The sequence below is a fragment of the Pseudomonas sp. lyk4-R2A-10 genome, assembly GCF_030209075.1.
GTDB lineage: Bacteria > Pseudomonadota > Gammaproteobacteria > Pseudomonadales > Pseudomonadaceae > Aquipseudomonas > Aquipseudomonas glycinae.
This window is the reverse complement of the sequence record NZ_JARVSR010000015.1, coordinates 56,718-111,829: the sequence shown is the minus strand read 5'-3', so window position 1 is coordinate 111,829 and position 55,112 is coordinate 56,718. Positions and strand designations below refer to the sequence as shown.

The 55,112-nt window shown below is 61.4% G+C and carries 58 protein-coding genes and 1 pseudogene (1 of these 59 only partly in view); 32 read left to right on the top strand and 27 right to left on the bottom strand.

Annotated elements, in window-relative coordinates:
* Positions 1-62: 62 nt before the first annotated feature.
* Positions 63-947: a LysR substrate-binding domain-containing protein gene (locus QRN46_RS25680; protein WP_201817439.1), complete on the bottom strand. Its 885-nt coding sequence runs from the start codon at positions 945-947 to the stop codon at positions 63-65.
* A gap of 123 nt (positions 948-1,070) precedes the next feature.
* Between QRN46_RS25680 and QRN46_RS25675 the strand changes: the two genes are divergently transcribed.
* The gene (locus tag QRN46_RS25675; protein ID WP_011333585.1) at positions 1,071-1,559 is read left to right on the top strand and encodes a GFA family protein; all 489 of its coding nucleotides are present in this window, start codon (positions 1,071-1,073) and stop codon (positions 1,557-1,559) included.
* 57 nt (positions 1,560-1,616) lie between these two features.
* Here the strand turns inward: QRN46_RS25675 and QRN46_RS25670 are convergent, their stop codons facing one another.
* Positions 1,617-2,822, bottom strand: a complete 1,206-nt coding sequence (locus QRN46_RS25670) for a molybdopterin molybdotransferase MoeA (protein ID WP_285358153.1) — start codon at positions 2,820-2,822, stop codon at positions 1,617-1,619.
* Positions 2,819-3,358 carry a molybdenum cofactor biosynthesis protein B gene (gene moaB / locus QRN46_RS25665; RefSeq protein ID WP_127797663.1) on the bottom strand — a complete coding sequence of 180 codons (540 nt, stop codon included), beginning with the start codon at positions 3,356-3,358 and terminating at the stop codon, positions 2,819-2,821. Before moaB ends, QRN46_RS25670 begins: the two co-directional genes overlap by 4 nt.
* Before the next feature lie 298 nt (positions 3,359-3,656).
* On the opposite strand from moaB, the gene QRN46_RS25660 reads away from it, so the two are divergent.
* The 8 genes from QRN46_RS25660 to QRN46_RS25625 all read left to right on the top strand — a co-directional run bounded on the left by QRN46_RS25660 (position 3,657) and on the right by QRN46_RS25625 (position 11,489).
* A complete protein-coding gene (locus tag QRN46_RS25660; protein ID WP_285358072.1) occupies positions 3,657-4,556 on the top strand; it encodes a LysR family transcriptional regulator in 900 nt (299 codons plus the stop codon).
* 160 nt (positions 4,557-4,716) lie between these two features.
* The gene (gene fdhD / locus QRN46_RS25655; RefSeq protein ID WP_007957029.1) at positions 4,717-5,559 is read left to right on the top strand and encodes a formate dehydrogenase accessory sulfurtransferase FdhD; all 843 of its coding nucleotides are present in this window, start codon (positions 4,717-4,719) and stop codon (positions 5,557-5,559) included.
* Positions 5,556-6,041 (top strand): cyclic pyranopterin monophosphate synthase MoaC, encoded by a 486-nt coding sequence (moaC, locus tag QRN46_RS25650; protein WP_039770876.1) that lies wholly within the window; start codon positions 5,556-5,558, stop codon positions 6,039-6,041. The genes fdhD and moaC overlap by 4 nt, the downstream gene beginning before the upstream one ends.
* Complete coding sequence (locus QRN46_RS25645) at positions 6,038-6,289, top strand: MoaD/ThiS family protein (protein ID WP_007957033.1); 252 nt, start codon at positions 6,038-6,040, stop codon at positions 6,287-6,289. Before moaC ends, QRN46_RS25645 begins: the two co-directional genes overlap by 4 nt.
* Before the next feature lie 3 nt (positions 6,290-6,292).
* Complete coding sequence (gene moaE, locus QRN46_RS25640) at positions 6,293-6,754, top strand: molybdopterin synthase catalytic subunit MoaE (RefSeq protein WP_285358067.1); 462 nt, start codon at positions 6,293-6,295, stop codon at positions 6,752-6,754.
* Between the two features lie 283 nt (positions 6,755-7,037).
* Complete coding sequence (gene chrA, locus QRN46_RS25635) at positions 7,038-8,384, top strand: chromate efflux transporter (RefSeq protein ID WP_285358065.1); 1,347 nt, start codon at positions 7,038-7,040, stop codon at positions 8,382-8,384.
* Positions 8,385-8,808: 424 nt separating this feature from the next.
* A complete protein-coding gene (locus QRN46_RS25630) occupies positions 8,809-10,173 on the top strand; it encodes a glutamine synthetase family protein (protein WP_201817449.1) in 1,365 nt (454 codons plus the stop codon).
* Positions 10,174-10,205: 32 nt separating this feature from the next.
* A complete protein-coding gene (locus QRN46_RS25625) occupies positions 10,206-11,489 on the top strand; it encodes an NAD(P)/FAD-dependent oxidoreductase (RefSeq protein WP_011333576.1) in 1,284 nt (427 codons plus the stop codon).
* A 48-nt stretch (positions 11,490-11,537) separates the two neighbouring features.
* On the opposite strand, the gene QRN46_RS25620 is transcribed toward QRN46_RS25625, so the two are convergent.
* Entirely contained in the window at positions 11,538-12,323 is a 786-nt protein-coding gene (locus QRN46_RS25620; protein WP_011333575.1) for a DeoR/GlpR family DNA-binding transcription regulator, read from the bottom strand.
* Positions 12,324-12,591: 268 nt separating this feature from the next.
* Positions 12,592-13,107: a transporter suffix domain-containing protein gene (locus tag QRN46_RS25615; protein WP_011333574.1), complete on the bottom strand. Its 516-nt coding sequence runs from the start codon at positions 13,105-13,107 to the stop codon at positions 12,592-12,594.
* Positions 13,108-13,238: 131 nt separating this feature from the next.
* Between QRN46_RS25615 and QRN46_RS25610 the strand changes: the two genes are divergently transcribed.
* From QRN46_RS25610 to QRN46_RS25600, 3 genes are read left to right on the top strand one after another with little or no spacing between them, the layout of a single operon-like run.
* Positions 13,239-14,792 (top strand): efflux transporter outer membrane subunit, encoded by a 1,554-nt coding sequence (locus QRN46_RS25610; RefSeq protein ID WP_285358063.1) that lies wholly within the window; start codon positions 13,239-13,241, stop codon positions 14,790-14,792.
* Complete coding sequence (locus tag QRN46_RS25605; RefSeq protein ID WP_011333572.1) at positions 14,785-15,882, top strand: HlyD family secretion protein; 1,098 nt, start codon at positions 14,785-14,787, stop codon at positions 15,880-15,882. Before QRN46_RS25610 ends, QRN46_RS25605 begins: the two co-directional genes overlap by 8 nt.
* Positions 15,872-16,897 (top strand): DUF2955 domain-containing protein, encoded by a 1,026-nt coding sequence (locus tag QRN46_RS25600; protein ID WP_011333571.1) that lies wholly within the window; start codon positions 15,872-15,874, stop codon positions 16,895-16,897. The genes QRN46_RS25605 and QRN46_RS25600 overlap by 11 nt, the downstream gene beginning before the upstream one ends.
* On the opposite strand, the gene QRN46_RS25595 is transcribed toward QRN46_RS25600, so the two are convergent.
* On the bottom strand, positions 16,882-17,322 hold the full coding sequence (locus QRN46_RS25595) for a YMGG-like glycine zipper-containing protein (RefSeq protein ID WP_011333570.1): 441 nt from the start codon (positions 17,320-17,322) through the stop codon (positions 16,882-16,884). The genes QRN46_RS25600 and QRN46_RS25595 overlap by 16 nt on opposite strands.
* Positions 17,323-17,491: 169 nt before the next feature.
* Here QRN46_RS25595 and QRN46_RS25590 point away from each other — a divergent pair, with 169 nt between their 5' ends.
* Together QRN46_RS25590 and yidD are read left to right on the top strand one after the other, a co-directional pair.
* The gene (locus QRN46_RS25590; RefSeq protein WP_011333569.1) at positions 17,492-17,734 is read left to right on the top strand and encodes a hypothetical protein; all 243 of its coding nucleotides are present in this window, start codon (positions 17,492-17,494) and stop codon (positions 17,732-17,734) included.
* A complete protein-coding gene (yidD, locus tag QRN46_RS25585; protein ID WP_201817465.1) occupies positions 17,731-17,937 on the top strand; it encodes a membrane protein insertion efficiency factor YidD in 207 nt (68 codons plus the stop codon). The genes QRN46_RS25590 and yidD overlap by 4 nt, the downstream gene beginning before the upstream one ends.
* A gap of 18 nt (positions 17,938-17,955) precedes the next feature.
* Here the strand turns inward: yidD and QRN46_RS25580 are convergent, their stop codons facing one another.
* The 5 genes from QRN46_RS25580 to QRN46_RS25560 form a co-directional block, all read right to left on the bottom strand.
* Positions 17,956-18,975, bottom strand: coding sequence for an AbrB family transcriptional regulator (locus QRN46_RS25580; protein ID WP_201817472.1), 1,020 nt, complete (start codon positions 18,973-18,975; stop codon positions 17,956-17,958).
* 39 nt (positions 18,976-19,014) lie between these two features.
* A complete protein-coding gene (locus QRN46_RS25575; RefSeq protein ID WP_285358058.1) occupies positions 19,015-19,437 on the bottom strand; it encodes an HD domain-containing protein in 423 nt (140 codons plus the stop codon).
* Positions 19,438-19,452: 15 nt separating this feature from the next.
* Complete coding sequence (locus QRN46_RS25570; RefSeq protein WP_285358055.1) at positions 19,453-19,842, bottom strand: hypothetical protein; 390 nt, start codon at positions 19,840-19,842, stop codon at positions 19,453-19,455.
* A 201-nt stretch (positions 19,843-20,043) separates the two neighbouring features.
* Positions 20,044-20,457 carry a hypothetical protein gene (locus tag QRN46_RS25565; protein WP_041475211.1) on the bottom strand — a complete coding sequence of 138 codons (414 nt, stop codon included), beginning with the start codon at positions 20,455-20,457 and terminating at the stop codon, positions 20,044-20,046.
* A gap of 62 nt (positions 20,458-20,519) precedes the next feature.
* A complete protein-coding gene (locus tag QRN46_RS25560; protein ID WP_041475210.1) occupies positions 20,520-20,945 on the bottom strand; it encodes a hypothetical protein in 426 nt (141 codons plus the stop codon).
* A gap of 589 nt (positions 20,946-21,534) precedes the next feature.
* Here QRN46_RS25560 and QRN46_RS25555 point away from each other — a divergent pair.
* Both QRN46_RS25555 and QRN46_RS25550 read left to right on the top strand, forming a co-directional pair.
* Positions 21,535-21,819, top strand: coding sequence for a hypothetical protein (locus QRN46_RS25555; protein WP_011333563.1), 285 nt, complete (start codon positions 21,535-21,537; stop codon positions 21,817-21,819).
* Between the two features lie 67 nt (positions 21,820-21,886).
* Positions 21,887-22,633, top strand: a complete 747-nt coding sequence (locus QRN46_RS25550; protein WP_221615732.1) for a hypothetical protein — start codon at positions 21,887-21,889, stop codon at positions 22,631-22,633.
* A gap of 73 nt (positions 22,634-22,706) precedes the next feature.
* Here QRN46_RS25550 and QRN46_RS25545 read toward each other — a convergent pair whose 3' ends face one another.
* The 4 genes from QRN46_RS25545 to QRN46_RS25530 form a co-directional block, all read right to left on the bottom strand.
* Complete coding sequence (locus QRN46_RS25545) at positions 22,707-23,255, bottom strand: cupin domain-containing protein (protein WP_011333561.1); 549 nt, start codon at positions 23,253-23,255, stop codon at positions 22,707-22,709.
* 206 nt (positions 23,256-23,461) lie between these two features.
* Positions 23,462-24,745: an NAD(P)/FAD-dependent oxidoreductase gene (locus QRN46_RS25540; RefSeq protein WP_201817476.1), complete on the bottom strand. Its 1,284-nt coding sequence runs from the start codon at positions 24,743-24,745 to the stop codon at positions 23,462-23,464.
* A gap of 53 nt (positions 24,746-24,798) precedes the next feature.
* A complete protein-coding gene (locus QRN46_RS25535) occupies positions 24,799-26,289 on the bottom strand; it encodes an aldehyde dehydrogenase (protein ID WP_011333559.1) in 1,491 nt (496 codons plus the stop codon).
* Between the two features lie 253 nt (positions 26,290-26,542).
* Complete coding sequence (locus QRN46_RS25530; RefSeq protein ID WP_011333558.1) at positions 26,543-27,919, bottom strand: glutamine synthetase family protein; 1,377 nt, start codon at positions 27,917-27,919, stop codon at positions 26,543-26,545.
* Positions 27,920-28,201: 282 nt separating this feature from the next.
* Here QRN46_RS25530 and QRN46_RS25525 point away from each other — a divergent pair, with 282 nt between their 5' ends.
* The 5 genes from QRN46_RS25525 to QRN46_RS25505 all read left to right on the top strand — a co-directional run bounded on the left by QRN46_RS25525 (position 28,202) and on the right by QRN46_RS25505 (position 33,284).
* Complete coding sequence (locus QRN46_RS25525) at positions 28,202-28,963, top strand: gamma-glutamyl-gamma-aminobutyrate hydrolase family protein (RefSeq protein WP_011333557.1); 762 nt, start codon at positions 28,202-28,204, stop codon at positions 28,961-28,963.
* Between the two features lie 219 nt (positions 28,964-29,182).
* Positions 29,183-30,325, top strand: coding sequence for a polyamine ABC transporter ATP-binding protein (gene potA / locus QRN46_RS25520; RefSeq protein ID WP_007957110.1), 1,143 nt, complete (start codon positions 29,183-29,185; stop codon positions 30,323-30,325).
* A gap of 29 nt (positions 30,326-30,354) precedes the next feature.
* Positions 30,355-31,236, top strand: a complete 882-nt coding sequence (locus QRN46_RS25515) for an ABC transporter permease subunit (protein ID WP_170929740.1) — start codon at positions 30,355-30,357, stop codon at positions 31,234-31,236.
* Positions 31,233-32,117, top strand: a complete 885-nt coding sequence (locus QRN46_RS25510; RefSeq protein ID WP_011333555.1) for an ABC transporter permease subunit — start codon at positions 31,233-31,235, stop codon at positions 32,115-32,117. Before QRN46_RS25515 ends, QRN46_RS25510 begins: the two co-directional genes overlap by 4 nt.
* A 69-nt stretch (positions 32,118-32,186) precedes the next feature.
* Positions 32,187-33,284 carry a polyamine ABC transporter substrate-binding protein gene (locus tag QRN46_RS25505; protein ID WP_285358038.1) on the top strand — a complete coding sequence of 366 codons (1,098 nt, stop codon included), beginning with the start codon at positions 32,187-32,189 and terminating at the stop codon, positions 33,282-33,284.
* A gap of 270 nt (positions 33,285-33,554) precedes the next feature.
* On the opposite strand, the gene thpR is transcribed toward QRN46_RS25505, so the two are convergent.
* Positions 33,555-34,094 (bottom strand): RNA 2',3'-cyclic phosphodiesterase, encoded by a 540-nt coding sequence (thpR, locus tag QRN46_RS25500; RefSeq protein WP_285358035.1) that lies wholly within the window; start codon positions 34,092-34,094, stop codon positions 33,555-33,557.
* A 107-nt stretch (positions 34,095-34,201) separates the two neighbouring features.
* Here thpR and QRN46_RS25495 point away from each other — a divergent pair, with 107 nt between their 5' ends.
* Positions 34,202-34,396: a hypothetical protein gene (locus QRN46_RS25495; RefSeq protein ID WP_007957125.1), complete on the top strand. Its 195-nt coding sequence runs from the start codon at positions 34,202-34,204 to the stop codon at positions 34,394-34,396.
* 15 nt (positions 34,397-34,411) lie between these two features.
* Here QRN46_RS25495 and QRN46_RS25490 read toward each other — a convergent pair whose 3' ends face one another.
* Together QRN46_RS25490 and QRN46_RS25485 are read right to left on the bottom strand one after the other, a co-directional pair.
* Positions 34,412-34,765 (bottom strand): DUF1428 domain-containing protein, encoded by a 354-nt coding sequence (locus tag QRN46_RS25490; RefSeq protein ID WP_011333552.1) that lies wholly within the window; start codon positions 34,763-34,765, stop codon positions 34,412-34,414.
* Positions 34,766-34,767: 2 nt separating this feature from the next.
* Complete coding sequence (locus QRN46_RS25485; RefSeq protein WP_221615730.1) at positions 34,768-35,847, bottom strand: hypothetical protein; 1,080 nt, start codon at positions 35,845-35,847, stop codon at positions 34,768-34,770.
* Between the two features lie 223 nt (positions 35,848-36,070).
* On the opposite strand from QRN46_RS25485, the gene QRN46_RS25480 reads away from it, so the two are divergent.
* Complete coding sequence (locus tag QRN46_RS25480; protein WP_039770930.1) at positions 36,071-36,343, top strand: hypothetical protein; 273 nt, start codon at positions 36,071-36,073, stop codon at positions 36,341-36,343.
* Positions 36,344-36,406: 63 nt separating this feature from the next.
* On the opposite strand, the gene QRN46_RS25475 is transcribed toward QRN46_RS25480, so the two are convergent.
* Together QRN46_RS25475 and QRN46_RS25470 are read right to left on the bottom strand one after the other, a co-directional pair.
* Complete coding sequence (locus QRN46_RS25475; RefSeq protein WP_236676489.1) at positions 36,407-37,471, bottom strand: hypothetical protein; 1,065 nt, start codon at positions 37,469-37,471, stop codon at positions 36,407-36,409.
* A gap of 94 nt (positions 37,472-37,565) precedes the next feature.
* Entirely contained in the window at positions 37,566-37,772 is a 207-nt protein-coding gene (locus QRN46_RS25470; protein WP_011333548.1) for a hypothetical protein, read from the bottom strand.
* A gap of 322 nt (positions 37,773-38,094) precedes the next feature.
* Between QRN46_RS25470 and paoA the strand changes: the two genes are divergently transcribed.
* From paoA to paoC, 3 genes are read left to right on the top strand one after another with little or no spacing between them, the layout of a single operon-like run.
* Positions 38,095-38,736 carry an aldehyde dehydrogenase iron-sulfur subunit PaoA gene (gene paoA / locus QRN46_RS25465; RefSeq protein ID WP_011333547.1) on the top strand — a complete coding sequence of 214 codons (642 nt, stop codon included), beginning with the start codon at positions 38,095-38,097 and terminating at the stop codon, positions 38,734-38,736.
* Entirely contained in the window at positions 38,733-39,689 is a 957-nt protein-coding gene (locus tag QRN46_RS25460) for an FAD binding domain-containing protein (RefSeq protein ID WP_201817484.1), read from the top strand. The genes paoA and QRN46_RS25460 overlap by 4 nt, the downstream gene beginning before the upstream one ends.
* Positions 39,686-41,884 carry an aldehyde oxidoreductase molybdenum-binding subunit PaoC gene (gene paoC, locus QRN46_RS25455; protein WP_201817488.1) on the top strand — a complete coding sequence of 733 codons (2,199 nt, stop codon included), beginning with the start codon at positions 39,686-39,688 and terminating at the stop codon, positions 41,882-41,884. The genes QRN46_RS25460 and paoC overlap by 4 nt, the downstream gene beginning before the upstream one ends.
* A 54-nt stretch (positions 41,885-41,938) precedes the next feature.
* Here the strand turns inward: paoC and QRN46_RS25450 are convergent, their stop codons facing one another.
* Entirely contained in the window at positions 41,939-42,883 is a 945-nt protein-coding gene (locus QRN46_RS25450) for an aldo/keto reductase (protein ID WP_201817491.1), read from the bottom strand.
* A gap of 111 nt (positions 42,884-42,994) precedes the next feature.
* Between QRN46_RS25450 and QRN46_RS25445 the strand changes: the two genes are divergently transcribed.
* From QRN46_RS25445 to QRN46_RS25435, 3 genes are all read left to right on the top strand, one after another.
* On the top strand, positions 42,995-43,765 hold the full coding sequence (locus QRN46_RS25445) for an alpha/beta hydrolase (protein WP_201817494.1): 771 nt from the start codon (positions 42,995-42,997) through the stop codon (positions 43,763-43,765).
* 130 nt (positions 43,766-43,895) lie between these two features.
* Positions 43,896-44,762, top strand: coding sequence for a CAP domain-containing protein (locus QRN46_RS25440; RefSeq protein ID WP_011333542.1), 867 nt, complete (start codon positions 43,896-43,898; stop codon positions 44,760-44,762).
* Between the two features lie 402 nt (positions 44,763-45,164).
* Positions 45,165-45,593 (top strand): nuclear transport factor 2 family protein, encoded by a 429-nt coding sequence (locus tag QRN46_RS25435; RefSeq protein ID WP_201817498.1) that lies wholly within the window; start codon positions 45,165-45,167, stop codon positions 45,591-45,593.
* A gap of 67 nt (positions 45,594-45,660) precedes the next feature.
* Here the strand turns inward: QRN46_RS25435 and mqo are convergent, their stop codons facing one another.
* On the bottom strand, positions 45,661-47,310 hold the full coding sequence (gene mqo / locus QRN46_RS25430; RefSeq protein ID WP_011333540.1) for a malate dehydrogenase (quinone): 1,650 nt from the start codon (positions 47,308-47,310) through the stop codon (positions 45,661-45,663).
* Positions 47,311-47,743: 433 nt separating this feature from the next.
* Here mqo and QRN46_RS25425 point away from each other — a divergent pair, with 433 nt between their 5' ends.
* Positions 47,744-48,169: a nuclear transport factor 2 family protein gene (locus QRN46_RS25425; protein ID WP_285358020.1), complete on the top strand. Its 426-nt coding sequence runs from the start codon at positions 47,744-47,746 to the stop codon at positions 48,167-48,169.
* 40 nt (positions 48,170-48,209) lie between these two features.
* Here QRN46_RS25425 and QRN46_RS29200 read toward each other — a convergent pair whose 3' ends face one another.
* Both QRN46_RS29200 and QRN46_RS29195 read right to left on the bottom strand, forming a co-directional pair.
* Positions 48,210-48,935 carry a methyl-accepting chemotaxis protein gene (locus QRN46_RS29200; RefSeq protein ID WP_373423150.1) on the bottom strand — a complete coding sequence of 242 codons (726 nt, stop codon included), beginning with the start codon at positions 48,933-48,935 and terminating at the stop codon, positions 48,210-48,212.
* Between the two features lie 129 nt (positions 48,936-49,064).
* Positions 49,065-49,823 (bottom strand): annotated as a pseudogene (locus QRN46_RS29195) (MCP four helix bundle domain-containing protein); the annotation flags it as partial.
* A gap of 248 nt (positions 49,824-50,071) precedes the next feature.
* Here QRN46_RS29195 and QRN46_RS25415 point away from each other — a divergent pair.
* Together QRN46_RS25415 and QRN46_RS25410 are read left to right on the top strand one after the other, a co-directional pair.
* On the top strand, positions 50,072-50,386 hold the full coding sequence (locus QRN46_RS25415; protein WP_011333537.1) for a DUF2388 domain-containing protein: 315 nt from the start codon (positions 50,072-50,074) through the stop codon (positions 50,384-50,386).
* Positions 50,387-50,503: 117 nt separating this feature from the next.
* Positions 50,504-50,908 (top strand): hypothetical protein, encoded by a 405-nt coding sequence (locus QRN46_RS25410; protein WP_181457918.1) that lies wholly within the window; start codon positions 50,504-50,506, stop codon positions 50,906-50,908.
* Here the strand turns inward: QRN46_RS25410 and ligD are convergent, their stop codons facing one another.
* The 3 genes in view from ligD to QRN46_RS25395 are tightly spaced (at most 17 nt apart) and all read right to left on the bottom strand, a layout consistent with a single transcriptional unit that may run on beyond the window.
* Positions 50,909-53,455, bottom strand: coding sequence for a DNA ligase D (ligD, locus tag QRN46_RS25405; RefSeq protein WP_285358014.1), 2,547 nt, complete (start codon positions 53,453-53,455; stop codon positions 50,909-50,911). It lies immediately after the preceding gene.
* A gap of 17 nt (positions 53,456-53,472) precedes the next feature.
* Positions 53,473-54,426, bottom strand: a complete 954-nt coding sequence (locus tag QRN46_RS25400; RefSeq protein ID WP_011333534.1) for a methyltransferase — start codon at positions 54,424-54,426, stop codon at positions 53,473-53,475.
* 11 nt (positions 54,427-54,437) lie between these two features.
* Positions 54,438-55,112, bottom strand: the 3' portion of a protein-coding gene (locus tag QRN46_RS25395; protein ID WP_011333533.1) for an iron-containing redox enzyme family protein. 702 nt of this gene lie beyond the right edge of the window; the window shows 675 of its 1,377 coding nt (coding positions 703-1,377); the start codon falls outside the window, past its right edge; it ends in the stop codon at positions 54,438-54,440.

Below are 55,112 nucleotides of genomic sequence, written 5' to 3'. Positions count from 1 at the left end.
CTACGGTCCCGGGCAGTCGGCCCGCCAACGATGATTATTTCGGAACAGTTGAATTCAACTCATCAATCCGCCAGTTGATCGTTGAACCATTCCAGCATCTGCGCCACCGCCGGGCGCTCCAGCCGCACCCGCTCGCAGACCAGCGCATACTGCCCCAGCGCGGTCATGCTGGAGGTGAACGGTCGCACCAGACGCCCGTTCTGCAAGTCCTCCTGCGCCGTGAGGTTGTCGCCCATTGCCACGCCCTGCCCTTGCGCCGCCGCCTCCAGCGCCAGGCCGGCGTGGGCGAAATACAACTGTCGTTCCGGGCGCAAATCGCCGGCATGACTGGTGAGCCACGCGGTCCAGGTCTTGCCGTCCTGATCGTCATGCAACAGGCAATGCCGGGCCAGGTCCTTGGGGGTTTTCAGGATGCCCTGGTTGAACAGGCCGGGGCTGCACACCGGGAAGAACTGCAACGCCGGCAACGGACGGACGAAATACGCGCTGCTGTCCACCGGGCCGGTGCCGTAGGTGATCGCCAGATCGATGTCTTCGCCGGGCGCCGTGGCGTCGATCGGTTGTTCGTAGAGGTGCAAGGTGATGTGCGGATAACGCGCGTAGAAATCGGTGAGACGGTTCATCAGCCACTTCTGCGCCAGCTCCGCCGTGACCGCCAGCCGCAACACGGCGAGCGAGGACGGATCGCGCAATTCATCGCAGGCATCGCCGATCAATTCGAAGGCCTGTTGCAGGCTCTGCATCAGACGCCCGGCGGCGATGGTCGGGCGAATCTGCCGGCCCTCGCGGATGAACAGCGACACGCCCAGTTGCTCTTCGAGCTGGCGGATCTGATGGCTGACGGCGCTGTCGGTGACGCACAGCTCAGCGGCGGCGCGGCCGAAATGCGCGTGGCGGGCGGCACACTCGAAAGTTCGCAGGGCGGCCAGGGAAGGTAGTCGGCGCATGGGTGTGGATCCCTTTTTTGCGGACATGCTGACCGGGCTTTTCGCAGGCGTCCATAGCGGCGGCACAGGCAAGAGATCTCTTCTAGGCTGAACCGCACCGACGAAAAACACCGGAGGCCACTCATGCACCTCGAAGGCTCCTGCCACTGCGGCGCGGTTTCATTCACCCTCGACAGCGCCCACCCCTACCCTTATCAGCGCTGCTACTGCTCGATCTGCCGCAAGACCCAGGGCGGTGGCGGCTATGCGATCAATCTCGGCGGCGACGCGGCCAGCCTCAAGGTGCGCGGTCGCAAGAACATCACGATCTACCACGCGAAGATGAAAGACGAAGGCGATACCCGCGCCCACCGCAGTACCGCCGAACGCCATTTCTGCTCGTTGTGCGGCAGCGGACTGTGGCTGTTCAGCCCGGAATGGCCGGAGCTGATCCACCCGTTCGCCTCGGCCATCGACACGCCGCTGCCGGTGCCGCCGGAACACACTCATTTGATGCTCGGTTCGAAGGCACCGTGGGTCGAAGTGCAGGCGAGCAAGAAGGATCAACAATTCGAGGTCTATCCCGAAGAGTCCATCGCCCAGTGGCATGAACGGCTGGGATTGACCCGATAGCCGTCTTCACAGTCTTCGACAGTTTCCCGGCAAGCGGTTTGCACCTTTTGATCGCGCTCAGAACAGCTCGCTGAACGGAATGAAACGCAGCGGAGCCCCCCTCTGCAAGGTGCTGTTCTCGGGGATTTCCACCAATCCGTCGGCCCAGGTCGCGCCGAGCAGAACCCCGGAACTCTGGTTCGGATACAGCGCCGCCTGCCCGCCCTCCAGGCGTACCCGCAGGTACTCGCGACGGCTGCCGGGTTTCGGCCAGTCGAAGCCGGCGTTGACGGTGAAGCTCAGCGGCATCACCTCTTCCACGCCTTGGATGCGCAGCAGGTACGGGCGCGCCAGCAGGCCGAAGGTCACCAGCGCCGAGGTCGGATTGCCCGGCAGGCCGATCACCGGCACCGTGCCGAAATGCCCGACCGTCAGCGGTTTACCGGGCTTGATCGCGAGTTTCCACAGCAGCGGTTTGCCGTTGTCGCGCAGCACCTGGCCGAGGCAGTCGGCATCGCCGGCAGACACGCCGCCGGTGGTCAGAATCAGATCGGCCGCCACTTGCAGTTGCTCGAGTTTGAGCCGGGTCTGCGCCGGGCGATCGGGCAGAATCCCGGCGTCGATCACTTCGCAACCCAGTTCGCGCAACCAGTGGTCGAGCAAGGTGCGGTTGCTGTTGTAGATGCTGCCGGGACGCAGCGGCTGGCCAGGTTCCACCAGCTCATCACCGGTCGACAGCAACGCCACGCGCGGACGACGCACCACCGGCAAATGAGTCATGCCCTGCCCGGCGGCGACGGCCAGTTCGAACGGGCCGAGGCGTTTGCCGGCGCGCAGCAAGGTGTCGCCGACGCGGTTCTCCTGGCCCTGGGCGCGGATGTTCTGGCCGGCCTTAAGCGGTTGCAGGAAACGTACGCGGCCGTCTTCGAGCACCTCGACGTTTTCCTGCATCTCCACGCAATTGGCACCGGGCGGCAACGGCGCACCCGTGAAAATCCGTGCGCAGGTGCCGGGCAGCAAGGCGTCCGGCGCCATCCCGGCGTAGACCCGCTGCGACACGCTCAACGGCTGGCGATGCAGGTCGGGGAGGTTCAAGGCATAACCGTCCATGGCGCTGTTCGGCCACGGCGGCAGATCGAGTGTGGCGACCAGATCGCTGGCCAGCACGCGCCCGCGCGCTTCATTGAGCGGCACCGATTCGCTGTCCGGCAGGCGTTGTTCATCGGCCATCGCCAACAGTTGGTCAAGGGCGTCCTCGACCGGCATCAACCCCGGCTTGCTCATCCGCGCGGCCCGCAGGCTTGCACCGGTTTGAGGTGCGGAACGAAGTTGCACGGACGGTGACGGTTATCCAGTTGTTCGGCGAGGATGCCTTCCCATGCGGTGCGGCAAGCGCCGGTGGAGCCCGGCAGGCAGCACACCAGTGTGCCGTTGGACAAGCCCGCCAGCGCGCGGCTTTGTACGGTCGAGGTGCCGATGTCGAGAATCGAGATGGCGCGGAACAGTTCGCCAAAACCGTCGATCTGCTTGTCCAGCAGGCACGCCACGGCTTCCGGAGTGCTGTCACGCCCGGTGAAACCGGTGCCGCCGGTGATCAGCACCACTTGAATGTTGTCGTCGGCGATCCAGTGCGCGACCTGGGCGCGGATCTTGTACAGGTCGTCCTTGAGCAAGTTGCGCTCGCTCAGGGTGTGGCCGGCCTCCAGCAGACGGCTGACCAGCAACTGGCCGGAGGTGTCACTGGCGTAATCGCGGGTATCGCTGACCGTCAGCACGGCAATATTCAGGGGAACGAACAAGGCATCCGATTTAACACTCATGGCACTCTCCGGCCGTCGTCAATTCAATGGATGACGAGCCTAAGTGCCGCTTGTGAGGACTGTCTAATCACTCTGGCCAACCACACTATCGACCTGCTCTATCGGTGAATTTTTTCAGCCCCTCGACCGCTGTCCGAGCCAATAAAACCGGGGGTCATCGAAACCCTCGATAGGCTCGTAAACACTGCCGATTGGACGAAAAAAGCCCTCAGTGGGATCGTCGCTCCCTGCGCTTTCCGTGCGCCGTACGCATCTGCGTCAATACTGAATCAAAATTCTCAATCGAGCAGGTGCCGTCGTGGACATCAAACAACTCAAGTTTCTGATCGCGCTGGACGAAACCCGCCACTTCGGCCAGGCCGCCGCGCGCTGTCACATCACCCAGCCGACCCTGTCGATGCGCCTGCGCAATCTGGAAGACGAGCTGGATCTGGTGCTGGTCAATCGCGGCCAGCGCTTTGAAGGGTTCACCCAGGCCGGCGAGCGCGTCCTGGCCTGGGCCCGCACGTTGCTGGCTGCCCATGACGGGTTGTTTGCCGAAGCTGCGGCATGCCGCGGACAACTGGTGGGTAGCCTGCGCCTGGGGCTGGTGCCGCTGAGCAACTTCAATCCGGTGAATTACATTCAGGGTTTGTCAGGGATATTTCCCGAGCTGAAATACAGCCTGTCGTCGCTGAGTTCGGACGAGATCATCGAAGGTCTGGGTAACAATCAGCTGGACCTGGGCGTGTGTTATCTGGACCACGTCAACCCGAACTATTTCGAGTTTTTCGAGATCGGCGAGACCCGCGTCGGCCTGCTCTACGACACCCGTCACTTCCAGTTCGAAGGCCCGGAAATGAGCTGGGAAGACGCCGCCGAACTGCCGCTGGGGATGATCACCACCGGCATGCACTACCGAAAATCCATCGACCTGAGTTTCCGCAGTCGCGGACTCAATCCGCAGCCGATCATGGAAAGCGACTCGACCTACCAACTGCTGCAGGCGATTCACCAAGGCTTCTGCTGCTCGATCATGCCGCTGGACAGCGGTCTGGAAGAGCCGATCGAACATCTGGCCTTCATCAACCTGCCGGATGCCAGCGTGCTCGCGCCGCTGGGGCTGGTGATGCGCAAGACCGAACCGCGCTCGGCGATCGCCGAGAAGTGTTTTGCCGAGGCGCGCATGATGTTCGGGATCGAGGCGCCCGCCGTTTAACCCTCCCCAAGTTGCCTGAAACGTTGCACTTCGGTGCAACGACTTCAGGTCCGCCTGCGGTCATCGACCAATCCAATCACTGCATCGGAACAAGCGATTGGACGCACTTTTCCCTGCCCCGTAGCCTGAACCCACTTCAGCGCTTCGGGGACTTTTCAAGATGCTGTGCCAAGTTGAACAACTCATCGAACCGGGCGACGCCAACGCCCCCGCGCCACAACCGGCGCAAGTGGCGTACCGCGAATACCTCGACGACGCGCCGGTGTCCCACGCGGCGCTGGCGGCCGAAATCGCGCTAGCCATCAGCTACAACGGACTGAATCAGGCGGTGATGATGGTCTCACCGGGCAACATCGAGGACTTCATTCGCGGCTTCAGCCTGAGCAACGCCATTGTCGACCGCCTCGACGATATCCACGACATCCGCCTGACCCATTTCGACCAGGCCTGCCAGGCCGACGTGCAGATTTCCAGCCGCGCGTTCTGGGCTCTGAAGGATCATCGCCGGCAGATGGCGGGCACCAGCGGCTGCGGCCTCTGCGGCGTGGAAGCCCTTGAGCAGGCGCTGCCGCAACTGGAGATCCTGACCCCGACACCCTTGCCACCCGCCGCGCATTTCAACGGCATCCGCCAGCGCATCGAGCAGGCCCAGCAACTGGCCCGCAGCAGCGGTGCCCTGCACGCGGCGCTGTACTTCGACGCCGACGGCGAAGCACTGCTGTGCCGCGAAGACATCGGCCGCCACAACGCCCTCGACAAGCTGATCGGCGCCTTGCAATTCGAAGGCCTCGATGCGCGTCAGGGCTTCGTCGTGGTCACCAGCCGTTGCAGCCTCGAACTGATCCACAAAGCCGTACGCGCCCGCCTCGGCACCCTCGTCAGCCTGTCCGCCCCGACTGCGCTGACCGTGCGCTGGGCGCTCAAGCACCGCCTGAACCTGATCCACGTCCCGCACCGCAACGCCCCGCGAATCTACAGCCCGATCCAGGAGCCCACCGCATGAGCAACACCCTCACCCACCTCGACGATCAGGGCCGCGCCAACATGGTCGACGTCAGCGACAAAGCCGCGACCCGCCGCGAAGCCACCGCCCAGGCCTGGGTGCAGATGCGCCCGGAAACACTGCAAATGATCCAGTCCAACGGCCACCCCAAGGGCGATGTGTTCGCCGTGGCGCGGATCGCCGGGATTCAAGCGGCCAAGCGCACCCACGAGTTGATTCCACTGTGTCATGCGCTGTTGCTCAGCTCTATCCACGTCGAACTCAAGGCCTGTGAACCGGATCGCGTGCAGATCACCAGCACCTGCCGCCTCACCGGCCAGACCGGGGTCGAACTCGAGGCCCTGACCGCCGCCAGCGTCGCCGCGCTGACCATCTACGACATGTGCAAGGCGGTGGACCGGGCGATGGTTATCGGCGACATCCGCCTGCTGAGCAAACAGGGCGGCCGCTCCGGCCACTTTCAATGGGAGAACCCGCAATGATTCTGATCAACTACTTCGCCAGCTACCGTGACCGGCTCAATCTGGGCGGTGAAAAGATTCCGGCCAGCGACACCCTCGCTTGTGTCGAAGATGTGCGGCAAATGCTGATGCAGCGCGGCGATGTCTGGCGTGAAGTGCTCGGTGCCGGCAACCTGATGTGCGCGGTGAATCAGGAGCTGTGTCAGCCGGATCAGGCCATTGAGGACTTCGACGAGATTGCGTTTTTCCCGCCGGTCACGGGGGGTTGAGACATGGGTGTTCGAGTCCAGCGTAAAGGCTTCGATGCCGGTCAGTTGATTGCCGACCTGCATGCGCGCAATCCACGGGTGGGCGCGGTGGTGAATTTCATTGGTTATGTGCGGGATCTGAACGTCGGGCAGTCGGTGAGCGAGCTTTTTCTGGAGCACTATCCGGGCATGACCGAGAAGGCTCTGGAGCAGATAGCCGAACAGGCTCGCGAGCGCTGGCCGTTGCTGGCGGTGGAGATTGTGCATCGGGTCGGCGCATTGTCGGTGACCGAGCCGATCGTGTTCGTTGGCGTGAGCAGCAAGCATCGGCATGCGGCGTTCGAGGCCTGCGCGTTCATCATGGATCTGCTGAAGACCCGGGCGCCGTTCTGGAAGCGTGAGACCACCCCCGACGGTTCGCATTGGGTCGAGGCGCGGGAGAGTGATCAGGATGCGGCGGTTCGCTGGAGTCTGGCGCATGCCTGAAGACCGAAAGCCCTCACCCTAGCCCTCTCCCAGAGGGAGAGGGAACCGATTGGGGGATGCTTGAGAAATACGCCGACCTGAACGTATAGCGTTGAATCCAACTAACAGCAGTGTGCTGAATCCATAATCGACTCGATTCTTCAGGTCGATGTATCACGCAAGACAATGCGGTCGGCCCCCTCTCCCTCCGGGAGAGGGCTGGGGTGAGGGCAAGGCGGACGCCACAAATTCACAAAAGCCTGATTAGATAGCATCTCCGACAAAACCAACCCTGGAGCCTCGTTTGAGCACAACGCCCCCTGAGGATTTGCCCCGGCCCGAGCCTGTCAGCCTGCGCCAGGCCTGGCCCTTCTGGCTGAAACTCGGCTGCATCGGCTTCGGCGGCCCCGCCGGGCAGATCGCGATCATGCATCAGGAACTGGTGGAGCGCCGGCGCTGGATCTCCGAGCGGCGCTTCCTGCATGCGCTCAACTACTGCATGTTGCTGCCCGGCCCGGAGGCCCAGCAACTGGCGACCTACATCGGCTGGCTGCTGCATCGCACCCCTGGCGGCGTGCTGGCCGGGGCGTTGTTTGTGTTGCCTTCGCTGCTGATCCTGATCGCTCTTTCCTGGATTTATATTGCGCTTGGCGACGTGCCGGCGGTAGCCGGGATGTTTTACGGAATCAAACCGGCGGTGACCGCGATTGTGTTGCACGCGGCCCATCGCATCGGTTCGCGAGCCTTGAAAAACAGCTGGCTGTGGGCGATTGCCGGGGCAGCGTTCGTGGCGATTTTTGCCTTCAACCTGCCGTTCCCGCTGATCGTGCTCGGCGCAGCACTGATCGGCTATTTCGGCGGACGCTGGGCGCCGCAGCGCTTCAGCAACGGCGGCCATCGCGGCAGCGAGAAGTCCTTCGGCCCGGCGCTGATCGATGACGACACACCGCCGCCCGAACATGCGCAGTTCAACTTGCCAAGGCTGCTGCGTCTGGCGCTGATCGGTGCGCTGCTGTGGTGTCTGCCCATGGCACTGCTGACCACGTTGTTCGGTTGGGACGGCACCTTTACGCAGATGGGCTGGTTCTTCACCAAAGCGGCATTGCTCACCTTCGGCGGCGCCTACGCCGTGCTGCCTTACGTGTATCAGGGCGCGGTCGGGCATTACGGCTGGCTGACGCCGACGCAGATGATCGACGGCCTGGCCTTGGGCGAAACCACGCCGGGACCGCTGATCATGGTGGTGGCGTTTGTCGGGTTCGTCGGCGCTTACGTGCAACCGACATTCGGCCCGGAACACGCATTCGCCGCCGGCGCGCTGGCGGCGACACTGGTGACCTGGTTCACTTTCCTGCCCTCGTTCCTGTTCATCCTCGCCGGTGGGCCGTTGGTGGAGTCGACGCACAACGAACTGAAATTCACTGCGCCACTGACCGCGATCACGGCAGCGGTGGTCGGGGTGATCCTCAATCTGGCGTGTTTCTTTGCTTACCACGTGTTCTGGCCCGCCGGTTTTGCCGGTCAGCCCGATGTGTTCTCGATCGTGCTGGCCCTCATGGCCGCCCTCGCCCTGTTCTTTTTCAAGCGCGGGGTAATCGAGGTGTTGATCGTTTGCGCCCTCGTCGGGCTGGGGTTTTACCTGCTGCGCTGAACCGGGGGCCCGCGACAGCTCCCGGAAACAGGCGTTTACTTGTCCGGGGATTCCCCCTTACTATCCAGCCACACCGGCATGGCGGGACACTCCCGCCGCCGACGTTTTCCGCCAACGGAAACACGCGTCATGAGCACGTCACTCCAACAATCAGAATCGTTGAACGTCTCTGTACTGTGCGCCCTCCTTCACAGGGGCCGCGCATGAATCGCATCGTCAATCTCCCCATGGCCCTGAGCCGCTCCAAGCTGCGTCACTCCGCACGCCCGCCGGATATCTGCCTGCCCGTCTGATCGCGCCGGTAAAAAATCGCGACAGCTCCCCCTCTTTTTTCGATATCCCTGCCAGGACGCCCGCGCCTTTTGCCGCGCTGCGTCCGGCCCGAATCTGCGCGCCTGTGCGGCGCCATCGTGAGTGATTGATTATGAAATTCGCAGCCATTGAAGACGCCCGCAGCTTTCTCGAGCACAACCCCGACATCGACATGATCGAGCTGTTCATCCTCGACGCCAACGGCGTGCCCCGGGGCAAGTTGTTGCACCGGGAAGAACTGCTCGCTGTGTACGAAAGCGGTCGCCCGCTGCCAAGCACCATTCTCGGCCTGACCGTGCATGGCGAAGACGTGGAAAACTCCGGTCTGGTGTGGGACGTCGGCGACATCGACTGCCGCGCCTACCCGCTGGAAGGCAGTCTGGTACGCCTGCCGTGGCGGCAGATTCCGACTGCTGCGGTGCAGGTCAGCATGCATCCGGAACAAGGCATGCCGGCGAGCATTGCCGACCCGCGTCACCTGTTGATCAAGATCATCGACCGCTTGAAAGCCGAGGGTTACCACCCGGTAATGGCCTGCGAGCTGGAGTTCTATCTGCTCGACGCCAAACGCGATCACAACGGTCGCCCGCAACCGGCGCTGGATGCCGACGGTGGTCGACCGAGACACACGCAGGTCTACGGTTTGCGTGAGCTGGAACAGATCGAACCGTTCCTCGCCGATCTCTACAGCGCCTGCAAACTGCACGGCATTCCGGCGCGCACGGCGATCTCGGAATACGCGCCGGGCCAGGTGGAAATTACCCTCGAACACGGCGATGCACTGGAGGCGATGGACCAGGCCGTGCGCTACAAACGACTGGTCAAAGCCGTGGCGCACAAGCACGGGATGCAGGCGACGTTCATGGCCAAGCCGTTCGATCACCTGGCTGGCACCGGCATGCACATGCACGTCAGCCTCGCCGATGCCGAGGGACGCAATCTGTTTGCCTCCGAGGACCCGGCCGGCACCCCGCTGTTGCGCACGGCGATTGGCGGGATGCTCGCTTCCCTGCTCGATTCGCTGCTGCTGTTCTGCCCGAACGCCAACTCCTACCGGCGTTTCCAGGCCAACAGTTATGCGCCGCTGGCGCCGACCTGGGGCGTCGACAACCGCACCGTCAGCCTGCGCGTGCCCGGCGGCCCGGCCAACACCCGGCACATCGAACACCGCATCTGCGGCGCCGATGCCAACCCGTATCTGGCAGCGGCGGCGATCCTCGCGGGCATTCATCGCGGGATAAAAGACGACATCGATCCGGGCGAGCCGGTGGAAGGCAACGGCTACGCGCAGGCGAAAGAGCTGCTGCCGACCGATTGGCTGACCTCGCTCACGGCACTGGAAAACTCGGTGTGGGCGCGGGATGCGCTGGGGCAGGAATTCCTCGGGGTGTATCTGGCGGTGAAACGCGCGGAATACCGGCAGTTCATGGCTGAAGTGGGTGAGCAGGACTGGCGCTGGTATCTGACCGAAGCCTGATCCTTTTTCCTCTTCTTGCCCTGGATACCGACATGACTGAACGCAGCAATTCCTACTACACCGCGACCCTCAACCGCGACACTGACTACCCGACCCTGCAAGGTCGGCACAAGGTCGATGTGGTGATCATCGGTGGCGGTTTCACCGGCGTCGCCACCGCCGTCGAGCTGGCCGAGAAAGGCCTGAAAGTCGCCATCGTCGAAAGCCACAAGATCGGCTGGGGCGCCACCGGGCGCAATGGCGGGCAGGTCACCGGCAGCCTGTCCGGCGACGGCGCGATGCGCAAACAAATGCGCAACACCTTGGGCGACGAGGTCGATGACTTTATCTGGCACCTGCGCTGGCGTGGGCACGAAATCATCAAACAGCGCGTCGAGAAATACGCGATCGATTGCGACCTCAAGCACGGCCATTTGCACGCCGCCTACAAGCCGAGCCACATGGCCGGTTTGCGCAGCGATTACGACGAAGCCGTGCGTCGCGGCATGGGTGATGAAGTCAGCCTGCTCGATCGCAGCCAGGTGCGCGACCTGCTGCAAAGCGAGCTCTATCACGGCGCAATCAAAAACACTCGCAACATGCACCTGCACCCGCTCAACCTGTGCATCGGTGAAGCGCGAGCGGCGGAAAGCAACGGCGCGCTGATCTTCGAAAACAGCGAAGTGCTGGAGATCATTCACGGCGACAGCCCCGGCGTGCGCACCACCCACGGCCGGATCGACGCCAATCAGGTGCTGCTGGCCGGCGACGTCTACCACAAGCTCGAGCCGGGCCAGCTCAAGGGCAAGATCTTCCCGGCCATGGGCGGCATCGTCACCACCGAACCATTGGGCGATCTGGCCAGACAGATCAACCCTGAAGACCTCGCCGTTTACGACTGCCGCTTCGTCCTCGATTACTACCGCCTCACCGCCGACGGTCGCCTGCTGTTCGGCGGCGGCGCCAACTACAGCGGCAAGGACTCACGGGACATCGCCGGCGAACTGCGCCCGTGTATCGAACAGACTTTCCCGGCGCTCAAAGGGGTGAAGATCGACTATCAGTGGAGCTGCGCGATGGGCATCGTCATCAACCGCATTCCGCAACTGGGCAAGCTCTCGGACAACGTCTGGTATTGCCAGGGCTACTCCGGCCACGGCATCGCTACGACCCACATCATGGGTGAAATCATGAGCCGGGCGATCACCGGGCAGATGCAGCAGTTCGACACGTTTGCCGCGTGCTCGCACATTCGCGTGCCGATGGGCGATCTGCTGGGGAATCCGATGCTGGCGGCCGGCATGTGGTACTACCAGATGCTGGAAAAACTGCGCTGATCGAACAGGCCCCATCGCCAGTGATGGGGTCTTTTTTGCCGCAAAACCTCAGTCGGGCAACTGCTCCACCTCAATCCCCAACCGCCGATAATCCTCGACACTCCCCGACGCCACATGCCGTTCGGTGATCAGCGTGTGCAAGCGCTCGCACGGCGCCACCACAAACGGCTCCACCGCGCCGAGCTTATCCGCCGTGGTCACGGCAATTACCCGCGTCGCACAGTCGAGCAGCGCCTGTTTGACCGGCACTTCATCGAAATGCAGCGAGGTGATGCCCACCTCCGGATGAATCGCGCAGACCCCGGTGATCGCCAGATCCGCCTTGATCCCCCACAGCAGCCGCAGCGCCTCGTGACCGCCGGCGGACATGGTTTTCGGATTGAGCTGCCCGCCCGCCAGAATCACTTTGATGCCAGGGTATTCGGACAACGCAATCGCCGTCATCGGCGATGCTGTGACCGCCGTGAGGCTGATGTCCCTGGGCAACGAACGCGCCACCTGCAACGAGGTGGAACCGGAGTCGAACATCACCGTCTGCCCGTTGCGCACCTGCTGCGCCGCCAATTGCGCCAGACGGATTTTCACCTCGTCGATCTCGTCCAGCCGGGTGAAGTAATCCTTGCCGGTGTCCTTGGGCCTCGGCAGCGCGCCGCCGTGCACTCGCTGCACCAGTCCGGCGTTGTCCAGCTCGGCGAGATCGCGGCGGATGGTGTCTTCGGACACCGCAAAATGCTGGCTCAACTCGGACGCCATGACCTTGCCGTCACGTTCGAGGATCAGAAGGATTTTCTGCCGGCGCAGGGAGGGAAGCTCGGAAGCGGAATGATCGTGCATGGTTTTGCCTGTTTGTGCTTGTCGTTGCAGGTTTGGCGAGATTAGCCAAGCCGGTCGGTAAACACAACGCAGGTATCAATGGCTTCGATCATTGGAATCACGAAGCCGAATTTTTTCTTTTCACCCCACCCCGGCAGAATGGCCCCACTTTCAAAAGGACCAGGATGAATACCCCATGAACCTCAATTTCGCATTTGCCTGCATGGTCGTCGTATCGTTTGCCATCGCGCTTGGGCATGCCTGATCGAAATCAATGCTCGATCGGCGATCACTCCGCCACCACCCGCGCCTTGCGCACGAACAGCGCATGCACCTTGTCCCAGAAATTGCCGCCCAGCACGAAAAAGCTGCCGACGAACATCAAGTCGCCCAGCGCCTGCATCTGCCAGAGGTTGGGCCGTACGCCCGGGAAGAAGTTATCGAAATACGGTTCCAGGAAGGACGACAGCAGCGGCAGGCAGAACATCACCACGCCGATCTTGTGGCGCATCGGGCTGACTTCGGCCACCGGGGTCGGAATCACGCCGGAAATATAGTGGCCGATCGTGCGCTTGAGTTCGGCGAACCCGGCCTTGCCCATCACCGCGATCACCAGCAGCAACAGCACTTTATTGCTGATGAACAACACCCCGGTCAGCGCCGCGACTTTCGAGCCCGGCACGTCGAGGGCGGCAGCAATCGGCACCATCAGCCACGAACCGAGCATCAGGCAGATGATTGCCACGCCGACCTTGAATCTCCAACTGGCGCTGGTGGGGGCAAGCGGTTCTTGAGCAGTGTCCATGGCTTCCTACCTTTTTATCCGGGGCGGGGTTCGGTGGCGTTCGCCTGAAAAAGCGTAGCAGCTGATTGCTTCCAACAACCCGCAATCTGCGGTCTATGCTCCAGTGACATTTCCCGCTGGGGTCGCCCGGTATGCCTGCAACGCCAGCCCTGCTGATCCGTCCCGGCCACCTGCTGTTGCTCGGTGCGCTGAGCCTTGGCGGCTGCCTGCGGCTGGGCCCGGATTTCCAGCCGCCGGCGGAGGACTGGAGCAAGCAATGGCAAAGTCCGGCACTGGAGCAGGCCAGCGAACGCGGCACAGTGCCGGACCTGCGCCAGTGGTGGCAGGTGTTTGCCGATCCAGTGCTCGACCGCTTGATCAGCGACGCCGAAGCCCGCAACAGCAGCCTGAAGATCGCCGGCCTGCGGGTCCTCGAAGCCCGCGCGCAACTGGGCATCGCCGACAGCGGTCGCTACCCGCAACTGCAACAGGCCAGCGCCGACAGCCTGTACATCGACCGCCACCAGTCCGGCGGCACCAACCCGCAGGACTTGCACTTCTGGCAGCACAGCGCCGCGTTCGATGTCGGCTGGGAACTGGATTTCTGGGGTCGCTTCAGCCGCGCCATCGAATCCGCCGACGCCAGCTACTTCGCCGCCCAGGCCAACTACGAAGACGCCCTCGTTCTATTACGCGCCCAAGTGGCCGACACCTACTTTGCCCTGCGCACCACCGAAGCCCGGCTGCGGGTCGCCCGGGAAAACGCCGCCCAGCAAAAACGCAATTTCGAAATCACCGAAAAACTCTTTCGCAGCGGCCAGACCGCCGAACTCGACCTGCAACAGGCCAGGACCCAATACCTCGGCACCCTGAGCAGCATTCCGGCGTTCGAAGATCAATTGCTGCGTACCCGCAACGCGCTGGCGGTGCTGGTCGGCCAGCCGCCCGGTGGCGCGGCGTTTCTGGCGGAACAACCGGGGCTGATTCCACTGGTGGATCGCGCGGTGTTGCAGGATGTCCCGGCCAACCTGTTGCTGCGCCGTCCCGATGTGCGCGCGGCGGAGCTGAACGTGGCCGCGCAATCGGCGCTGGTCGGCGTGGCGGAAACCGACCTTTATCCCTCGCTGACCTTGCTCGGCAGCATCGTCTGGTCCAGCGACACCCTCGGCGCCACTCCGCGCAGCCTCGACCTGATCGGTGGCCCGAGCCTGCGCTGGAACCTGTTCGACTACGGCCGCATCCACAACAACATCCGCGTGCAGGATGCGCGGTTGCAGCAACTGATCGAAGCCTATCGCGACAAAGTCCGCCAGGCTGCCCGCGAGGCCGACGACGCTGCCAGCGGCCTGACCAAAGCGCTGGAACGCGAACGCATTCTCGGCGAGGCCGAAGGCGCGGCGCGACGTTCGCTGGTGCTGGCCAACACTCAATATCGCGAAGGCTATTCAGACTTTCAGCGGGTGCTCGATGCCCAGCGTGCGTTGCTGGAGCTACAGGACAACTATCTGGTCAGCCGCAGCAACGCCGTGAGCAATCTGATCGCTTTGTACCGCGCCGTCGGTGGTGGCTGGCAAAGCGCCGGACCGCAGATTGATTCAGCGACCCGACAGCAGATGCAGCAACGCACCGACTGGGGCGATCTGCTGAGCGCCCCGCCGCCCCGACCGACCTATCCGATTCCCTCGCAGGTAGACCGCCATGAGTGATGAAGCGCCGCCGGATCCGGCGAAAAAAGGCATCCGCTGGGTGCTGCTGGTGATTGTGCTGAGCCTGGTCTGGTATCTGCTGGCCGACCGTTTTACGCCCTACACGCAGCAGGCGCGGGTCGGCGCGTTCGTGATTCCGGTGGCGGCGGAAGTCGCGGGCCGGGTGATCAAGGTCAACGTGCGCAACAATCAGGACGTGCAGGCCGGCGACATTCTCTTCGAGCTCGATCCGCAGCCGCTGCAGATCGCCGTCGACCGGGCCCGCGCCGATCTGGAAAACACCCGGCGCACGGTCGGCGCCAGCACCGCCGGCATCGCGTCGGCTCAGGCATCGTTGCGTGCCGCGCAAGCCAATGAACTCAAAACGCGCCAGGACAATCGACGGCTGGAAGGTTTGTACAAAGAAGATCCGGGCACGGTTTCGGTTCGGCTGCTGGAAGTGTCCCGGGCCAACCACGAGGCCGCCGTCAGCCAGGTCGCCGCCGCCCGGGCCGAAGTGCTGCGTGCGCAGGAGCAGGAAGGCGGCAACACCGACACCAACGCCAAGCTGCTCAGCGCCGCCGCCACGCTGGCCAAGGCCGAACTGGATCTGGCCAACACCCGCATTGGCGCGCGTTCGGCGGGCTTGATCACCGACCTGCGCACCGACGTCGGCCAGTTCGCCGCTGTCGGCAGTCCGGTAATGACCCTGATCACGATCCAGGACGTGTGGATCAGCGCCGACCTCACCGAGAACAACCTCGGCCGGATCAAGCCCGGCACGCCGGTGTCGATCATCCTCGACGCCCTGCCCGGCGAAGTGCTCGACGGCCGGGTACGCAGCATCGGTTACGGGGTCAGCGTCGGCCAGACGCCGCCGCCCGGAACACTGCCGACGATCCAGAACAGTCGCGACTGGCTACGTCCGGCCCAGCGCTTTCCGGTGATCATCGAGTTCAGCGAAGAGGCGAAAAAGCGCCTGTTCGAGAGTCGTTCGATTCGCGCTGGCGGGCAGGCGGAAGTCATGGCGTTTCCGAGCGAGGGCAATCTGCTCAATCCACTCGGGCGGATGTTTGTCTGGTTGATGAGTTGGCTGTCGTATGCCTATTGAGCGCAGCGTTCCGGCGCAACGGGCCTTGCGCCTGGCTTGCGGCACGGCGTTGTGCACCGCCGCCAGTTACGGCCTCGCCTTGCCGCTGTCGTTTTTGTCTCCAGTGCTCGCGGTGTTGCTGCTGGCCAGCATGCCTCGGCCGTTGCCGGTGAAAATGGCGCTGGTGCTGACGTTGGTCGCCGCATTCACCACCAGCCTCGGCCTGTTGCTGGTGCCGTTGCTGCGTTATTACCCGGTGTGCGGCGTGCTGTTGATCGCTATTGGGCTGTTTCTGGTGTTCACCTACGGCTTGCGCGGCGGCAACGTGCTGATCATGACGTTTCTGGTGATCGGCATGACCATGATCTCCGCCGCCGGTTTCGCCTCATTCGAGCTGGCGATGGCGGTGATCGGCGCGCTGGTCAAAGGCCTGTTGCTGGCCGTCGTCATCGTCGGCCTGAGCCACGTCCTGTTCCCGGAACCGGCCAACAGCCCCGCGCCACCACCCGCTCCCGCCCTGCCCGCCGAAGACCTGCCCCGCGTGGCGATGCGCGCAACATTGATCGTGCTGCCGACCTTCCTGCTGGTGCTGATCGACCCGGCCAGCTACCTGCCGATCATCCTCAAAGCCGTCAGCCTCGGCCAACAGAGCACCACCACCCGCACCCATCACGCCGGGCGCGAATTGCTCGGCTCGACCTTATTGGGCGGGCTGCTGGCGGTGCTGTTCTGGTGCGCGTTGAGCCTGTTCGTGCACCTGTGGATGTTCTTTCTGTGGATGCTGCTGTTCGGGCTGTTTATGGCACGCAAACTCTATCGGCTACACCCCACGCAACTCACGCCGGGGTTCTGGCTCAACACCCTGATCACCATGATCATTCTGCTCGGCCAGTCGGTGGAGGACAGTGCAGCGGGCAAAGACGTCTACACCGCCTTCGCGGTGCGCATGGGGTTGTTCATTCTGGTGACGCTCTACAGCGGCCTGATGATGCACCTGCTCGTCGCACACCGGGAAAACCGTCAGGGCGTGACCTGATAACCCCGCCCTTGCAGGCAACCGGTGTAGGCGCTTGAACTGGCTGAAGCATCGGTCCGCCGCTGCTCGCGCCGATCCTGCCGCTGCCGCGCACCGCCGACCACCGCACCGGCGGCAGCCGTCTCTTTGGCTCGGTTCTGGCGGTAATCCTGCGTGCGATCATCGTCCACGGCTTCGTAAAACTCGTCGTGCTGACGGCCGCGCACTTCGGCGGCGGTGGCGCCGGCAGCGGCACCCACGGCGGCGCCCTTCAACCGACCGCCGGCCTGGGGTGTCGACGTGGTTGAGGTGGATGCGATCGAATGGCAATCGTTGATGTCGATCTGGGTTTGCTGGGAAGTCTGGCCCTTGAGCGGGACGACGGATTCAGCGCTGGCCTGTGTGGCGCACAGGCACGCTGCGATGAACAGTGAATGGCGGAACATGATGACCTCCGACGCGGCGGGGTTGCCTGTGGGGCGGGGTAATCTGGGAGTGTAGTTCACGACCAATCCAGCAACGCTGAGCGAGTGATGGCCAAGAGATATCAAATTGAGTATAAACGTTGGGTTCTGTCATTCATTCGGAATGCAGCGATGGGAAGGATGAGCAAGGATGTACGTATATAAAATGGTTCAGGTCCCACCAAACATTGAAGTTCGTGCCAAAGAGCACCGTGGGAATGAAGCCGCAGCCTACCTTCAGAACGTAGTGAACTCCCACGCAGAAGACGGTTGGGAGTTTTACCGAATCGATACCATTGGAGTTTCTGTCAAACCAGGGTGCTTCGATGCGCTGCTGGGTAAGAAAAACGTACTGACCGAGTATTACGTCATTTCCCTACGCAAGCCTGCATGATGGTCCCCATCGCCATATTGGCAATCCGTTGCTATCAGAAAATGGCGCCTGAAAGGCTGAGATCGGCATGTAGATTCGAACCTAGCTGTTCGAACTATTCGATTTTGGCCTTTCAGAAATATGGCTTCTTCAAAGGGGTCGATCTAACCGCTCGGCGAATTTGTCGATGCCGTTATCCAAACGGTGGCACTGATTATCCGTAAAAACCAGCATAGCCTGGATCACACCCCTTCTCTCACCCGCCGAACCTGCACCAACAACGCCGGCGCAAAGTGCAACACCACCATCCGCGCCAGATGGTGAGTTAGGATAAACACCACATTCAGCCCGCCGGCGAACGCCACAATCGCGATGGTTTCGATGGCCCCCGGCATGTAGGCGAGCCACAGCGACAACGCATCGCTGCCCAGCAACCGTGCCGCCGCCAATGCAAAAACCGCCGCGACCAGAATCATCAAACCCACCGACACCAGCGCCGTGCGGCCATGACGTCCCAGTTCCGCGAGGCCCAATCCCTGGAATCGCGAACCGATCCGCACACCCAGAATCAGCGCCGCCAGATTCAGGCTCCAATCCGGCATGTGAAAGCCCTGCAGCCATCCTGATTTCACGAATACGGCGGTGATGATGATTGCCGTCAACATGAACGGCGCCGGCACGCCAACGGCCAGCAGCAAACGCCCGACCACCACGCTCAAACCGATCACTGCCAGCACGGTCAACGCCATGCCCGTGGACAAGGGATCAATTTCGGTCACGGCAACCGGTGCCGTTCCGGGAATCAGCAAACTCACCAGCACCGTGATCAGCAGCAGCCGCATCAAGTGCACGATGATCACCTTGCTCGACGCCTGATGCGATTCCAGCAAATCGAACACCGCCGCCAGCGCACCCGGATAAACGGCCAACAAGGCATCCGTGCGATTCCACCCTGCCCCGCGCGACAGCCACCAGGCGGCCAGCGCCACTTGCACTGCCAGGCACAGCAGCAATACGCCGAGGCTTGGCAACATCGTCGAGACCGTCGCGCTGTCCCACGCTTCGAACATCAACCCGGTGGCGATACCCAGCGTGACCTGGATGTAACCCAGACCATAAGGCGTCGCCGGTGCGATGCCAAATTTAGTGACGACAAGTGCGGTGACAAGAATCGAGCCCAGCAGTAAACCGTGGGGCACGCCTTCGAACTGCAACAGCGCGCCGAAGCCGGCAGCAATCAACAAACACAGAATGGATTTCATGGTCGCCTTCCTGGCTATTCAAGGTGCTTTTCAGTTAAGTCAGGCGCGCAGCCGTCCAATCGCCCGCCGATATTTTTCGATCCGCTCCAGATCCTCCCAACTCGGCGAGGCAATCCGCGACAGGTCGCTGTTCTCTTCCAGATCCGCCAGTTTCACCACCCGCCCGATCGGGTTCTGCGCCGCGCGCTCGACGAAGTCCTCGTAGGACTCGCCCGGCACTTTGGTCACCGATTCGATGGCGGCCAAAACGGCTTCGCTGAAGCCTTCCTTGCGCAAATCCTCCAGGCTGATGCCGCAGTCCTCGACCACATCGTGCAGCACCGCGACGATGCGCTCTTCCAGGCTGCTCATGCGCAACATGACCTTCAGCGGATGCAAAATGTACGGCGCACCGCCCTTGTCCACCTGCCCCGCGTGGGCTGTGGCGGCAATCGCGATGGCGCGTTCCAGAGTCTGAGTCATGGGCGTTTCCTCGGATCAGACGCCGTACCGGCCGCCAATATAGAAATGACGTTTGAACCAGCGCCCAATCGCCTGCAAACGTCCGGCTGGCTGCGCCGGCTCGGCGTAGCGCTGAAGGATCAGCGAGACCAGATCAGCCTGACTCTCCCCCGAATGAGCGTCCATCAACTCAACCACCCAGGCACATCCGGCCTTCTTCAAATGCTCACGCCACTCACCGGGCCAACCATCCAGCTCATCCAGCGCCAACCACCGCGCACCACCCTGCTCGACATGCCCACCACCGATCGATTGCTCGAAGCAGAACGGCGTCGCCGGGCGGGACAGGTCGATGCTGAAGATGTAGATGTCCTGGGTTTTGTGCTGCGGCGTGGGGGCGTTGTTGCGGCTGCCGATTTGAATCATGCGCGGTTCCGTCCGTGGGAGAGGCGTTACAACTTGTTTCGCAGTCTACGACGTGGTGCTGGTGGGGGGAACCTTTGGTGATGAGCCGGGGCGTGGCAAGTGAAAAGTTTGACTGGGTGGTCCGGGAAATCCGTTTCAGGCACCCATAAAAAAGGAACACCGTTGGGTGTCCCTTTTTGCGTTTGGAATGAGGCCGATGGATCAGCGTTTCATGGCTTCACATTGATTGCGTAGATCCGAATTATTGATCCCTGCGCAGGTGCTGCCCTTTTTAGCCTCGCAGAATGCTCGCTGATCGTGGTCATTGATGGGCGCACAGGTACTGCCTTTTTCAGCCTCACACGCTGCGCGCAAATCCGAATTATTGATACTTCCGCAGGTGCTTCCCTTCATGGCCTCACAATAGTTGCGCAAATCATGATCATAGATGCCACCGCAAGTACTGCCCTTCTGCGCCTCGCAGGAGGCCTTCAGGTCACGATCGTGAATGGCCCCACACGTGCTGCCCTCCTGCAAAGCCTGACAATAGTTGCGCTGATCGGAATCCTGAATACCGGAGCAACTGGCATACGTGTAACTGCTGAACAGCAACAACATCGCAAGAATCAGTTTCATCTCACACTTCCTTGAGCTTGCCGGGAAACAGCCTGGCATTGGGTAAAGCAATCAAAACCAGATCAGCGCTTCATGGCCTCACACCGCGCGCGCAAATCATGATTGTCGATGTTCCCGCAACTGCTGCCGCCCGTTGTGGCATTGCAGTAGGCACGCTGGTCATGGTCATCGATGTTGCCGCAGGAACTGCCACCCTGCTCCGCGTTGCACCGCGCACGCAGGTCATGATCATCGATGTTGCCGCAACTGCTGCCGCTCTGTTTGGCGTTGCAGTAGGCGCGCTGGTCATGGTCGTCAATGTTGCCGCAGGAACTGCCGCCCATCTCCGCGTTACATGCCGCCCGCAAATCGTGATTGTCGATGTTGCCGCAACTGCTGCCGCTCTCCCTTGCATTGCAATAGGCACGCTGATCGTGGTCATCAATGTTGCCGCAACTGGCAAAGCTGTAGCCGCTGAACATCAACAACATTGCGAGTAATAGTCTCATCACACACTTCCATGGTTGACCAGGAACCAGCCTGGCACTGCTTGAGCCGATGAATGAGCGTCGCGACACGCCATCAAATTGACATCGGTTTTGGGGAAAGTTCCGGGACTGGAATGTGTGATGAATTTTTTGATCTGAAAACGCCGTAGGAAATTGCTCCGCGTGGTGAGGGAGCTTGTTCTTGTGGGGCTGCGAAGCGGGCCGAAACCGAGCAAGTCATTTTTCCCTGATACACCGCAGCCTTTGATTTACGCGCGTTACGCCACCGAACGGGAGCAAAACCGCTGGCCACACGTGGTGATTTCACGTCCTACAGTCTGATTGCGACGATGGGAATCGGTACCTAGAGTGGGTCTGTCGCTGAACGAATTTGGCGATAGGGTTTCGCAGCCCTAGCGAGCTAAGTCCACACCCGGCACAATGCGGCCCGGCTACTTGCCTGTGCTTCATTTTAATGGCGGTTGTGCGTGGGAGACCTTCGGGTCTGCCGGGTCTTAGCTCCTCGGTCTGCGAACCCGCGCATAACTGCCACCCAACTCGTTTCGCAGCGAGCGGTGATTATTAATTTCTGAGCTAAGGATTTTTACCCATGACAAGTAAGTCACCGCAGTGCAACTACGCCCCAATGTCCCACCCCGCCACTGACCACCCCGTTCTGTTCATCGATGCCGACGCGCCACTGAGTGACCTCCACGCCTGCGCCAGCGAACGCTTGAGCGCAGTGCTCAAATACCTCGACCTCATGGCCTGCATCCACCTCCCAGACCACGCCGAACAAGACATCAACATAGTTACCACTACAGCCAGAATCCTGGTTCAGGACGTGCGCGATGTATTTAGAGTGATTGAACGACGCAGGGTAGCGATCACGTAATCAACTACGAAACTCATCATTTAGATAGTTTAAAACCCAAACTTTCCCGCATAGATCCAAACCCAATATGCAGCTGACCAAAAACAATTCCGATTCAAACATCATGAATACTATTTCCTTAAACCTGGCAACCTCCATACTGACTGCGATAGTCACAGCATCCCTGGGCGCGTATTACACTGCGTCAGAATCAGCGAAAGCCAACGAACGATCTGATCGGCAACGGTTTGTAGATGGTGCTCAGCAAACTGCACAAGAAACGACACAACTTCTTATAAAAAGCTATGAAGAGCTTCAACGTTTTAATGATGCGGCGAGAAAATCCGAGAAAGGCTGGGATGATTTCCTGGCCTCCGAGGCCTTCACAAAATTCTCGACCTTTGAACGAGACTGGCACAAAAACCTTATAGCCCTTTACTTCAAAGTTAGTCGGTATTATGGAAAAGCAACAGCACAACAACTTTTATTGCTTGCAAATTTCGAACTTAACCCAACTGACAGCCAATCAAAAGAGAGTCGCGGTCAAGAAAGCAGCTTGATGCTAGCCTGGGGCGAAGCCTTTAGAGCAAATGCGTCAACCGTTGTACTACAAGGGGAAGCAACCAAGTTCTTCAATAACAAAAGCAGCGTATTTGATAATCTTGGCTCAGTCATGAAAGAAACTAACGAGGCAAAAACAAACTCACAGAGAGCGACTGAAATCTATGGGCAGCACGTTATCAACTTTCTTGGAATACTCGACTCAAACCTGACGCAGTTAGGAGCTCTTGAAGTCAAAGTAGTCTCCACTCCCTCCACCACAGTCGAAAAATAGCGCTCACAACTGGAAGGCGTTTCACTCGAGAAACGCCTTCCATTAAAAATACTGAATCAACTACGGCTGCACGCTAAAAATTCGCCGGCGTATTCGCACTAATAATCTCCGCCTCATCCGCCCCGATATTCCGGAACTTGTGCGGAAGCGTCGTCGGGAAGTAATACCCATCCCCCGCACTCAACACACTCACCTGCCCGTCCACCGTCAACTCCACGGTGCCGCGCGTCACCAACCCACACTCCTCACCTTCCGCGTGAACAATCGGCTCTTCCCCGGAACTCGCGCCCGGTGCGTATTGCTCGCGCAGCAAGCGCATCTGGCGGCTGGGGACCGAGGCGCCGATCAGCAGCAGGCGCAGGCCGTGGCGGCCGAGGTCGGGTTGTTCGTTGGCGCGGAAGACGTATTGGTGTTCGCGGGGGGGCTGGTCGAAGGTGAAGAAGTCGGCCAGGGACATCGGGATGCCTTCGAGCAGCTTTTTCAGTGAGCTGACGGAAGGACTGACACGATTCTGTTCGATCAGGGAGATGGTGGCATTGGTCACGCCGCTACGCCGGGCCAGCTCGCGCTGGGAGAGTTTGTAGCTTTCGCGTACTAGTTTGAGTCGAGAACCCGTATCCATGACAGCCTTATGTGAGAACGACTTAAGGGCGATGGGGGTGGGTGGCGGGTGCCGCGCAAGGCGCGCGGATCACGTTGCTCCCGTGTCCCGGAACCGTGAAAGGCGGCTATTAAATCACGTTTGTCGGTGTTGCTCAGCAGGTTCGATGGACGGCACAAGAAAAAGCCGGCGGCGCCCTTTTTTGGGGGGGCCACCGGCGAGGTTAATCAAATGCCGAAACGGTCGCGCAGCGAGTAGTACACGGCGCCGAGGGCGGTCAGCGGGGCCGAGAAGGTACGGCCGCCGATCATCGGCATGTGTGGCAGGGAGGCGAAGGCGTCGAAGCGTTCGGCGTCGCCGCGGATCATTTCCGAGATCAGTTTGCCGGCCAGGTGCGAGCACGTGACGCCGTGGCCGCTGTAGCCCTGCATGTAGTAGGCGTTTTTCTCGATGCGGCCGAATTGCGGCATGCGCGACATGGTCAGCAGGAAGTTGCCGGTCCAGCGGTAATCGATTTTCACGTCTTTGAGCTGCGGGAAGGTCTTGAGGATCTTCGGGCGGATCAGGGTTTCGATGTCGTCCGGTTCGCGGGCGCCGTAGACCACGCCGCCGCCGTAGAGCAGACGGTTGTCGGCGGTGAGGCGGTAGTAGTCGAGCAGGTAGTTGCAGTCCTCGACGCAATAGTTGTTGGTGATCAGGCTGCGGGCCTGTTTCTCGGTCAACGGTTCGGTGACGCAGATCTGCGAGCCGCACGGCATGCTCTTGGCGGTCACGCGGTTGTCGAGGCCTTGCGGCAGGTAGGCGTTTCCGGCGATCAGCAGGTACTTGGCGCGGACCTGGCCTTGGGCGGTGCGCACGACGTTGGGCTCGCCATACTTGATTTCCACCGCAGCGGACTGCTCGTAGATCTTGCCGCCCAGACGCACGATGGCCGCGGCTTCACCGAGGGCCAGGTTCAGCGGGTGAATGTGGCCGCCCTGCATGTCCAGCAGGCCACCGACGTAGGCGTCGGAGCCGACTTCGCGGCGGATGTCCGCAGCGTCGAGCATCTTCAGGTTCTTATTGCCGTAACGTTCCCAGCTACGTTTTTGCTCGGCCAGGCCCTTGAGCTGTTTGTTGTTCATCGCTGCGAAAATGCCGCCCGGGCGGTAGTCGCATTTGATGTCGTATTCCTTGATGCGCGAACGGATGATGTCGGCGCCTTCGAAGATCATGCTGCCGAGGATTTCGGCGGTCTTGTCGCCGTAGCGCTCTTCGATCACGTCGACGTCGCGGCTGTAGGAGTTGACCAGTTGGCCGCCGTTGCGACCGCTGGCGCCGTAGCCGACTTTCGCCGCTTCCAGCACCGTCACCTTGTAGCCGGCTTCGCTCAGGAACAGTGCCGAGGACAGGCCGGTGTAGCCGGCGCCGATGATGCAGACATCGCACTCCACCGACTCTTCAAGCGTCGGGAAGTCGATGACTTCGTTGCGGGTGGCGGCGTAATAACTGTTGACGTGTTGTTGTTTCATTATTGTTCTCCGAGGGACGCCGGAAAAACCGGCGTCCACCGTTGTAAATAGAATTAGAGCTTGATCCAGGTCGCTTTCAGCTCGGTGTACTTGTCGAACGCGTGCAGCGATTTGTCGCGACCGTTGCCCGACTGTTTGAAGCCACCGAACGGCGCGGTCATGTCGCCGCCGTCGTACTGGTTGACCCACACGCTGCCGGCGCGCAGGCCACGGGCGAAGGTGTGGGCCTTGCTCAGATTGCTGGTCCAGACCCCGGCGGCCAGGCCGAAGATGCTGTCGTTGGCGATGTGCAGCGCTTCCTCGACGGTGTCGAAGGTGATCAGCGACAGCACCGGGCCGAAGATTTCTTCCTTGGCGATGGTCATGGCGTTGGTCACGCCGTCAAAAATCGTCGGCTCGATGTAGGTGCCGCCGGTGTCTTCGAGGGTGCGTCGGCCGCCGGCGATCAGCTCGGCACCCTGCTCCCGACCGATGCTGATATAGCGCAGCACGTTGTCCAGTTGACGCTGATCGACCACGGCGCCGACCGTGGTCGCCGGATCCAGGGCGTGCCCCGGTTTCCACGCTTGCAGCGCTTCCACCAGCAGCGGGATAAATTGCTCGCGGATCGAACGCTCCACCAGCAGGCGCGAGCCGGCGGTGCAGACTTCGCCCTGGTTGAACGCAATGGCGCCGGCCGCCGCTTGTGCTGCCGCGCGCAAGTCCGGAGCGTCGGCAAACACCACGTTCGGGCTCTTGCCCCCTGCTTCGAGCCAGACGCGTTTCATATTGCTTTGGCCGGCATAAATCATCAGTTGCTTGGCAATCGCGGTGGAGCCGGTGAAGGCCAGCACGTCGACGTCCATGTGCAGCGCCAGCGCCTTGCCGACGGTGTGGCCGAAGCCTGGCAGGACGTTGAACACGCCTTTCGGAATGCCCGCGTCCAGCGCCAGTTGCGCGATGCGGATCGCGGTCAGCGGGGATTTTTCCGAAGGCTTGAGGATGAACGAGTTACCCGCCGCCAGCGCCGGGGCGAATTTCCAGCTGGCCATGATCAGCGGGAAGTTCCACGGCACGATCGCAGCAACCACGCCCGATGGTTCGCGAGTGACCAGACCGAGTTGGTCGTGCGGGGTGGCGGCGACTTCGTCGTAGATCTTGTCGATCGCTTCGGCGCTCCAGCGGATCGCGTTGGCGGTCGCCGGGATGTCGATGCTCATCGAGTCGCTGATCGGTTTGCCCATGTCGAGGGTTTCGAGCAGCGCCAGTTCTTCCTGGTGTTGCAGGATCAGATCGGCGAAGCGAATCAGGATGCGCTTGCGCTCGGCCGGGGCCTTGTTGGCCCACACGCCGGCGTTGAAGGATTGGCGCGCAGCTTCAACGGCGAGGTTGGCGTCGGCTTCATCGGTGCTGGCCACGGAGGCCAGGAAACGGCCGTCGACGGGGCTCAGGCATTCGAAGGTCTCGCCGCTGATGGCCGGGCGGTATTCGCCATTGATGAAGGCGCGGGATTCGAGGGTCAGGGACTGGAAGCGTTGTTCCCAGTCGTTGCGGGTCGTTGTCATGGTGGTGGCTCGACGCGGGGGAATTTGGGGGTGTCTGGTGTGTGTGTGTTCGGCTTGAGATGGCTGCCCTCACCCTAGCCCTCTCCCGGGGGGAGAGGGGACCGACCGGGGAATGCTGGAGAGCTCCGCCGACCTGAAACATCTCTTCCGAATCCATAATCGATTGGATCGGTCAGGTCGCCGGAAATCCCGAGACAACTCGGTCAGTCCCCTCTCCCTCGGGGAGAGGGTTAGGGTGAGCGGCTTTTCAGAATCACACCGTATGCAGATACCAGTTGTACTCAAGGTCAGAGATCGAGTTTTCGAACTCGGCCAGCTCGCTTTCCTTGCACGCGACAAATACGTCGATGTACATCGGGTCGATGTAGCGGGCCATGACTTCGCTGTCGTCCAGCTCACGCAGGGCGTCGCGCAGGTTGTTCGGCAGGCTCTGTTCGTTCTGCTCGTAGCTGTTGCCTTCGACCGGGGCGCCCGGTTCGATTTCGTTGGTCAGGCCGTGGTGGATACCGGCCAGCACGGAAGCCATCAGCAGGTATGGGTTGGCGTCGGCACCGGCGACACGGTGTTCGATGCGCACGGCATCCGGCGAACCGGTCGGAACGCGGACGGCCACGGTGCGGTTGTCGATGCCCCAGCTCGGCGAGTTCGGCACATAAAACTGCGCGCCGAAGCGGCGGTACGAGTTGACGTTCGGGCACAGGAAGGCCATTTGCGCAGGTAGGGTCTCCAGCACACCGCCGATCGCGTGGCGTAGCGCGGCGTTCTGCTCGGGATCCTCGCTGGCGAAGATGTTGTTGCCTTCTTTGTCCAGAATCGAAATGTGCACGTGCAGACCGTTGCCCGCCTGGCCCGGATACGGCTTGGCCATGAAGGTGGTGTCCATCTCGTGGTCGTAGGCGATGTTCTTCACCAGACGCTTGAGCAGGACGGCGTAGTCGCACGCCTTGATCGGGTCAGACACGTGATGCAGGTTGACTTCAAATTGCGCCGGGGCGCTTTCCTTGACGATGGCGTCGGCAGGAATGCCCTGCTCTTTCGCGCCTTCGAGGATGTCTTGCAGGCAGTCGACATACTCGTCGAGGTCGTCGATCAGATAGACCTGGGTCGACACCGGACGCTTGCCCGAAACCGGCGAACGCGGCGATTGCGGACGGCCGTTCACGTTGTCCTGGTCAATCAGGTAGAACTCGAGTTCGAACGCGGCGCAAATGGTCAGGCCCAATGCGTCGAACTTGCGCACCACGTTGGCCAGCACTTCACGCGGGTCGGCAAAGAATGGCTCGCCTTCCAGTTCGTGCATGGTCATCAGCAGTTGTGCGGTCGGGCGCTTCTGCCAGGGCTCGATGCTCAGGGTGCCAGGGATCGGGTAGCAGATACGGTCGGCGTCGCCGATGTCCAGGCCCAGGCCGGTGCTTTCCACCGTGGAGCCGTTGATGTCGAGGGCAAAGAGCGAGGCCGGCAGGTTGATGCCTTTCTCGTAAACCTTGTGAAGACTGGTGCGCTCGATGCGCTTGCCGCGCACCACACCGTTCATGTCTGCAATCAGAAGGTCGACGTACAAAACCTCAGGATGTTTCTTAAGGAATGCGTTTGCTTCGTTGAGTTGAACGGCACGCAGAGGGACCGACATGATGCACCTATTTAGCTGTTAATTATTATGTTCACTTCTGTTTCGCCGAGCCAGTCAACCCGAACGGCAAAGTGAAGTCAATAGCGAACACAGGGCCGCTCAGCGTTTATTTTTCGGGCTTTTTTTAACACTCTCGTGCCAATGCAGGCGCCAGAGGCCCGCGGATCATGAAGATTTGATGAACGGCGTTTAGAATTTTTTACATGGGAGTTGTTAATTAAAATCAACGAGGCTAAGCTCCGGAAAAGCTCGTTCAAGTGTCAAACTTCGAGGTGAATAAAAATGGCATTCAAGCCATTGATCGGCGTTACTGCGTGCGTCAAACAGATTGGCCTGCACCCCTATCACATCAGCGGCGACAAATACGTTCGCGCTGTCAGCGTTGCGGCGCTGGGGTTGCCCGTCGTCATTCCTTCCCTTGGCCAACTGACTGAAATCGAAGATCTGCTGGGTCAGCTCGACGGTCTGTTGCTGACCGGCTCGCCGTCCAACGTGGAACCCTTCCACTATCAGGGCCCGGACAGCGCTCCCGGCACGGACCACGATCCGGCGCGGGATGCCACTACCCTTCCTTTATTGCGTGCAGCCATCGCGGCGGGCGTTCCGGTACTCGGCATCTGCCGGGGTTTCCAGGAAATGAACGTGGCGTTCGGCGGCAGCCTGCACCAGAAGGTGCATGAGCTGCCGGGCATGCTCGATCACCGCGAAGCCGACAGCCCGGATGTCGCCGTGCAATACGCCCCGGCCCATGCCGTGACGGTGCTGCCCGGTGGCGTGTTCGAAGCGCTGGAGCTGCCGAGTGAATTCCAGGTCAACTCGATTCACAGTCAGGGCATCGACCGCCTCGCTCCCGGTCTGCGCGCCGAAGCCGTGGCGCCGGATGGCCTGATCGAGGCGGTCTCGGTGGAGCACAGCCCGACCTTCGCCCTCGGCGTGCAATGGCACCCGGAATGGCAAGTGCTGGACAACCCGAACTACCTGCGGATTTTCCAGGCATTCGGCGAGGCTTGCCGCCAGCGTGCGGCGCGACGCAACCAGCGCTGACGCCACCCAACGATTGCAAAACCATTTACTGCCCCCGCGGGGTCGGCGGCTGCGCGCTTGCGCATCCGTCATCCGCGATCAGCAACACACCGCGAAAACAAAAAGCACCACCCGGCAGCCAGGACGGCGGCGCCGAACAACCCGCACGGTGCGGGTCTGCAATCCACTCTTAAGCCAGGCCGCGTTGGCCCGGCGACTGAAACCTGTTGGGAGTTTCACATGGCAAACGCCTCCAGCACTTACAGGAAGGCTCTTGAAGGTCATCAGCAACCGAAAAAGGTTCTGGTGAAGGTCGATCGAGTTACCAAGAAGTTCGACGAAACCACGGCGGTGGACGATGTGTCCCTGGAGATCCATCAGGGCGAAATCTTCGCCCTGCTCGGCGGCTCCGGCTCGGGCAAATCGACCCTGCTGCGCATGCTCGCCGGTTTCGAACGGCCGACTGAAGGACGCATTCTGCTCGACGGTGTCGACATCACCGACATGCCGCCGTACGAGCGGCCGATCAACATGATGTTCCAGTCCTACGCCCTGTTCCCGCACATGACCGTGGCGCAGAACATCGCCTTCGGCCTCAAGCAGGACCGTTTGCCGGCCAGCGAAATCGACGCTCGCGTCGAAGAAATGCTGCGCCTCGTCCATATGACCCAATACGCCAAGCGTCGCCCGCATCAACTGTCCGGCGGTCAGCGTCAGCGCGTGGCCCTCGCCCGCTCCCTGGCCAAGCGGCCGAAACTGTTGCTGCTCGACGAACCGATGGGCGCGCTGGATAAAAAGCTGCGTTCGCAAATGCAGCTGGAACTGGTGGAAATCATCGAGCGCGTCGGCGTGACCTGCGTGATGGTGACCCACGACCAGGAAGAGGCCATGACCATGGCCGAACGCATCGCGATCATGCACCTGGGCTGGATCGCCCAGATCGGCAGCCCGGTCGACATCTATGAAGCGCCGGTCAGTCGCATGGTCTGCGAATTCATCGGCAACGTGAACGCCTTCGACGGCACCGTGGTCGAGGACCTTGAAGGTCACGCGATCATTCACAGTCCGGACTTGCAGCAAAAGATCTACGTCGGTCATGGCGTCAGCACGTCGGTGCAGGACAAGTCGATCACCTACGCGATCCGCCCGGAAAAAATGCTGGTCAGCACGATCAAGCCGGAGACCCGCTACAACTGGTCCGAAGGCAAGGTGCATGACATCGCCTACCTCGGCGGTCACTCGGTGTTCTACGTCGAGTTGCCGAGCGGCAAGATCGTCCAGTCGTTCATGGCCAACGCCGAACGTCGTGGCGCGCGGCCGACCTGGGACGACAAGGTCTACGTCTGGTGGGAAGACGACAGCGGCGTGGTACTGCGCTCATGAGAACCTTCAATCAGCAATTCCTGCGCCTGGTGCCCAGCGGGCGAAAGTTCGTCATCGGCATTCCGTTCATCTGGCTGTTCCTGTTCTTCATGCTGCCGTTCTTCCTGGTGATGAAGATCAGCTTCTCGGAAGCCGCGCTGTCGATCCCGCCGTACTCGGAGATCTACACCTACGCCGAACAGAAATTCCAGCTGCTGCTGAACATCGGCAACTACACCATGCTTGGCGAGGACGAGCTGTACCTGTCGGCCTACCTCGGTTCGCTGAAGGTCGCGGCACTGAGCACGATGATGTGCCTGGTGATCGGCTTCCCGATGGCTTACGCGATCACCAAGGCCAGCAAGGAAGCGCAAAACGTCCTGTTGCTGTTGATCATGATGCCGACCTGGACCGCGATCCTGATCCGCGTTTACGCGTGGATGGGCATCCTCAGCAACAACGGTCTGCTTAACGCATTTTTGATGTGGACCGGGCTCACCGATCACCCGATCGAGATCCTCAACACCAACACCGCCGTCTACATTGGGGTCGTGTATGCCTATCTGCCGTTCATGGTGCTGCCGCTCTACGCCAACCTGGTGAAGCACGACGGCAGCCTGTTGGAAGCCGCGCAGGATCTGGGTTCGAGCAACTTCAACAACTTCTGGAAAATCACCGTGCCGCTGGCCAAGAACGGCATCATCGCCGGCTGCATGCTGGTGTTCATTCCGGTGGTGGGCGAGTTCGTGATTCCGGAACTGCTGGGCGGCCCGGAGACCCTGATGATCGGTCGCGTGCTGTGGCAAGAGTTCTTCAATAACCGCGACTGGCCGGTGGCGTCTGCTCTGGCGGTGGTGATGCTGTTGATCCTGATTGTGCCGATCCTGCTGTTCAACCGCAGCCAGGCCAAAGAGATGGAGGGACGGGGATGAAACGCTTCGGATTTTCAAAGTTCATGCTGATCTTCGGCCTGATGTTCATCTATCTGCCGATGCTGATTCTGGTGATCTACTCGTTCAACGCCTCCAAACTGGTGACGGTCTGGGGCGGCTGGTCGGTGAAGTGGTACGTCGGCCTGCTCGACAACACCCAACTGATGGGCTCGGTGGTGCGCTCGCTGGAAATCGCCTGCTACACCGCGATTGCCGCCGTAGCGTTGGGCACCCTCGCTGCGTTCGTGCTGACCCGCGTGACCCGCTTCAAGGGTCGTACGCTGTTCGGTGGTCTGGTCACCGCGCCGCTGGTGATGCCTGAGGTGATCACCGGTCTCTCGCTATTGCTGCTGTTCGTGGCGATGGCGCAACTGATCGGCTGGCCGCAGGAGCGTGGCATCGTCACGATCTGGATCGCCCACACCACGTTTTGTGCCGCTTATGTGGCGGTGGTAGTCTCCGCCCGCTTGCGCGAGCTGGACCTGTCGATCGAAGAAGCGGCGATGGATCTGGGCGCGAAACCGTTCAAAGTGTTTTTCCTGATCACCATCCCGATGATCGCGCCGTCGCTGGCGGCGGGCGGCATGATGTCGTTCGCCCTGTCGCTGGACGACCTGGTGCTGGCGAGCTTCGTGTCGGGCCCTGGCTCCACCACCCTGCCGATGGAAGTCTTTTCGGCGGTGCGTCTGGGCGTGAAGCCCGAGATTAACGCTGTGGCCAGCCTGATTCTGCTGGCGGTGTCGCTGGTGACCTTCCTGGTCTGGTACTTCGGCCGCAAGGCGGAAGCCAACCGCAAGCGGGCGATTCAGGAAGCGATGGATCAGACTGCCAACGAATCGTGGCAGCAACCGCAACCTCAACGAGTAGCAGCGACGGCCTGAGGCCGTCGCGTTTTACGGCTTTGCGCTTTTGCTTAAAAGCTTCTGAATAAAAAGAATGGAGTTTCACCGATGAAAATGTTTGGCAGGACTCTGCTGACACTGTCCTTATTGGGCGCAATCGCCACAGGCGCCCAGGCCAACGACAAGGTGCTGCGCGTTTACAACTGGTCGGATTACATCGCCCCGGACACCGTCAAGAAGTTCGAGGACGAGACCGGCATCCGCGTGACCTACGACGTGTTCGACAGCAATGAAACCCTCGAGGCGCGTCTGCTCGCGGGTAAATCCGGCTACGACATCGTGGTGCCGTCCAACAGTTTCCTGGCCAAGCAGATCAAGGCCGGGGTCTATCAGACCCTGGACAAATCGAAACTGCCAAACTGGAAAAACCTCAACCCGGTGCTGCTGAAAAACGCCTCCGCCAGTGATCCGGACAACGCCCACGCGTTCCCGTACATGTGGGGTTCGATCGGCATCGGCTTCAACCCGGACAAGGTCAAGGAAGTGCTCGGCAAGAATGCGCCGACCAATTCCTGGGACCTGCTGTTCAAACCGGAGAACGCCGAGAAGCTCAAGGCCTGCGGTATCAGCTTCCTCGACTCGCCCACCGAAATGATCCCGGCCGCCCTGCACTACCTGGGCTATCCGGTGAACGACAAGGACGTGAAGCACATCGCCGAAGCCGAAGCGCTGTTCATGAAGATCCGGCCGTCGGTGGCGTATTTCCATTCGTCCAAGTACATCTCCGATCTGGCCAACGGCAACATTTGCGTGGCCGTCGGCTACTCGGGTGACGTGTTGCAGGCCAAGGCCCGTGCGGTGGAATCCGGCAACAAGGTCGAGATCGACTACAGCATTCCCAAGGAAGGCGCCGGCAGTTTCTATGACATGGTCGCCATCCCGCGCGATGCCGCCAACGTCGAGAACGCTTACCTGTTCATGAACTTCCTGATGCGCCCGGACATCATCGCCGAGGTCACCAACAGCATCGGCTACAGCAACGCCAACGAAGCCGCGACGCCGCTGGTGGACGAAGCGATCCGCAACGACCCGGGCTCGTACCCGTCGCAGGAAGTGATGGCGACACTGTATGCAGTGCCGGATCAGCCGATTGCCACGCAACGGATCATGACCCGGGGCTGGACCCGCGTGAAACTCGGCAAGTGATGGCACCACCGATGATCGTTCCCACGCTCTGCGTGGGAATGCAGCCCGGGACGCTCCGCGTCCCAAAGCGGACGCAGAGCGTCCATTGAGGCATTCCCACGCGGACGGTTCGACGCCTCGACGTGGGAACGATCAGACAGTCAGCGATCAGTCTCGAAAGTTTCCGTTCATGCAGCGCCTTACCACCGCTGCCCCCTGCTCTGAACGGCCTCACCTGGCTTTCCTCGGTTCAGGTGAATTCAGGCGCCCTCGGGCGCCTTTTTTTGTGGCTCAGATCAGTGGCCAGTCGGCCAGCGAGCGGTAGCGGCCCTTGTGGGATTCGAACAGCGCGAAGCGTTCGGCCCGCAGGAAGAATTCCGGCGGCGTGGCGGATTCCGGCTCCGGCGCCCGATAGTCGCGGGCCAGCGTCAGGTGCGGACGATACTCGCGCGTCGCCTCTTCAAATCCGAATGGCAACATTGCCTGCTCCAACGCATACACCAGTCGCAGCAATGCCTGCGGGGCCTGCTCCGGCGCCAGCGACAACACCCCGGCACGCCGCCAGACCTGCAACCGATCCAGCGAAATCCTCAGCGCCTCGCCCGGTATGCGCACCTTCGCTGCCGCCTCGCAGACTTCGCCGATCTGCGCCAACGGCACCGCGCCGAGAAACAGCAGCGTCAGGTGAAAGTTGTCGGCCGGCACCGGTTTACCGGTACGCAAACCCAGTTCGCTGCGCCACTGGGCAATCGCCTTGCGCTGCGCCGGCGGGCAGTCCAGGGCGAAAAACAGCCGCTTGACCGGTTGATCCCCGCGCGTTTCGTCCGTCATGGCCACGCTCCTTCGTTCGTCGAGATCCCTGGATTCTACACGCCCGTTTCTGGCGACTCTCGGCATGGGGTTTATAGTTCAACGATTGCCATCAACCGGAGGACGTCATGCGCGAGATCCTCAGCAAAGAACCCTGGTGGGCCCGACCGCCGAATCCCGGACAGGATGAGAGCGAACTGGAATGGGGCTGGCTGGTGCATTACAGCGAAGGAGAGCCGCGTTTCGAATTCGTCCGCGAGCGGCCGACGGACGAGCAGATTCGCAACCGCAAAGGCTGCCGGATCACCCCGTCGGCGGAGTGACCCGGCAACGCGGCATCAAGGCTCGAGAATGTCCTTGAAGCCACCGAAGATCATCCGCTGCCCATCAAACGGCATCGGATTGGCGTCCGGTTGCATGCGCGGGTCTTCCATCATTTTCGCCATGCCGGTGTCGCGGGTGGCCTTGTCCGGCCAGACCAGCCAGCCGGCGGATACGGTTTCGCCTTCCTTGAGTTTCACTGCCATCGGGAAAGAGGTGACCTTGCCGTCCGGCACGTCATCGCCCCAGCCCTGAATCACCTCCAGCGCGCCGTATTCCTTGAACAGCTTCGCGGCGATTTCGCAGTGTTTTTTGTACTGTTCGCGGTTGGCATTCGGCACGGGCGCCACGAAAACATCGATGTAAGCCATGATCATTCTCCTTGCAGGGTGGGTTCGATCTGCTGGGTAGTCGACTCGGGCGGCCGCCATTCGACACGGTTGACGCCCAACCCGACCGACGGTTCATCTCGCCCGCCCAGATTGCCCTCGACCTGCGCCGCCATGTGCAGCGTGCCGGCCATCACGCCGGTGGTCGGGTTTTGCACCAGTTTCACCCAGGCCTTGTCGAACGTGTTGCCCAGACTGCTGCGGATCAAAGCTTCGCTGTCAGGACGGTCGTTGGCCTGAATGATCGCGCGGATGCCCGCCACACCGACCGAAATCAGCGCACCGGCCAATTTGCCTGCCGCTGCCGCCACCGCGCTGGCAGCGCCGCGCGGGGCCATTTCCGCCTCCATGCGCTGGCTGGCGCGCTTGGCCACCGGCGCCATGGCCGATTCAGTCGAGGCCACGCCTTTCGAGCCGCCATCAGTGTGGATCTTGTCGATCAACGCGGCGTAGGCCGGCAGCGTGTTCAACGGCTCAGTGCTGACAACCTGGTACAGCGAGGCGTCCCGCGCCGGCGGCGGACCAAGGGCGATGGCGGGGATTTTCTGCAATCGCCCGTTGAGCTGGGCAATGGGCACGCCGTGGCGCTGGGCGATGACCGGCATCTGCTGCGCCATCAGTTGCGCGTAAAACGCGGTGGATTGGCCGAGGATCGCGTCCGGGTCGATCTCCACCGCCACCGGCGCCAGCACGCGTTCCTGATATTGCTCCAGCAGGTAATCCGCCAGTCGCTTGGCCGAAGTGTCCTGCTCGCCGCTGGCACTGATCGTGTACCAGCTGACCTTCATCGACAGCCATTCCTGGGTCCAGTAGCTGCTGAACCACGGGATGAAATTTTCTTCAGTTTGCTCATAGACCCGAATGCGCCAATGTTCCATCGAACCACGGGCGAACACCTTGACCTGCTCGGTGGCCTGCCGGGAGGCGTTGACGATTTCCCGGTCGATCTGCTGCCAGGTGGCCGGCGAGACCACCACCGCCGGCGCGCTCACCGGGGCCCGCGCCGTGGTGGCGCAGCCGGCCAGCAACACCAGTGCTGCGACGAGCAGCGCACGCAGGTTCACGGTGGCGGTCCTTATCTGTTCTTCGGGCAGGAGACCTGAAGAATCCGGGGGAGATGACATGAGTATAGGTGCGTGCGGTGCGCCGTTTATCCGCTGGTCAGGGCTGCATCAGTCCAACCATCAATGGCGTCGATATTCACCATTGCGACGATTGCCTTCCGCCGACCGCTCGCCAAAGGCACGATTAACCCATCCGAAACACACAGCACGAGGAGTTCACATCATGATCAATACCGTCACCCTCGCCGTGAGTTTCCCGGTCTTCGGCAGCAACTACTACGATCAGCACGCCGTGTCGCGCAAGACACAAGCGCTGGTGTTCGACGAAGCTTTTGAAGATCTGTTGATGCCCGCCGCCAGCAATCATTTCAGCAATGAAGTGGTGGGCCTCAACGATCAGTTCCGTTTTCTGAGCGACATTCTCGCCACCCATTTGCTGGACATCGAGGCCTCAGTGCCTGCGCGATCCAGCGTCCGGGCGAGCGCTCATTTTTAATTCGCATCACTGAACACGCCGACTGGAACAGGCCAGTCCATTGCACTGGATGTGCCTGACCCATCAGCGTTTCCAGCACTCGGCATAGCGCGTGCAAACGTTGTATTGCGCATCCATTTTTGCCATGCGGTCCATGTGATGGTTCACCGCTTCCAATGTCACGGCTCTGGACGTCTGGAAGTAATACACAATCATCGACTTTTCCTGATCGGCCGGCGCTGCGTTGCCAGGTTTGCCAGAGGAATCGTCAGCACGGGACCACTCTCTGAGTTGCTTGTCTTCAGCGCTGCGCAGACGTTGCCGATACTCATTGGTGGAGCGCTCCAGAGTTTGAGCTTGAGCGGCCGCCGTCTCATTACCGAATTCGATCAGGTTCTGGCGATACAACGTCCAGTAATCCTCTGGCATGTCAAAACCCAGTTTGACCTTGCGCTCGCTGATCAGCGCATCAAGTTTTTCGGGAGTAAAGGCTGCTACAGGCTTTTGATCCGACCCGGACTTCATGAGTACGAAAGCACTCCCGTCGATGATCCGGTCGATCATTGCCGTGCGCTCCGGCGTATCGGGCAGCAGCGCGGGTGGTTTCGGAAAGATCGGGTTGCGACCCTCGCAAGCGGCAAATCCATCGCGCCTGATAGTGACGGGTGTACGCACATCCTTGCCATCAACCCGTTGCAGGCGCTGCATCAATGTCGAGCATTGGCTGCCCTTGAGTTCGAAGGTGAGTTCATACTCCGTTGCGCGCTCAGGCCTGAAACTGAACACCGCGCCACACACGCCATAGCCCACTTGGGTATTGACCTGCAGGAACACTTCCTTTTCGGGCGGTAACTTCACTTCCAGATAACCACGGGCCTTCTCTGGAGGCGCCACGGTCATGCCTACCCGCCGCGGACTGTCTCTGACAAATAAATTGTTCAGGATGCCGGTGGTCATGCCATCGCAATGCTCGGCGTCGAAGTAATTGACGGTGGCATTGTCAGTGTTGGCCACAAAACGCATCTTGGCGGCGTCGGGCCCGGTGGCGTCCTGATAGGTTCCTGTCAGCGCGCAACCGACAAGCCCCGAGAGGGACACCATCAAGCCGAAAAATGCCGAAGACCGGCGAAGAAGCGAAGTGACTGGCATGTTCATCCTTGAGGGAAAGGCCGGGAAAAGCCGCGATGCTACTGAATCGCCACTATTGCGTCCATTCCCTCAAAACCTGCCTGTTCAGCTTTGATCAATCATCATCCCGGTCACGGTAGTAGCGACGCCCGTCACGGCGGTCGTAGTCGCGGTCGTCCCAGCGTCGGTCATGATCGTAGTAACGGCCATGATCGCGGTCGTAATGCCGGCCATGGCGATGGTCATCATCGAAATCCGCCACACAGCCGCCCAGCAGTACGGCGGCGGAAACAGTCAGCAGCAGGCTTGTTGCACGCTTCATTCAGATTTTCCTAAAACCAAGGTCTTGACGACGAAAACAGTCAGCGCTGCCCACACCTTAAAGGCGCAGTGCGCGCTGCCGCAGATACGACCGGGGAAAAAGGCTTTGATTCACTGGCCACCAATGACCGTTCATCGCCCTGCCAACCACGTCCAGACCGTCCATCCAGTGGCCGTTTGATGGCGTTGCCTGAAGCAAAATCCGACAAAACCTTTTCCTCCCCCCTGCGGTCACTCCTAGAACAGACCAAGACTGGCTACCACGCCGGCGTGCCTTGGCGGGTCATTTGCAACCTGCCGACCTGATCAGAGGAAGCCCAGCCATGAACGACCATCCGCCGTTGGCGATTTCCCGACGCCGTTTCCTGATTCTCGGGGCCGTGACCGCGACTGCGTTCGCGATGCCCCCTTTCATCAACCTCAAGGCCTACGCGGCCAGCCTGGAGCAACCGGCCATGGCCAAAGTAACCATCGAAGTCAACGGCAAGCCGCAGACGCTGGAGATCGACACCCGCACCACCCTGCTCGACGCCCTGCGCGAACACCTGCAGCTGACTGGCAGCAAAAAGGGCTGCGACCACGGCCAGTGCGGCGCCTGCACGGTGATCGTCGATGGCCGGCGAATCAATTCCTGCCTGACCCTGGCGGTGATGCAGGACGGCGCCAAAGTCACCACCATCGAAGGCCTCGGCATGCCGGACCACCTGCATCCGATGCAGGCGGCGTTCATCAAGCATGACGGTTACCAGTGCGGCTACTGCACGCCGGGACAGATCTGTTCGGCGGTCGCCGTGCTCCAGGAAATCCGCGACGGCATCCCCAGCCACGCCAGCGCCAGCCTCACCGAAGCACCGCAACTGATCGCCAGCGAATTGCAGGAACGCATGAGCGGCAACATCTGCCGGTGCGGCGCCTACTCGAACATCATCGAAGCCATCAGCGAAGTCGCGGAGGTGCCAGCATGAGAGCGTTCAATTACAGCCGCGCCGACTCCCCTGCCGCAGCTGCTGCCCAAGCCGCGCAAATCGAAGGCGCACGTTTCATTGCCGGCGGCACCAATCTGCTGGACTTGATGAAACTCGACATCGAAACGCCCCAGCAGCTGATAGACGTCAATCACCTGGGGCTCGACCGGATCGAAGCCACCGACGACGGCGGCTTGCGCATCGGCGCACTGGTGCGCAATACCGATCTGGCCGCCGACAGCCGCGTCCGGAAAGACTACGCGCTGCTGTCCCGCGCCTTGCTCGCCGGCGCATCGGGCCAGTTGCGCAACATGGCGACCACCGCCGGCAATCTGCTCCAGCGCACGCGCTGCCCGTATTTCTACGACACCAATCAGGCCTGCAATAAACGTAATCCCGGCAGTGGTTGCGCGGCGATTGGCGGTGTCAGTCGACAACTTGGCATCATCGGTGTCAGCGACGCCTGCATCGCGACCCATCCGAGTGACATGGCGATTGCGATGCGTGCGCTGGATGCTCAGATCGAAACGATCAAGGCTGATGGCAGCACTCGACGCATCGCCATCGCGGACTTCCATCAATTGCCCGGCACCACCCCGAATGTCGAAACCAGCCTGACGCCGGGCGAGCTGATTACCGCCGTCACCCTGCCCGCGCCAGTGGGCGGCACCCATGTCTATCACAAGGTGCGCGACCGCTCGTCGTACGCCTTCGCCCTGGTGTCCGTCGGCCTGATCCTGCTGAAGGATGGCAGCGGTCGCGTTGCCGTCGGCGGCATCGCGCCGAAACCCTGGCGGGTCGAAGCGGCGGAAGCGTTGCTGCCGCAAGGCGCAAAAGCCGTCAGCGCGCGACTGCTCGACGGCGCCACGCCCACCGCTGACAACCAGTTCAAAGTGACATTGGTCGAGCGCACGATTGCCTCAGTGCTGGCCCAAACGAGGGACGAAGCATGAAATTCGACACGCCCGCCACGACCAACCCGATTGATCAGCTGAACGTCATCGGCAAACCCACCGACCGCATCGAAGGCCCGCTGAAGACCAGCGGCCAGGCGCCTTACGCCTACGAGCAACACGAAGCCGTGAAAAATCAGGCCTACGGCGTGATGGTCGGCTCGGCCATCGCCAAGGGTCGCATCACCCGCATCGATCTGGAGGCTGCCCGCGCCGCGCCGGGGGTGCTGACCATCGTCACCGCCGCCAACGCCGGCAAGCTCGGCAAAGGCCAATACAACGCCGCGCACCTGCTGGCCGGGCCGCAAGTTCAGCACTATCACCAGGCTGTGGCGCTGGTGGTCGCCGAAACCTTCGAACAGGCGCGGGCCGCCGCGCAGTTGGTCAACGTCGAATACGCGGCCGACAAAGGTCAGTTTGATCTGGCCAGCGTGCGCGATCAGGGTGTGGAACCGAAAGACGATCTGCCGGACGTCAAGCACGGCGACTTCGCCAGCGCCTTCGCCGCCGCGCCGGTGCAGTTCGACCAGACCTACACCACGCCGGATCAATCCCACGCAATGATGGAGCCTCACGCGACACTCGCCGCCTGGAAAGGCGATCAGGTGACGCTCTGGACTTCCAACCAGATGATCGCCTGGAGCGTCGGCGACATCGCCGCCACCCTCGGCCTGCCCAAGGAAAACGTGCGGTTGATCTCGCCGTACATTGGTGGCGGTTTCGGCGGCAAGCTGTTCATTCGTGCCGACGCGATCCTCGCCGCCCTTGGCGCACGGCTGGCGAACCGGCCAGTGAAGGTCGCCCTCGCCCGTCCGCAGATCGCCAACAACACCACCCACCGCCCCGCCACCATTCAACGCATTCGCATGGGCGCCACGGCGGACGGCAAACTCACCGCCATCGCCCATGAAGGCTGGTCGGGCAACCTCGCCGACGGCAAGGTCGAGGTTGCAGCGCAGCCGAGTCAGTTGCTCTACGCCGCCGAAAATCGTTTGGTGACCATGCGCCTGGCGCCGTTGGATCTGCCGGAAGGCAACGCCATGCGCGCGCCCGGTGAAACGCCGGGGCTGATGGCGCTGGAGATCGCCATGGACGAGATGGCCGAACAGCTCAAACTCGATCCGATCCAGTTCCGCATCCTCAACGACACCCAGGTTGATCCGGTGAAAACCGAGCGGCCGTTCTCCCAGCGGCGCCTGATCGAATGCCTGCAAACCGGTGCCGAACGCTTCGGCTGGGATAAGCGCAATGCGACGCCCGGCAGCCGTCGCGAAGGTCGCTGGCTGATCGGCATGGGCGTCGCGGCGGCGATTCGCAACAACCTGCTGGTGAAGTCCGGCGCACGGGTACGACTGGAGCGCGACGGCAAGATCACCGTTGAAACCGACATGACCGACATCGGCACCGGCAGCTACACCATCATTGCCCAGACTGCAGCGGAAATGATGGGGGTCAGCCTGGACGATGTGGTGGTGCGACTCGGCGATTCGAATTTCCCGGTGTCAGCTGGCTCCGGCGGCCAGTTCGGCGCCAATTGCTCGACCGCCGGGGTCTACGCAGCGTGCATGAAACTGCGCGAAGCGGTCGCAACCAAACTGGGCATGAACGCGGGTGAAGCGCAGTTTGTCGACGGCCTCGTGCGGCTGGGCAACCAGAACGTGCCGTTGCGTGACGCCGCGAAACACGCCGCGATCGAAGTCGAGGACAGCATCGAATTCGCCGACCTCGCCAAGCAGTACCAGCAATCGACCTTCGGCGCGCACTTCGTCGAAGTCGCGGTGGATGCCGCCACCGGCGAAGTCCGCGTGCGCCGGATGCTCGCAGTCTGCGCCGCCGGGCGGATTCTCAATCCGAAATCAGCCCGCAGCCAGGTGATCGGTGCCATGACCATGGGCGTCGGCGCGGCCTTGATGGAAGAGCTCGCGGTAGACAAACGCCAAGGCTTTTTCGTCAACCATGACCTGGCCGGCTACGAAGTGCCGGTGCATGCCGACATCCCGCATCAGGAAGTGATTTTCCTCGATGAAACCGACCCGATCTCATCGCCGATGAAAGCCAAGGGGGTGGGTGAACTCGGGATTTGCGGCGTGAGTGCGGCGGTGGCGAATGCGATCTATAACGCCACGGGCGCGCGGGCGCGGGAGTATCCGATTACCCTGGACAAGATTCTTGATGCGTTGCCCCCGATGATCTGAAACCGGTAGCGCATTAGCATGGGGTGCTAGTGCGCTAATCACACCGGGAGATAGCTAACTCACCAGCCCAATCAACTGCTGACGCTGCGCATCGGTCAGCATCAGCCCGAACCCGGCGCCGGCATTGTCGGCCATGTACAACGGATTGCGGGTGCCGGGAATCACACAAGTCACCGCCGGATGCGCCAGCAGAAACTTCAGTGCCAGTTGCGGCCAGCTCTTGGCCCCGACTTGCGCCGCCCAGCCCGGCAGCGGTTTACCTTTGAGCCGTGCGAGCAGGTCGCCGCCGCCGAACGGCCGGTTGCAGATCACCGCCACCCCCCGTTCGCGGCACAGCGGCAGGATACGCTTCTCGACCCCGCGATCATCCAGTGCGTAGTTGATTTGCAGGAAGTCCAGCGGCTCGGCCTTGAGCACCGCTTCGACTTCGTCATAGGCCGACGGCGTGTAGTGAGTGATGCCGATGTAGCGGATGCGGCCCTGGTCTTTCCATTCGCGCAGGGTCGGCAGATGGGTTTGCCAGTCGAGCAGGTTGTGGATCTGCATCAGGTCGATGCGCTCGGTGCGCAGCAGGCTGAACGACTGCTCCATCTGCGCGATGCCCTCTTCGCGGCCACGGGTCCAGACCTTGGTCGCCAGAAACGCCGGCGAGCGCGGTTCGTGGATCGACAGCAATTCACCGGTGGTTTCCTCGGCGCGGCCATACATGGGCGAGCTGTCGATCACCGTTCCACCCTTTTTGAACAACTCGCCGAGCACCGCCGGCAATTGCTTGTAGACCGGATCCCCGGGGGCGACGTCAAAACCGCGATAAGTGCCCAACCCCACCAGCGGCAGTGGCTCGGAGCTCGAAGGGATGGCGCGGGTCTGCATGGTCTGGGCTCCTGTGGCGTTCGGCGACGTAATGGCGGCCAGCGCCCGGTCAAAGGTGAAAACCGCTGACACCCCGGCTGCCAGTGTCAGCAACCGGCGGCGGGAATACCCCTCAGTGTGGTTCATGCTGGCGCCCTTGCCCTGTGGATCTGTTGCACCTTGTGTTTTGACGCAGCCCGCAACACCGTTGGACTACACTGCGACAGCCAACCTGCACGCCCGATTAAAGTTAGTCGAATGTCCAGAACCCTGTTGTCACTCGTCGCGTTGATCCTCGCCGTGTACCTGATCCTGTGCGCGGCGCTGTTCGTTTTTCAGCGGGCGCTGATCTATTTTCCCCAGCCCGCCAGCCTCGATTCGCCAGAGTCGCGGTTGACGCTGGCCATGCCCGACGCCGAGATTCGCGTGACGGTGCGCGAGCGCGCCGGGCCCAAAGCACTGATCTATTTCGGCGGCAATGCCGAAGATGTTTCGCGCAATCTGCAGGAGTTTTCCGAGGCGTTTGCCGACTATTCGTTGTATTTGCTGCATTACCGGAGTTTTGGCGGCAGCGGTGGTTCGCCCTCCGAAGCGGCAATTGCCGAGGATGCGCTGGCGCTGTTCGATCAGGTGTATGCCAGTCATCCGCAGATTGCGCTGCTGGGGCGCAGCCTCGGTTCCGGGGTCGCGGTGCGGCTGGCCAGCCAGCGGCCGGTGCAGCGGCTGATTCTGGTCACGCCCTACAACAGCCTCGAGGAAATCGCCGCCCGCCAGTTCCCGTGGGTGCCGGTGCAGTGGTTGCTCAAGGATCGTTTCCGGTCCGGCCAGTACGCGGCGCACATCCGCGTGCCGACGCTGCTGCTGGCGGCGAGCGATGACGAGGTGATTCCACGGTCCAGCACCGAACGCTTGCTGCACAGCTTTCCCGGCGGTGTGGCCACGCTCAAAGTGGTGGCGAACGCGACGCACAATTCGATTTCCGAACGGCCGCAATATCTGCAATGGATGCAGGATGTGTTGAATCGCTGAGCACTTCGTCGGCAGCCGTAGAAACCCGGCGCCGCCTCGTGAACCAAGTGCAAAAAGGTCAGTCCTACCCGCGCCGCGTTCTGCGGTTCACTTTCCTTCAGTGCTGTCTTTGTTCAGAGCTTTGCGTCCCATGCGCCACGCCGTACGTTCGTCTCGCTTCGTTTCGCTGTGCCTGTTGATCCTTTCTCCCCTGTTTTCTCTCTCTGCCCACGCCGGCGCCGAGCGGCAACTGGTGGCCGCCATCAACGACTACCGCGCCCATCCGCAACGTTGTGACCGGCGCCCGGCCCAACGGCTGGCGCCGCTGACGCTGAAGTCGAATCTGGCGTTGCCGGTCGGCTATGGCTACGGCGGTGGATTGCGCGAACGATTGAAAGACTCCGGCTATGCCGCCGTGGCGGTGCGCAGCATCCGAATCGTCGGCGCACAGGACGCCGAAGAGGCGTTCGAAATGCTGCAAGACGATTACTGCGGCGCGTTGCTCGACGGTCAATACGCCGACATCGGCATCAGCCGTGCCCGCAGCGAATGGCAAGTGGTGCTGGCCCGGCCGGTGCTCGACAGCCGCGTCGGCGACAACCGCAGCGTCGGCAAGGCCTTGCTGGCCGAGGTCAATGCCGCCCGCGCCCGCCCGCGCATGTGTGGTCGCCAGCGCTTCGCCGCCGCCCGGCCCTTGAGCTGGAACCCGGCGCTCGGCGCCGCCGCTCAGGGCCACAGCAAGGCCATGGCCTACGGCAACTATTTCGCTCACCGCGACCCGGACGGCGACGGCCCGGCAGATCGCGCACGTGCAGCCGGCTACCGTGGCCGGCAGATCGGCGAAAACATCGCCGCCGGACAAAGCTCACCGGGCAAGGCCATGGCCGGCTGGCTGGCCAGCCCCGGACACTGCGCCAACCTGATGAACCCGATGTTCACCCAGGTCGGCGCGGGGTTTGCCAGTGAGGCGCGCAGTGATGAAGGGGTTTACTGGACGATGCTGTTCGGGGCGCCCTGATCCGGTTCCATCCGAAATCGTCGAGCAGCGCTGCAAGTCGCAACTCGACGGCTGATCGTCAGACCGGAGAAATCGTGGCAAGGACGCCGATCATGATGGTCAACACAAGAAAGCCGCCGAGGAAAATCGCCATCTTAGCCATGAAGGCCTCCTGAATACTGAATGTCCGGCGCACCGGGCGCTCCGGAATGAAGCGCGTCGCGTATGGCCGAACGGCAGGGCCATTTTGGGCGTATGGCTGAGATGGTTACAGATGCAGATTCGACAGGAAAAAGCGGATCAGATGGATCGGACTGGCGTATGGGTCGATATTCAGATCGGTACAGAGGGTTTCCATTGCGCCGCTTTGATCTAGAGTCATGGGCGCCGCGCCAAGAACAACAAAAATACAGGAGTGAAACCATGTCCGACCTGAACCTGCACCCCAACGCCGCCGAATCCCTGAACCGCTGGCACGAGATGATCCGCACCGGCAACCTCAAGGCCCTGCCCGAATTGCTCGATCCTAAAGCGGTGTTCCGCTCGCCCATGGCCCACACGCCTTATCCAGGCGCGCCGGTGGTCTCGATGATCCTCAATACCGTGTTCAATGTGTTCGAAGACTTCAAATACCACCGTGAACTGGCGACGTCCGATGGGATGAATGTGGTGCTCGAGTTCAGCGCCAAAGTCGGAGCTAAAGAGCTCAAGGGCATCGACATGATCCGCTTCGATGAACAAGGCAAGATCGTCGAGTTCGAGGTAATGGTGCGGCCGCTCAGCGGGTTGCAGGCGCTGGGCGAAGAGATGGGACGGCGGTTGGGAGCTTATCTGGCGGCCGCCAAGGCCTGAAACCCGCACACAAAAAAGCCCACTGACCGTCACCGGTTCAGTGGGCTTCGTGTGTCAGGCCTCTGGATTACAGAGCCATGTCACGTGCAGCGCTTTCTTTCGGAGCCGGGGCTTTTTCAGCCGAGGCGTCCGCCGCTGGAGCTGCAGCCTGGCCAATCACCGGAGGAGTTGGCAGTTGCAGGATCTTGGCGGTGTAAGCCCACTCTTCAGCCACTTTGGCTGGATCGTTGTTCAGCTGGGTGCCGTAGCTTGGAACGATCTGGTGCAGCTTGGCTTGCCACTCAGGGCTGGCGACTTTGTCCTTGAAGACTTTCTGCAGCACGCTCAGCATGATCGGTGCAGCAGTCGACGCGCCTGGGGATGCGCCCAGCAGACCGGCGATGGAGCCGTCTTTGGAAGCAACGATTTCGGTGCCCAGTTTCAGCACGCCGCCAGCGGCTTCATCACGCTTGATGATTTGCACGCGCTGGCCGGCTTGCCACAGGCGCCAGTCTTCGGCTTTGGCGTTCGGGAAGTATTCCTTCAGCGCGTTCAGACGGTCTTCATCCGACAGCATCAGTTGACCGGCCAGGTACTCGACCAGCGGGTATTCCTTGATGCCGACCTTGGTCATAGGCCAGATGTTGTGGGTGGTGGTGCTGGTCAGCAGGTCCAGGTACGAACCTTCTTTCAGGAACTTGGTGCTGAAAGTCGCGAACGGGCCAAACAGGATGACGCGCTTGCCGTCCAGGACACGGGTGTCCAGGTGCGGAACGGACATCGGAGGCGCGCCAACCGAAGCTTTACCGTAAGCCTTGGCCAGGTGCTGTTCGGCGATGGCCGGGTTATCGGTCACCAGGAACGAGCCGCCTACCGGGAAGCCAGCGTATTCCTTGGCTTCTTCGATACCGGACTTCTGCAGCAGGTGCAGGGCACCGCCGCCGGCGCCGATGAACACGAACTTGGCGTCGGTTTCAGTCTTGGTGCCGTCTTTCAGGTTCTTGTAGCTGACGCGCCAGGTGCCATCGGCATTCTTGGTGATGTCCTGCACTTCGCTGGACAGCTTCAAGTTGAAGTTGGGCTTGGTCTGCAGGTAACCGGCGAACTGGCGGGTGATTTCGCCGAAGTTCATGTCGGTACCCAGCGGGCTCCAGGTGGCCGCGATTTTCTGGTTCGGGTCACGCCCTTCCATCATCAGCGGGACCCACTTCTTGATCACAGCCGGGTCTTCGGAGTACTGCATGCCGGCGAACAGCGGGCTCGCTTGCAGGGCTTCGTAGCGCTTTTTCAGAAACTTGATGTTGTCATCGCCCCACACGAAACTCATGTGCGGCGTGGTGTTGATGAACGAACGAGGGTCCTTCAGGACGCCTTGACGAACCTGCCAGGCCCAGAATTGACGGGAGACCTGGAACGCTTCGTTGATCTCGACGGCTTTCGGGATGGTGACATTGCCCTTGTCGTCTTCCGGGGTGTAGTTCAGCTCGGCCAAGGCGGAGTGACCAGTACCGGCGTTGTTCCAGCCGTTGGAGCTTTCCAGGGCGACGCCGTCGAGGCGCTCGACCATTTCCATCGACCAGGTCGGTTCCAGCTCATTGATCCACACACCGAGGGTGGTGCTCATGATGCCGCCGCCGATCAGCAGAACGTCGACTTTCTTTGCTTCTTCGGCATTGGCGGAAGACATCCCCATCGCCAAAGCCAGCCCCAGCAAGGCTGTGTTCACTTTCTTAAACATCTGTTGCACCTATGATAAAACGCCTTCCGCCCGCCGCTGTTGTACGTATGAGGTCCCCTCTTTCGCGACACTCAGGCCAGCGTCGCGGGTTCCGGCACACTTCAATTTTGACGGGTGGGCACACAAGACCGACAGGCAGTGTCGACCTCAGTTATATGTCCCTTCTGAACTGACTTCTTATCATTATTGGCTTCAGCTACTTGAGCGACAGGGGTTCTGTCTGGCCCGCCGAATAGCGCGCCAGACTGAATGGGGTCAAAACAAGTGGCGCGAAGAATATCACGTCATGGCAAACCCGCGCGTCTGTTCGCGACCGGATAGTTTTCAACAAGCTCTTCAAACGCTTTCTAACGCCGGCCCATTCCTGCTAAGTTGTACGACGACTGACAAATTACCCAGTCGTTTTCATCACCTACAACAACAAGGAATACCCATGAACAAATCCGGATTGCTGCTCGGTCTCGTCTGCCTCTTCAGCGGTTACGTCGCCGCCGCCCCGGCGGAACAGGACGTCGCCCAGGCCGTCGATCACCTGACCCAGGCGATGCTGCACAAGGACATCGCCGAACTGAACGCCCTGACCGCCGACAACCTCACCTACGGCCACTCCAGCGGCAAGATCCAGGACAAGAAAGCCTTCATTACCGACATCGAAACCGGGAAGAGCGCATTCAAGACCCTGGAGATGCAAAACCAGACCATCACCCTGTCCGGGGACACTGCGCTGGTACGCCATCACTTTTCGGCGCAGGCCCTCAAAGGCACCGAAGTTGTGCCGACGGAAATCGAGAACTTCCAGATCTGGCAGAAGCAGGCTGGCAAGTGGTTGCTGGTGGGGCGTCAGGCGTACAAGTTCTGATGCATGAGCTCTGCCGTCGAAGAGGCGGCAGAGTCCGCTCCTATAACCTGAACCGATCCACCGACTGCGCCAGCCGCCCCGCCAGACTCGACAGTTCATCCGTGGTATTCGCCGTCTCGCCGATCACCTTGCTATTGCCCTCCGACATGCCCGCGATCATCTCCACCTGATGGGCAATCTCGTTGCTCGCCTGGCTCTGTTCGCCGATGGTGCGGGTAATGTCGTTGACCAGTTGCGTAGTGCTCAGGGTGGCCTCGAGGATTTCGCGGATCGCGCGTTCGACGTCGGCGGTGACCGCCATGCCCTTGTCGACCTGGGCGACACCGGCCTCCATGCTGCTGACGGCCTCGCGGGTGCTGTTCTGGATGCGCGCGACCATCGCGGCGATTTCCTGGGTCGAGGCGCTGGTGCGCGCAGCCAGGTTGCGCACCTCATCGGCCACCACCGCAAAGCCCCTGCCCTGCTCGCCCGCCCGAGCGGCCTCGATGGCTGCGTTGAGCGCCAGCAGATTGGTCTGATCGGCGATGCTTTTGATCACCTGAATGATATTGAAGATGCCTTCGGATTCCTGATCCAGGGTGCGGATCACCTGTGCCGATTGCTGGGCGGAACGGGCGATGTCGTCCATATCGCTGACCACTTGATGGATCACCTGCCCGCCGTTTTTCGCCAGTGACTCGGCCTGGCTGGCCATGTTCAACGCGCGCTCGGCGTGACGGGTGATTTCCTCGATGCTGGCGGTCATCTGGCTTGCGGCAGCCGCCATGGTGCCGGCGGCGGTGCTTTGTTGCTGACTGCTGTCGGCCACCTGATGGCAGCCGTGGCTCAGTTGCTCGCTCATGCCGCTGACGCCGTGGGCGTTGCTTCGCACCACACCGATCATGTCTCGCAGGTCGCGCTGCATGGTTGCCAGCGTGCGGATCAGCGCACTGGCTTCGTCCTTGCCGGACGGTTCGGCGATCGGTTCGCTGAGGTTGCCGTGGGCGATGCTTTCGGCGATACGACTGGCTGACTTCAGCGGCCCCATGATGCTCAGGATCACCCAGCGGCCCTGAAACAACAGCAGCAACAGGCTGGCAAAGAGGACGATACCGAGCGCGACATTGGCATTGTGGATCGCCGCCTCGGTGCCTTCGCTGGTCTGCCGGGTATTGGTTTCGATCAGCTCGCTGAGGGCGGCCATCTGTTCTTCGAGCTGGCTGAACGCCGTACTGAAGGTGCCGAGATGCTGCTGGGCGCTGTCCGGGTTTTCCAGTGCAAGACCGACGATCTGCTCCCCGGCGCTGATGTAGGTGTCGAGGCTGGGCTTGATCTGCTCCAGCGCGGACTTGATCGTCGGATTCACCGGCAACTTGAGATTTTCACCCAATACCTCGCGAAAATGCGCCGCATGCTCTTCGACGGAGCTGCGCACCTCGTCCGCCGAACTGGTGCTTTTGCTCAGCCCCACCAGCATTGCCGAATACACATCGGCACGCAGGGCGTCATGCATCATGTCGGCTTCCATGTGATTGCGCAGCGCGCTCATGCTGACCGCGTTGTCACTGACCGCCGAAGCCATCCGCTGATTGCCGACGTAACTGACCAGACTCACGATCAACGCCGTCAGCAGGCTGGTCGCAATCAGCAACACCAAACGCAGTTTGATCGACACCGTGATTTCCTCCCAGGCTGCGCCACGCGGCGCCTTTCAACGCTTCAGTTAAGCCTATTTACGTGAATCCGCCGCTTTAGAGCGTCGCAGGGTATGTCGTTACATTCGGTAAAAACGCGGACTGTGCGACGGTTCTCGTTCTACGGCCACTACCGCCTGGCATGGCGCATGGAACTCCCGGGCTGTCCGGCACCTCTCACATTATGTGGTAATTCCTTTTCGCTTTACGCTGCTGGAGGAACACCGTCATGCGCCGTTTATTACTCGTTTCGTCTCTTATGCTGTGCCTGCCTTTCGGTTCGGCATTCGCCCGCGTGGATGCGGGAGATGTGGCTACTTCAGCGGGGGTTTCCGCGTCGCTGTACTCGACCTTCAAGGATCACAAAATGGTGATTCCGGCCCGTGACGACTTGTCCGCATTCGTCGCCAGCGGCGGAACGATCCGTGGCGTTTACCTGGAATCGGTGCTGCAACAGGTGCGTCAGGACAATCCCGGCCTGAACGCCAGCGATGAAGAGCTGGCCAACGCCATCCTGGTTCAGTACGAAGGTCTGTCGCAGTAACCACGGCACGTTCGATGATGATGGTGGCTGACGGACTTGCCACCGTTACGCCCTGCCGATGGACGGCTGGCGAACGACCATGGGCAAAACCGTCGAACGGCCTCTATGATGGAGGCCATGACGATTTCCGCCTCCCTTCGCTCCCCTTGCCCGCCGGGTCTTTGCATCTGCGGGCGTGATCCGCTGCTGGATACGCCCGGCGCGGACGTGCGCATCCTGCTGCTGACCCGCGAGGAAGAGAAGCGACTGCTTGAACGTCTGGAAAACCTGAAAGACCTGGCCGACCTCGAGCGTCTGCAAGGCAGGATGTTCGATCAGCTCGGGATTCGCGTGCTGATCGCCCCGAAGTTCGGTGAGGTGCGGACGGTGCGCGGAGGCATCGAAATCGAAGTCCAAGAGCTTCCGGGACTCTGCCGCAAAACTCGCAAAACCATCCCCGCCGCCATCCGCCGTGGCCTGGAAAACAATCCGCAAGTCGCCTTCGACCTGCTCAACGCCCACGACTTGCTGCGCGGCACCTGATCATTTCTTCATGCCCACCCGCTTGCGCATCTCGGCCGTGATGCTTTGCCGGGTTTTCTTGATGTCCGCCCAAGGTTCATCGCCTACTTCCGCGAGCCGTTCGTGAACGTTGTGTACGTTCCATTGATCGGCGCCTTTGATCTCGCCGACTTCTTCCCGAAACAGCGGCACCGACACCGGTAATCCTTCGCGGGTACGCGCTGCGTAGGCGCAGATGGTGGTGGCGCCCAGGCCGTTGCGCAGGTAATCGATAAAGATCCGCCCGACACGATTTTTCGGCCCGGACACCGCAGAAAAACGCTCCGGCAACAATTTCGCCATGTGCGTGACGATGGCGTGGCTGAAATCCTTGACCTCGTCCCAGCCATGCTTGCGGGTCAGCGGCACCACCAGATGAATGCCCTTGCCACCGCTGGTCTTGAGAAACGCCTTGAGGCCCAGTTCATCCAGCGCGGTCAGGGTCAGCGCCGTGGCCTCGACCATACTTTTCCACGGCAGCGCCGGGTCCGGGTCGAGGTCGAGGACAAAGCGGTCGGGCTTGTCCAGATCGGTGGTGGTAGCGTTCCAGGTGTGCAGTTCGACCGTGCTCATCTGCACCGCGCCGATCAAGGCTTCGGCATTGTTGATCAGCATCACCGGCTGGCCGGTCAGCTCCTTGTCGAGTGTGCGGATGCCGGGGATCGCCAGGTGTTCGGCGTTCTTCTGGAAAAACAGATCACCGGCAATGCCGTCCGGCGCGCGCACCAGCGCCACCGGGCGATCCTTGAGCTGCGGCAGAATCCATTCGGCGACGCTGGCGTAATACTCGGCCAGCTGCATTTTGGTGGTGCCACTGCTGGCATCGATCACCCGGTCGGGATGAGTGATCCGCACCTTGCCGTCGGCCAGCCCGGATTGGGACGGGGCGGTAGATTCAGTCTTTGAAGTGTTCATGGGTTTGGCGCGCTCCTCGGTGATGTCCTTGGCCGGTTTGTCCTCGCGCAAGCCATGGAACACGGCATGGCGCACCGAGCCATCCTGGGTCATTTCGGCGAACGCCACTTCCGCCAGCAGACTCGGTTTGAGCCAGTGCACACCCTTGGCCTCGAACCCTGTGGGCGGGTTGGCCACTGCCGGTTTTTTCACTCGCAACGGTTTGAGCTGCGCGAGGATGCTCTTGAGGGTGGTTTCATTGAATCCCGTGCCGACCTTGCCGGCGTACCGCAACTCGCCGCTGTCACGATCATGCAGACCCAGCAACAGTGCGCCGAACGAACTGCGCGCGCCTTTCGGATCGGTGTAGCCGACGATCACGAATTCCTGGCGATGCTTGCACTTGAGCTTGATCCAGTCGCTGCTGCGGCGCGACACGTAAGGCGAGCCGAGGCGTTTGCCGATCAGGCCTTCCATGCGCATCTGACAGGCGCTGTTGAGCAACGCCTGCGGGGTTTCGTCGAACGCTTCGGAGAAACGCAGCAGCGGGTCTTGATGGGTTTTCAGAACGGTGGCCAGCGCTGCGCGCCGTTCCTCCACCGCCACCTCACGCAGGTCGACACCGTTCAGATACGGCAGATCAAACAGGTAATAGACGATGTTTTCGCTGCGTCCCGAATCGAACGCGTTTTGCAGGGCCTGAAAATCAGGCACGCCGTCCGCATCGGCGACGACCATCTCACCATCCAGCCACGCCGACTCCAGGCCCAGCGCCGCCAGGGCTTGCGCCTGCTTTGGCAACTTGTGCGTCCAGTCATGGCCATTGCGGGTGAACAACTGCACCTCGTCCTGATCAATGCGCGCCATGATCCGATAACCGTCGAACTTGATTTCGTATTGCCAATCGCCCTCCGGCGCGCTCTCCACCAAGGTGGCGAGTTGAGGTTTGAGCTGCGCGGGAATTTTGGCCTTGTGCGCCCCGGTGAGCTTGCCCGAGGCCGACTTGCGGGGTGCTTTCGCCGGGCCTTGAAGGGGTTTGACCTGCTTCGCACTAAGCCGGGGTTTGTCGACGATCGTGCGCTCGCTGAGCACACTGTCGGGCTCGGCGACCAGCACGTCGTAATCGCTTTGCGGGCGTGCGGCGCCGTCCTGATGCTTGATCAGAAACCACTGCTCTTTCTTGCCCGGCATGTGGGTGCGCACCAGGTTCCACACCCCGGCGAGCTTCTCGCCTTGCAGTTCGAATTTGAGCTTGCCCTTGGCGTAGGCTTTCTCCGGGTCTTCCAACGGAATCCACACGCCACGATCCCAGACGATCACATCGCCGGCGCCGTAATGCCCCTCGGGAATGCTGCCCTCGAACGTCGCGTAGTCCAGCGGATGATCCTCAACGTGCACCGCCAGCCGCTTGACCTTGGGATCCAGCGACGGCCCCTTGGGCACCGCCCAGCTCTTGAGCGCGCCGTCGAGCTCGAGGCGAAAGTCGTAATGCAGATGCGAGGCATCGTGCTTTTGTATGCAGAACTGCAGGGCGTGGTCGCCGGCGGGTTTCTTGCCCCGGCGGTGGCCAGCCGCCGGTTCAGAGGTCGCTGAAAAGTCGCGCATCCGGTTGTAGTCGTCGAGATTCCTGCTCATCCTGCACCTGCCTTGTTTCAGCCTGTTCGAGTCACCGTCAGTGCGACCACGGCAATCCGGTCGACGCGCTGATAGCCTGGATTCAGCAACTCTTCACCAAACACATCGGGATCGAGTTCGCGGTAGGTCCAGCCGAAGCGTTTTTCATCCAATCGTGGCACTACGGTATCGAGGAAGGGATCGCGGCCATCGACCATCGCCACACCGGTATAAAGCACCAGCGAGCCGCCGAGGGTCAGGCGATTGAGCGCCTGTTCGACGATACGCAGCGACAGGCCCGCCCCCAGCGTCCCGCCACCGTGGCGGTAAGCTCGCCCGGCCGGATCGGCCATGTAGGGCGGGTTGGCGACGATCAGGTCGAATTCGCCGTCGACGCCCTGCAACACATCACTGGCGCGCACTTCGACGTTGGCCACTTCGGCCAGCGCCGCGTTGATCGTGGTCAGGCGCAGCGCAGCGGGGTTGATATCCACCGCCAGCACTTGCGCTTCGCGCCGGGCACGGCCGATCAGGATCGCGCCCACTCCGGCGCCACAACCGATGTCCACCGCCCGATGGATGGGCGCAAAGTTCTGCTGCAAATGGCTGTGGATCAGTTGAGCAAAGCGATAGGTGTCCGGGCCGAAGAACACTGAGTCGGCGGCTTCGGTGGGGAATCCGGAATGCACGAAAAGCAAGTCATCCAGGGTCGACCAGCGCACCCGGCTCTTCAAGCGCCCGTCGAACTCATCGATCACCTGGGCTTCCTGCAATTGCCGCTGTTCATCGGCAGACAGAAGGCCCGGTTCGAAAGGACGCGACCATCCGAACACATCCCGCAGGCCATCGGCGGCCTGCCCTTCGTCACGCTGGTTGACCCGTTGATGGGTCAGCGGCGTCGGGGTGATGAAACGATAGCCGTCGGCCTGCAGGCGCCGCCCCAGTTGCACCAGCACCAGATCGTTGGCGGACAGTTGTTCTTCCTGATTCATTGATGACTTCCTTAACGCAGGCCGGATTTGAGTTGGATGAATCGGCGAGTGGCGAGCAGCCCGGCCGGATGTGCATGGCGCGACGGTGCGAGCCACGGGATCAACGTTGCGATTTGGGTGTGAGCGTCCTGCCCTTGCAGCGCCGCACTGAGGCGCTGCACATCGGTGTCCTGTTCGGGCACCTCGATCGGCGCGGGGACCGAGGGGCGGCGGCGGAACGCGACGGGTTTGTCCTCAGAAATCCAGTCACCGGCAATCCAGTCATGCACCAGTTGTTTTTCATAGGCGCTGAACACGCCGAACATCGCCGCACCATCGCCATGGATCAATTGCCAGAAGCGGCTGCCCTGCGGATCTTCGTTGCGCTTGATCCAGCCCTTGTCCTGCAAGGCTTGCAGGAAGCCGGGCAACTGCTGCGGGTCGGCCAGCCATTGATTGACGGTCTTTCCTTCGAAGCGGCAATAGTCGGAGTGCATGTGTTGAGCGAACGGACACTTGCGTTCAAGCATCGCCAACAATTCGCGCTCCAGATCGAACCCCTCGATGATTGCGCGGGTGCCCTGCCCCAGATCATTGAGCCGATAACCCAGCGAGACCCGGCGCAGGAAATCGCTGCGATTGGCTTCCAGAGGCAGCAGATCGAGAACGGCCTGAACGGCTTTTTGCGCATGGCCGGTGCTGGCGTT

Coding starts and splice junctions, on each gene's coding strand:
- QRN46_RS25680 (WP_201817439.1), bottom strand. CDS start 947: ATGCGCCGACTACCTTCCCTGGCCGCCCTGCGAACTTTCGAGTGTGCC.
- QRN46_RS25675 (WP_011333585.1), top strand. CDS start 1,071: ATGCACCTCGAAGGCTCCTGCCACTGCGGCGCGGTTTCATTCACCCTC.
- QRN46_RS25670 (WP_285358153.1), bottom strand. CDS start 2,822: ATGAGCAAGCCGGGGTTGATGCCGGTCGAGGACGCCCTTGACCAACTG.
- moaB (WP_127797663.1), bottom strand. CDS start 3,358: ATGAGTGTTAAATCGGATGCCTTGTTCGTTCCCCTGAATATTGCCGTG.
- fdhD (WP_007957029.1), top strand. CDS start 4,717: ATGCTGTGCCAAGTTGAACAACTCATCGAACCGGGCGACGCCAACGCC.
- moaC (WP_039770876.1), top strand. CDS start 5,556: ATGAGCAACACCCTCACCCACCTCGACGATCAGGGCCGCGCCAACATG.
- QRN46_RS25645 (WP_007957033.1), top strand. CDS start 6,038: ATGATTCTGATCAACTACTTCGCCAGCTACCGTGACCGGCTCAATCTG.
- moaE (WP_285358067.1), top strand. CDS start 6,293: ATGGGTGTTCGAGTCCAGCGTAAAGGCTTCGATGCCGGTCAGTTGATT.
- QRN46_RS25630 (WP_201817449.1), top strand. CDS start 8,809: ATGAAATTCGCAGCCATTGAAGACGCCCGCAGCTTTCTCGAGCACAAC.
- QRN46_RS25625 (WP_011333576.1), top strand. CDS start 10,206: ATGACTGAACGCAGCAATTCCTACTACACCGCGACCCTCAACCGCGAC.
- QRN46_RS25620 (WP_011333575.1), bottom strand. CDS start 12,323: ATGCACGATCATTCCGCTTCCGAGCTTCCCTCCCTGCGCCGGCAGAAA.
- QRN46_RS25615 (WP_011333574.1), bottom strand. CDS start 13,107: ATGGACACTGCTCAAGAACCGCTTGCCCCCACCAGCGCCAGTTGGAGA.
- QRN46_RS25610 (WP_285358063.1), top strand. CDS start 13,239: ATGCCTGCAACGCCAGCCCTGCTGATCCGTCCCGGCCACCTGCTGTTG.
- QRN46_RS25605 (WP_011333572.1), top strand. CDS start 14,785: ATGAGTGATGAAGCGCCGCCGGATCCGGCGAAAAAAGGCATCCGCTGG.
- QRN46_RS25600 (WP_011333571.1), top strand. CDS start 15,872: ATGCCTATTGAGCGCAGCGTTCCGGCGCAACGGGCCTTGCGCCTGGCT.
- QRN46_RS25595 (WP_011333570.1), bottom strand. CDS start 17,322: ATGTTCCGCCATTCACTGTTCATCGCAGCGTGCCTGTGCGCCACACAG.
- QRN46_RS25590 (WP_011333569.1), top strand. CDS start 17,492: ATGTACGTATATAAAATGGTTCAGGTCCCACCAAACATTGAAGTTCGT.
- yidD (WP_201817465.1), top strand. CDS start 17,731: ATGATGGTCCCCATCGCCATATTGGCAATCCGTTGCTATCAGAAAATG.
- QRN46_RS25580 (WP_201817472.1), bottom strand. CDS start 18,975: ATGAAATCCATTCTGTGTTTGTTGATTGCTGCCGGCTTCGGCGCGCTG.
- QRN46_RS25575 (WP_285358058.1), bottom strand. CDS start 19,437: ATGACTCAGACTCTGGAACGCGCCATCGCGATTGCCGCCACAGCCCAC.
- QRN46_RS25570 (WP_285358055.1), bottom strand. CDS start 19,842: ATGATTCAAATCGGCAGCCGCAACAACGCCCCCACGCCGCAGCACAAA.
- QRN46_RS25565 (WP_041475211.1), bottom strand. CDS start 20,457: ATGAAACTGATTCTTGCGATGTTGTTGCTGTTCAGCAGTTACACGTAT.
- QRN46_RS25560 (WP_041475210.1), bottom strand. CDS start 20,945: ATGAGACTATTACTCGCAATGTTGTTGATGTTCAGCGGCTACAGCTTT.
- QRN46_RS25555 (WP_011333563.1), top strand. CDS start 21,535: ATGACAAGTAAGTCACCGCAGTGCAACTACGCCCCAATGTCCCACCCC.
- QRN46_RS25550 (WP_221615732.1), top strand. CDS start 21,887: ATGCAGCTGACCAAAAACAATTCCGATTCAAACATCATGAATACTATT.
- QRN46_RS25545 (WP_011333561.1), bottom strand. CDS start 23,255: ATGGATACGGGTTCTCGACTCAAACTAGTACGCGAAAGCTACAAACTC.
- QRN46_RS25540 (WP_201817476.1), bottom strand. CDS start 24,745: ATGAAACAACAACACGTCAACAGTTATTACGCCGCCACCCGCAACGAA.
- QRN46_RS25535 (WP_011333559.1), bottom strand. CDS start 26,289: ATGACAACGACCCGCAACGACTGGGAACAACGCTTCCAGTCCCTGACC.
- QRN46_RS25530 (WP_011333558.1), bottom strand. CDS start 27,919: ATGTCGGTCCCTCTGCGTGCCGTTCAACTCAACGAAGCAAACGCATTC.
- QRN46_RS25525 (WP_011333557.1), top strand. CDS start 28,202: ATGGCATTCAAGCCATTGATCGGCGTTACTGCGTGCGTCAAACAGATT.
- potA (WP_007957110.1), top strand. CDS start 29,183: ATGGCAAACGCCTCCAGCACTTACAGGAAGGCTCTTGAAGGTCATCAG.
- QRN46_RS25510 (WP_011333555.1), top strand. CDS start 31,233: ATGAAACGCTTCGGATTTTCAAAGTTCATGCTGATCTTCGGCCTGATG.
- QRN46_RS25505 (WP_285358038.1), top strand. CDS start 32,187: ATGAAAATGTTTGGCAGGACTCTGCTGACACTGTCCTTATTGGGCGCA.
- thpR (WP_285358035.1), bottom strand. CDS start 34,094: ATGACGGACGAAACGCGCGGGGATCAACCGGTCAAGCGGCTGTTTTTC.
- QRN46_RS25495 (WP_007957125.1), top strand. CDS start 34,202: ATGCGCGAGATCCTCAGCAAAGAACCCTGGTGGGCCCGACCGCCGAAT.
- QRN46_RS25490 (WP_011333552.1), bottom strand. CDS start 34,765: ATGGCTTACATCGATGTTTTCGTGGCGCCCGTGCCGAATGCCAACCGC.
- QRN46_RS25480 (WP_039770930.1), top strand. CDS start 36,071: ATGATCAATACCGTCACCCTCGCCGTGAGTTTCCCGGTCTTCGGCAGC.
- QRN46_RS25475 (WP_236676489.1), bottom strand. CDS start 37,471: ATGCCAGTCACTTCGCTTCTTCGCCGGTCTTCGGCATTTTTCGGCTTG.
- QRN46_RS25470 (WP_011333548.1), bottom strand. CDS start 37,772: ATGAAGCGTGCAACAAGCCTGCTGCTGACTGTTTCCGCCGCCGTACTG.
- paoA (WP_011333547.1), top strand. CDS start 38,095: ATGAACGACCATCCGCCGTTGGCGATTTCCCGACGCCGTTTCCTGATT.
- QRN46_RS25460 (WP_201817484.1), top strand. CDS start 38,733: ATGAGAGCGTTCAATTACAGCCGCGCCGACTCCCCTGCCGCAGCTGCT.
- paoC (WP_201817488.1), top strand. CDS start 39,686: ATGAAATTCGACACGCCCGCCACGACCAACCCGATTGATCAGCTGAAC.
- QRN46_RS25450 (WP_201817491.1), bottom strand. CDS start 42,883: ATGAACCACACTGAGGGGTATTCCCGCCGCCGGTTGCTGACACTGGCA.
- QRN46_RS25445 (WP_201817494.1), top strand. CDS start 42,995: ATGTCCAGAACCCTGTTGTCACTCGTCGCGTTGATCCTCGCCGTGTAC.
- QRN46_RS25440 (WP_011333542.1), top strand. CDS start 43,896: ATGCGCCACGCCGTACGTTCGTCTCGCTTCGTTTCGCTGTGCCTGTTG.
- QRN46_RS25435 (WP_201817498.1), top strand. CDS start 45,165: ATGTCCGACCTGAACCTGCACCCCAACGCCGCCGAATCCCTGAACCGC.
- mqo (WP_011333540.1), bottom strand. CDS start 47,310: ATGTTTAAGAAAGTGAACACAGCCTTGCTGGGGCTGGCTTTGGCGATG.
- QRN46_RS25425 (WP_285358020.1), top strand. CDS start 47,744: ATGAACAAATCCGGATTGCTGCTCGGTCTCGTCTGCCTCTTCAGCGGT.
- QRN46_RS29200 (WP_373423150.1), bottom strand. CDS start 48,935: ATGGCGGCTGCCGCAAGCCAGATGACCGCCAGCATCGAGGAAATCACC.
- QRN46_RS25415 (WP_011333537.1), top strand. CDS start 50,072: ATGCGCCGTTTATTACTCGTTTCGTCTCTTATGCTGTGCCTGCCTTTC.
- QRN46_RS25410 (WP_181457918.1), top strand. CDS start 50,504: ATGACGATTTCCGCCTCCCTTCGCTCCCCTTGCCCGCCGGGTCTTTGC.
- ligD (WP_285358014.1), bottom strand. CDS start 53,455: ATGAGCAGGAATCTCGACGACTACAACCGGATGCGCGACTTTTCAGCG.
- QRN46_RS25400 (WP_011333534.1), bottom strand. CDS start 54,426: ATGAATCAGGAAGAACAACTGTCCGCCAACGATCTGGTGCTGGTGCAA.